This window comes from Sphingopyxis sp. (assembly GCF_035944815.1).
Lineage (GTDB): Bacteria > Pseudomonadota > Alphaproteobacteria > Sphingomonadales > Sphingomonadaceae > Sphingopyxis.
Map to the genome: position 1 here is coordinate 1 of NZ_DASZAU010000011.1, position 54,526 is coordinate 54,526.

Below are 54,526 nucleotides of genomic sequence, written 5' to 3' on the forward strand. Positions count from 1 at the left end.
AACCGACAGCGTGACCGAAATGATCCCCGACGCCGCGTCGGGGTCGGCAACCGACAGCCCGCTCAGCGACAGCGCGCCATCCTCGCCAACGCTATATCCGCCCGGAACCCCGTTCACGATCTGGTCGTTCACCGGCGTCACTATGACCGTACGCGTCGCGGCAGCCGATGTCAGCGCGCCGTCGGTTACGGTCGCCGTGACCGTCCGGTTGACCGAACCAGGATTGTCGCCGGAGTTTTCGAACTGCACCTGACGCAGCGCAGCCTCATATTGGGCCTTGGTCGCCGAACCGGTGAAGGTTACGCCGGTATCGGTGCGTGTCCAGCTGATCGTCCCGATCGTGCCCGATGCCGCCGACGATCCGTTGACCAGCAGCCGGTCGCCGGGCTGCGCTCCGCCGAGCGTCACGGTCGCGCCGCTCAGGTTGGCGTTGTCGATGTCGGTCAAGCTGGTCGAGCCGTCGAACAGCGCCGCCGGAGCGGAATTTTCGGTATAGGATATGGTCTGGGTCGCCGGGCCGATCACCGGCGCATCGTTGACCGCGGTCACGTTGAAGCTGATCGTGTTCGGCGACTGGTCGGTATCCTGCCCGCCGTTCGCGGTGCCGCCATTGTCGCGGACCTGGAAGGTGAAGCTGCCGAGCCCGTTGCCGTTCGCATTCGCCGCGCCCTGCCAGGTCAGTTGCCCGGCGGCGATCTGCGCGGCGGTGACGAAAGTCCCCGCTGTTACGGCAACGCCGTTCAGCAGCATCGTGCCGTTCGCCGGGACGCTTGTGATGACGACGCCGGCGAAGGCATTGCCTTCCACCGCGTCGCTGAAACCGAAATTTGCCGCGGTAAAGGCGAACGGCGTGTCCTCGGTCGCCGTCAGCACCGCGTCGGTTCCCGCCGGCGCATCGTTCACCGCGTTGACCGTCACCACGATATTGGCCGTTTCGGTCACCCCGCCCGAGGTGACGGTGTAGCTGAAGGTCGAGGTGCCGCTGAAATTCGCGGCGGGCGTGAAGACCAGCTGGTTCGACGCGTTCAGCGTGACGGTGCCATTGGGAACGGCGACCGATCCGCCGGATACGATCGCCAGACCGGCAACCGCCGTAATTTGCGCTCCGGCATTTTCAAAACTGTCGTTCGCCAGCGGCGAAATGAGCAGCGTCGTGTCTTCGTTGACGCTGACCGCATCGGCGGCGATGTCGGCGACGGCGGAAATGGCGATCGTGCGGGTGTCGGTGTCGGTCAAAGCGCCGCCCGACCCGCTGTTCCCGCCATCGTTCGTCGTCATCGTCAGCGTGACATTGCCGTTATAGTCGGCGACCTGCGTGAAGGTGGGCCGCGCGGCGCCCGCCAGATAGGCGTTGATGTTGGCGACGGTGCCGGTGAGCACGATGCTGTTCGTGCCTGATCCGGTGACCCCTACCCCGCCCGCGCCGGTCGCGTTCAGCGTTCCGCTGCCCGCCGGGATCGACAGGGTCACCGTCACGCTGCCGCCGTTCGCATCGGCATCGGCGATCGACAGGCCGGTCAGCGCGAAGGCGCCACCATCCTCGGTCGTCGCGAAGCTCGCCGGCAAGGTGTTGACCGGCGCGTCGTTGACCGGGCTGACGCTGATCGTCGTGACCGCGGTGTTCGAATTGGCGATACCGTCGTTCACCGTGACGTTGATGACGCGCGACGTCGTGCCCGGATTGTCCGAAGTCGATTCGAAAAAGATCGATTCGATCGTGTCGGCATAGACCGCCTTCGTCGCCGAACCGCTCAGCTGGATCGTGATCGTGCTGCCCGTGTCGACGACCGTATAGCTGAGGCCGTTGATCGTGCCCGTCGACCCGTTGGCGAGGATGGTCCCCGCGACCCCGCCGATGCGGAAACGATCGCCTGCCTGTTCGTTGGTGAGCACGATCGTCGCCGACTGCATGTTCGCATTGTCGCCGTCGGTGATCGACGAATCGGTGTCGGCGATCGCAACCGGGGTGCCGTTTTCGGTATAGCTTGCGGTCCAGTCGCGCCCGGTCGTCGTGTCGGCGAGCGGGCTGACGCGCACATTGTCGATCGCGAAGTCGGCGCCGCCGCCATTGCTGTTGAAGCGATACGTCAGCGCGGCGGTGTTGGCGATGCCGTTCGGCAGGTTGATCGTGACGTCGGTGAAGCCCGCGGTCGAGCTTACCTGATTGCCCGCAATGGTGGTCGTCGGACCCGACGCGCCATTGAAATAGGCGATCGTGCCGGTCAACCCGCCCGTGGTACCACCCGTCGTGATCCGCGCATAGGTGACGCCGCCGATCATGATATCGAGCGTCGCCCCCGGGCCAAGGCCGGTGGCGAGGTTGCTGCTGTTGTTCCAGGCGACCGAGGTAATGAGCTGTGTCGTGTTGGTGGGCGAAGCACCCGGCCCGGCAAAGCCGGTGACCGTCTGCGACATGTCGCTGTTGCCCGCCGCATCGACCTGCCAGCGGACGGCCTCGGCGCCGTAAACGGCGTTGGCGTTCGTGCGCGTCCACCCCCCGCCCGCGGCAAAGGGGTCGGTCGCAAAATTCGGGTTGGTGACGGCATTGGTCGGCGTCGGTGTCGAATTGAGGTCGAGCACCGGGATATCGTTGACGAGGATCGTGACCGTCGCGGTGTCGCTGCCGCCGCTGGCGTCGGAAACCGTATAGGTGAAGGTCTGCGTCCCGTAGGAATCCACATTCGGGACAAAGGTGAAGGCGCCGGTGGCGGCGTTGGTGATCGTCAGCGTGCCGTTCGACAGCGTGATCGGCGTCCCGACGGTGAAGGTGGCGCCATTGACCCGCGTGACCGTGATCGCGTCGCCACTGGGATCCGCATCGGCTCCGCTGCCGTTGTTCGCGAAAAGATTGCCCGTCAGCGTCGACCCGCGATTGATCGTCAGGCTGTCGTCCTGCGCCACAGGTGAACGATCGATCGTCGTGCTGATCTCGAACCCGTCGCCCGCCGTTCCCGACACGGTGAAGGTCAGCGAGGTGAAGGTCCCATTCACGCGCACGCTGCCCGCTGCGGTACCGGCGCTGTTGGTCAGGCTTGATTCGGTACCGGTGGTCGCCACGCCGGTCTGGCGCGAAATGGTCGTCGACCCGACCGTCAAGTGGCTGGGGCCGGCAAGCTTGGTCAGCGTCGCGCCCGCCGTCGTAACCGTCAGCGTCGACGTATTGCTGAGCCCCGTGCCCGCTACGCCGCCGAGGCGGTCGATATTGATGATCGGGTTGGTCACCGCCTCGCTGAAGGTGATCGTGATCGTCCCGGTGATCCCGGCGGCGGCGGCATTGTTGAACGTCGTCGCGACGTCCGCCGTCGTCTGCGCATTGTTAGAAAAGGCCGCAATATTGTTGAGGAAGTCGTTGGTAAGCGCCGAAAAGGCGTTCGTACCGGTGAAGGTGATCGTCACCGTAACGCCGTCGATAACGTTGCTCGCGCTGTTGCCGACGATCGTCCACGCGCCCGGCGGGTTCGTCAGTTGCAGCAGTTCCGCATAATGGTCGGAAATCAGGACCTGCGCCTCGACGGCGCCGCTCCGCGATTCCAGATCCCAATCTCCGCCCAGCGCGGCGGCGCCCGTCGCGTCGCTCGACGCCGCGACATCGGCGCCCGTCCTCGCCGCGATCGCGTCGATAAAGCCCTGCCCGGCGGCGTCGCCGCTGACGTCGCAGCCATAGATCAGGATGTCGCCGTCGGCGCTCAGCTTGGCGCCGATGGCGGCCAACGTCCCCGCCAGTTCGCCCTGTACTGAACCGATATCGATGCTGGTCGTGCCCAGCATGAAGCGGTTCGCGCTGCCGTGACTTACGATATGGATCGATTCGAGACCCGACCGCCCGGCGAGCGCCGTCATCATCTGGTCGATGCCGTCGCGGCTCGCATCGATCAGGACGATCTCGCCCTTGCCCGACCATTCGTCGACCAGTTCGGCATAGTTTTCGACGGCTGTATCGATGAAGATGATGCTCGTTGGCGCGGCGACGCCCTCGGCATGAACGGCATCGGCTTCATCCGCGCGGGACAGTACATCCGGCGCAGCGTGGTCGCCGGTATCGACCAATGCCCTCCCGCTTCCGTCGACCGCAGCCCTGTCGGGCACGCCCCCCGAAGCCCGCGAGGAATCGCGCAGCCCGCTCCCCGCATCGAGGCGCCCTTCGTTCGTGAGGTTCGACATCCCCTCGAAACCGGCATGCCGCTGCGGCGCGTCGTTCATATTGTCGGGAAGGACGGTGGCCGCCGCTGTCGCGACCGCGGCACCATCGAACATCATCCGCGGCTCGAGCGCGATGAGATGGCTTTGCGACTTCACGCCCCGGTGAAATTTAGTCTTACGACCCCCCACTTGATCGCTCGAACTTGCCATAGATTTTCCTCTGTTTGTGAGGAACCTATCTTCAGCCTATAGCCAAGTCACTAATTTTCCCTAACGTTTCGTCTCAAATAACCTCAGCCCGTCGCAAGTCGATTTCTGTATCATTTCCACACAGAAACAACGATTCCACTTATACAAAATCACAAATCATCGACGAACCGAGCATCATCAACCTGAATGCCATCCATCGATACCGCGCGAGGGCCGCAAATTCTCCTTCACGATCTTTTGGTATACAGTTTACGACACGGCGCCAGCGGCCCGGCATCCCCATGAATGCGGCAAGGCCAGCCCTCCTGCCGACCGCCATTAGGGGTGGTCGTCCCCTTCACCCCCTTCACCCAGCACATAGTCGGCCACGCTGTAGCAATGGCTCGCCTGATAGGCGTTCCGGCCCCGATTCATGTGCGTCAGGTTGAACCTTCGGATCGATCGCAAGGCGCGCGGTGCGTCAAGGACGCTGCGGATTGCGGCGGCGCCGAAAACCTTGATCCCGAAAATGTCCGCACCGCGCGGAAAGAAGCAGCCGATTGCTGCCGGCTCGGGAACACATCGACCGAGCGCCGTGCGATCGACGCGCGCCGGGTCGACCGAGCCGTCGGTCGTGAAATCGGACAGGTGGAGGATGAAGCGCGCACGCAGATCCAGCCCGTCGGCGTAGAGCGTAAACAGCTCCATCCAGCTCGCATTGACGCGAACCAGCGGCTTGTCCGACGTCGACGGAAGGCAGGAAACGGACCAGTAATAGCGCTCGGTAAGTCGCGGCACGGGAATACACGCCCGTCCATAAATGGCGAGGATTTCGAAAAGCGCCGGTGCTTGCGGACGTCCGAGCAGCTTTTGGAAGCGCGCCGCATATCTGAACCGCTGTTCGAAGGATTCGGCACGCTCATCGATATCGACGGGGTCATATATGCCCTCCAGCCAGTCGCGCTGCTGCGCCGGATCGAGAAACTGACGCAGCCCTTTGGCGTCCTGTCGATGTCCCTTGCCCATCGCGCGATATTGCAGGCGCCGGGGGCGATCGACAACCACCATCGGCGCACCCGGGACCTAGGGCCAGGCCCCATTATCCGTCGATGATATGCGGGACGAAACGCGAAAGATTGCGCGTGATGCGACCATGGTCCTCACGAATGCCGAGACCGGCCGCCCGGTCGCCGACGACCCAGCTCCCGAGCACCGCATGTTGCCCGTCACTCGTGAACAGCGGCGCATAGGCCTGGATGATGCGGCGTTCGGTGCCATATACGCCCGGCGCCTCCTCGGCCACCTTGCCCCCTTCGAGGATCGCGACATTCTCGCCCTCGCGCGAGAATATGGGTTTCGATACGGCGTCCACGAGATCGGCCGCGCGGGGATCGTCGGCGAAATAGGCGGGCAGCAGATTGGGATGCCCGGGAAACTTCTCCCAGAGCAGCGGCAGCATGCCCTTGTTCGACAGGATCGATTTCCACGCAGGTTCGACGAACACGCCCGGCTTCAGATAGGGCGCAAAGGGTTCGCGCAGCATGTCTTCCCAAGGATAGAGCTTGAAGCAGCGATCGATCGTCCGCTCGCCCGGGTCGGTAAACCGGCCCTCGGCATCGACCCCGATGGCTCGAATATCGACCATCTCGACCCGGTGCCCCGCCTGCACCGCACAATCCATGAGATAGGCCGTCGTGCCGCGGTCTTCCTCATTCTCGGTCCAACAGGCGAAGTGGAAGATGCGGTCGGGGGGGAAGCAGGCGAACGCTTCGACCAGGCTTTCCTGCAGCAGGTTAAACTGGTCGGCGGCGCCCGGAAGTGCGCCCGCTTCAACCTGGTCGAGCAGCCAGTTATGCTGGAAATAGGCCGCCTCGAAGATCGATGTGGGCGTATCGGCATTATATTCGAGCATCCGGGCCGGGCCGGTGCCGTCATAAGCCAGGTCGAAACGGCCGTAGAGATGCCGGTCGCCATTGTGCCAGCTTTGCCGGACAAGTTCGATATGCGCGTCGGGTATCGCCAGCCTGCGGAGCGCCGCCTCATCGTCGACGACATCTGCGACCAGCGCCATGCACAGTTCGTGCAACGCCTCCGTAGGCGCTTCGATCTGCTCCTCGATCTCTTCCATCGAAAAGGCGTAGGCGGCATTGTCGACCCAATAGGGTTCGCCGTACATTTCGTGGAAGCCGAAACCGACCGACCGCGCCTTTTCGCGCCAGTCGGCCCGCTCGCGAAGCGAAAATCGGCGCATCAGTCCGGAATCATCCGCCCCAGCCGCCGCCTCCGCGCGACATGCTCATGCCGCCGAAACCGCGCGACGACACGGTGCGCGTGTTGACGTTCACCGGCGTCGACACGGCCTTGCCGCTGCGGCTGTCGACCGTCACCGTCCCGCCCGAGCGGTTGCGATAGACGGGCGTACCGCGATAGCCGCCGCCATATCCGCCATAATAGCCGATATCGACGTCGCCCGTGTCATAATAGCGCTGCTGGAGCGCCTGCGACACGACGAAGCCCGCGAGTGCAGGCACGAATATGTTCGACGACCAAGGACCCGAACCGGTATTGGCCGCTGCATTTTGCCCGGCGAGCGGCGTGCACTGCCCGCTCCCCCAATCGTCCTCGCAGCCCGTGCGCGAAGCGAATTGCGGCGCCGAGCGCTGATGCTCAAGAAAGGCGGCATTGTAGCTCGCCTGACACAGGGCATCGGGGAAACCCGCGCTGGTGCAGGCACTCACCGTCGTGAATTCGGCCGTGTTGAACTGCGGCGGCTCCGACGAACAGGCGCCAAGCGAGATGCTCGTGGCGGCGATCCCGCCGAGGACGAGCCGCTGCTTGGTCCTGGCGGCGAAGCGGCGCGGCGATCGGTTCCGGTCCATATGCCTTCCTCCCGATCGCTCAATAGGTCATGCAGGCAGCGTTGAGCAGGCCGACGACAAGCGCCAGGCCACCCGCCCAGAGCCCTGCGCCGAGCTCGCCCTGCGAAATTCGCGTGGCCAGATTGCGCTGCGTCATTGCGGCGGCGCCGAAAGCCAGAAGCTGGATGACCGCGCCGATCACCGCCCAGATCACGAAATCGACGAGCGACACCGAATTGGCGGCGGCCGATGCGAGCGGCAGGCTGAAACCGATCAGAGCGCCGAGGAAAGCGGTCGCGGCAGCGCCGTTCCCGTCCTTGATCAGGCTGAATTCGCGCTGCGGCGTCACGAGCGAATAGAGAATCGAAAAAGCCACCAGCAGCGCGACCCCGCTGCCGAAATAGGCCAGAAAAGCCGGCAATCCTGCTGCATATCCGTACATCTATTCGCCCCCTGCCAAATATCAGACGCGTTGCACGTCGGCTACGCCGAGACCGTAGCCGATCAGAAATTCAATGGAAGCCCCTTCGCGACTTGCCGCATGGCCCAGATCGGATTCGATATTGAGCAGCAGCATTTCCTCGCCGGCACCGACCATCCGCGAATAAAGCATGCAGCGCTGGTGAATCTCGCGCCGCCGTTCGCCGTCGTCGATCGTTTCGACGAACTCGACGAGATCGGTGTGATCGCTTCCCTCCCCCCAATAGCGCGTGAACAGGATACCGTCGGCATCATAGGTCGGGGCGCCGATGAGGCCGCCTGCCCCGGTCCAGCGCGACCATTCGCCGGTGCCGCCCGGCACGACGCTGTCCCATGGCGCATAAAGGCTGACGTCGGCGATCGATTCGGGACCGCTTCCGGGCGGAGCGATGACCTGCAGCATCCGGTGTTCGTCGTCATAATAACGCGTCAGCTCGCTGGCGCCATCCAAGCGGGCGGTACCGATCGCCGATACGATGAAAGCCCCGCCCTTCGGCGGTCCCATTGCAGGCTCGCCGGCCGCAAGACCTGCCTCGACACCCAGGGTGTCGATCTCGAAGGCACCCCCGATGGCGCAACGAAGAGGGCCCCGTTCGACCGGGAGGTCCGGCTTCCGGTTGCGCCCGCCGAACAACGATCGGATCATGCTGCGGCCGCCTTCGCGCAAAGCGCCGGCCAAGCTATCTCATTGGCCGAAAAGCGATGATCGGCGATATAATAGAGCGTGTCGCCGACACCGAGCGCCCGGTCGGCGGGGCAGTTCAGGTCGACATGGCCGTCCGCGTTCCCGACGCCGATCAGGGTCAGGCCGTGCTGGCGCTTCAGCCCGCAGAGCGCATCGAAATAGGCGATCTCCCCGCAGCCGGCGGGCAGTCGCATCGAAAAGGCGGTATCGACCGTCCCCTCGGCAAACATCAGTTCGGCCAGCCGCGATGCGCCAGGGTCGCGCGCCGCACGCGCCAGCAGCCCTGCTGCAAGCGAGGTGATGACCTCGATATCGGGGAACTGCCGCCGTACGAGCTGCGCCGCGCTATCGTCCTGGAAATGCGCGACCAGGTGCGCGTTCGGTGCGGCGGCGGCGGCGGCCAGCGTCGCGGCCAGCGTTTCATCGTCGTCGACGCCGCGAATGACCACGGTCGCCGCGCCGCCCGCACCGGCGCGCGCATAGCTGTCGAGATCGGACACGCTCTGGCTGATCACGAAGTCGACCAGCTCTGGCAGCGGGTTTTCCGCCGGCGCCGTCGCGAGCAGAACCGTGCGCTCGCCGCGATGATCCTGTGCCAGACCCTCGATCAGGCGTTTGGTGCGCGCGCCCTGCCAGCCCACCACGAGTGTGTGCCCCAGCCGTTCGGAAAAATCGCCAAGTCCCTGCAAGCGCCGCCTCCAATAGCCAGTCATAGTGGTGATCGCCTTTCCGAGAAAGGCCGTAAACAGCGCGATCGAACCTGGCAGGATCACAAAGGCCCCGAGCAGGCGTCCGGCGCGCGTTCCGGGCGACAGGTCGCCATATCCGACCGTCGTCGCCGTGGTCATATAATAATAAGCGAAATTTGCCGGATCGGCGGTCAGGTCGGCCTCCCCTGCCCACGAAAGGCCGAGGTAGGAGACCAGCGCATGAAAGACGAAACAGGCGGCAAAGACGCTCCATGAAAGGGTTGCGATCCCCACATAGAGGCGCTGCCAGATACTGCGGATGATCAGCATGTTCCCCTTGCCTGTTCACGCCGACCAAGTAGAACGTCCCGGCCATCGAAGTATATCGCGACCCGGCGTTGCGGCAAGAGGCAGGAGCAGACACTATGACCACCGAATGGCCGGTTCCTTCCGGCGGCTGGGACCTGGCAAGCCTGACGGCGCTTTTCGCATCCGACCCCGAAGCACTCGGCGATGTCGATGTCGATGTTGCCGCGGGAAGCGATGTCCTCCAGATCGCGCTCAAGGAACGCGGCGGGCTCGTCGTGCTGATGGTCGCCGCGGGCGACCAGATCCTGTGCAGCGCGCTGTTGATCGAAGCCGATGCGGTCCCCAACCGGCCCGGCTTCGAACGGACTTTGTTGTCGGTTCACAAGCTGATCCCGCTGTCGAATTTCGGCATCACGACGATCGACGGCGCCGAATGGTACGAACTGTTCGGCGCGCTGTCGGCGCGATCGAGCGCAGCCGAACTGGTCGAGGAAGTCGCGGTTCTCGCGGCGAATGCCGCCGACGCCGCGGAATGGATTCTGGAATGGAACGCCGCGGGCGGCGACGCGTCCAAGGTGGGAGAGATCGCATGAGCGTCTGGGGCAAGCTGTTCACCGCGTTTCGCGGCGGCGTCAACGAAACCGCCGAAAAGGTCGCCGACGGGCAGGCCATGCGCATATTGGACCAGGAATTGCGCGATGCCGACGGTGCGCTGCGCCAGGCGCGCAGCGACCTTGCCGGCCTGATGGCGACGGCGAAGCGCATCGAAAAGCGCGTCGAGGAGGCGCGCGCCAAGGAACAGCGCGACATCCAGAACGCGCGCGCGGCGATGGAGGCCGGACGCGAGGATCTGGCGCGCGGCCTTGCCGAACGCGTCGCAACGAGCCGCGCCGAGCTCGCACGCGACGAGGCTGACCTCGAGCAGATGCGCCAGCAGCAGCAGGTGATGATGCGCACAGTCAAGGATACCGAGGCGCGGATCGGGACGATGAAGCGCGAGGTCGAAAGCGTGAAGGCGACCGACTCGCTGCAACGCGCGCAAAAGGCGATCGCCTCCTCGCATGCCGGCGTCAATTCGCGCCTCGGCAGCGCGATGGGATCGCTGGAGCGTATCCGCGACCGGCAAGCGCATATGGCGGCGCGGCTTGAGGCCGGCGACGAACTTGCAGCACTGGAATCGGGCGCCGACCTCGATCGCCAGCTTCTCGAAGCGGGCATCGGCGGCAAGACGAGCAGCGCCGACGATATCCTGCTCGAGATCAGCGGCCCGTCCAGAGAGATCAAGGCGCTGCCGAGTCAGTAAGGGCCGCTTGGCTTTGGGAGTGGTGGCCGGCCGGCTGGTCGTTGCGTTCGGCTGTCGCTTCTGCGCGGCCCGACCGAAACAGGATGCGGCTCAGCGTCGCGAGGACTAGCGCCCCGACGCCCCCATAGATCATGACAAGCCCGAAACCGGAGACGAGCCCGTGCTGCACGGCGCTCTCCGGCAGCTTGTCGATCGCCACATGCCCGGCGGCGACCGCTTCGGCCGCGGCGCGCAGCTCCGCGAGCCCAACGCCCGCAGGGGCGACGCCTTGCAGCGCGGCGACCGTCCCCTCGACCAGCAATATGCCCATGAGCGCAATATTCACGGCCAGCGTAATCAGCCGCGCGCTCATGTCGATGCCCGACGCCATACCGGCCCGGCTCGGCGGGACCGATGCGGTCGTGGTGTTGGTCACCGGCGTATTGGTGATGCCGATCCCGATGCCCGCGAGCAGCAGGCCGGGCAACATCGTCATCCAGCCCGGCTCTGCCGCGGCGCTCCCGACTTTCATTGCGGTAAAACCGAGGCCGATCGTGGCAAGGCCGGACGGGATGACGACGCCCGGCCCGTATCGCAGCGACAAACGCTCGCCGACGGGAGGAAAGACGAGTGCCGGCAATGTGTAGGCGAGCAGGCACAGGCCGGTGGTGAGCGTGTCGTAACCGAGACCGATCTGAAGGTAGATCGGCAAGTAGATCATGAAGGGCCAATAGCTGATGTTCATGGCCATGCAGCCGAGGATGGCGGCCGAAAAGCTGCGGTTCCGAAAGACGGAAAAATCGAACATCGGATGCGCCTGTCGCCGTTCGACAAACAGGAAAGCCGCGAAACAAGCCGCCGTCGCGGCGGCGATAGCGGTCACGGCAGGCGGACCAAGGGCGGCGCCCTGTGTGATCGCATAGACCAGACCGAATACCGCCAGCGAAAGGGTCACTATTCCCGCCAGATCGAGACGACTGGCGTCGGGGTCGCGCGATTCGACGATCGTGCCGACGGCAAGCGCGAGGGTCAGGAGCGCGAGAGGAAGATGGACGAGAAATATCCATTCCCAGCCCGCCAGCGCGATAATCGTGCTCCCGACGATCGGGCCGAAGCCGAGACCGATTCCCGAGACGACGCCCCAGGTCGCAAACGCGCGGCCGCGATCGCGGGCATCCTGAAACTGGTGCGAGAGAATGGCGATCGAGCAGATCAGCATCGCCCCGCCGGCAAGCCCCTGCAGCATCCGGGCTGCGATCAGCAACGCCATGCTGTCGGCAAGACCACAAAGCGCCGAGGTGGCGCCAAAGGCGGTGACGCTGATCAGGAAGATGCGCTTGCGGCCGAAGCGGTCCGCCAGCGTCCCGGTCGCCATCAGCACGGTCGTGCAGGCAAGCGTATAAGCGTTCATGACCCATTGCAGTTCGCGGAAGTCGCCATCGAGGACGCTCTCCAGGCTCGGCAGGATCACCGGCACGCTTGTAATTTCGAGGCCGAACATCAGCGCGCCGAGGCACACCGCGAAGAGAGCCAGCGTGTTTTTACTGGCGGGGTTGGGAGACATGGGTCGCACCTTTCGATTGTCCGGGTCCACCTGCCCGGCTGATGCTCAATCTGGGGAGCGCCGTGCGATGACGGAAATGATTTTATTTTCTGGAATTCATGATGGTTCCTAATTAATCGATGGCCATGGACATCGATCCGATCCTTTTGCGCGCGTTCGTGGCGGTCAGCGAGACGGGCGGCTTCACGCGGGCCGCCCGCCGGCTGAATCTGACCCAACCGGCGGTGAGCCACCAGATCCGGCGCCTCGAGGAGCAAGTCGGCCGGGCGCTGATGCGCCGGACGACGCGCCGCTTGACCCTGACCGATGACGGCGAAGAGTTGCTGCGGCACGCCCGCGATATTCTCGCGGGCCTCGATGCTCTCGCGCAACGCTTTCGCCCTTCGCCGGTCACGGGAGTCGTGCGTTTTGGCGCCCCCGAAGCCTTCATGGGCGAGCGATTGCCGGCGCTGCTCTGCCAATTCTCGCGCGCCTTTCCTTCGGTGCGGCTCGATGTCCACGTAAGCACCTATCTCGACCTCAGCACGATGATCGCCGCCGACGAGCTGGACCTCGCCGTCGTGCTGTCGACCGCCGGGGGCGAGAATGGCGGGACACAGCTTCGGCGTGCAGATTTCGCGTGGGTCGCGGCCGACAATTTCCTGCTATCCGAAGGCGCGTCGCTGCCGCTCGCTTTCCATCCAGCGAATTGCATCAACCGGCTGGTCGGGGTCGCCGCGCTCGATGCAACATCGATCGACTGGCACATCGCTTTCACCTCGCCGAGCGAACAGGGTCTCCGTGCGGCGGTACGATCGGGGCTGGCCGTGGCGGTCCTCATGCGCAGCGACCTCGAACCGGGCCTGCGCCTGCTCGACGGCGACTATGGCCTCCCGGCTTTGCCCAGCGCCGATTTCATGCTGATCCGCAGTGGCGGCGCGGCATCCCCGGCGGCGCGCGCCTTTGGCCAGATGCTCGTCGCCGCCGAAGCACCAGGCGCATCGGAAAAGAGCGATCTTTGACGCCGCCGGGCTCCGCTGCCGTCGGTCCAGCCTTGGGCGACCGCACCGCAAATCGCTGAAATAACATATTTAAGAGAAAGTGGCGGAGACGGAGGGATTCGAACCCTCGGTACGGTTCCCCGTACGACGCTTTAGCAAAGCGTTGGTTTCAGCCACTCACCCACGTCTCCGCATGGTCCATCGCGCTAACGACGGGCTGGCCTAGGCGGGTCGCTATAGCCATGCGTTTCGTGGCCCGCAACGCCAAAGATTCTGCATTTTTTCGATGTCCGCGCTCATTTTACCGCGCAAGCGATTCGGTCTGGCGCAAAATCGACTCAGGTCATCGCCCGTTCATTGCCCGCCAGCCAAAGCGAGTCATGATTAACGCAGATTTCGGCGCGCCTGCGCCGTTCGTTCCTTGGGGGTCCAATATGCGGAAGACATTCACCAGCCTGGCCTTTGCGGCTCTGGCCTCGTTCGGCCTCGCGTTGTCGCCGCTTCCAGCGGCGGCGCAGATGCGCGAAGTCGATCCCAACAACACGGTCATCGATTCCGACATCGACAACCCGTCGCCACCGCCGGCGACGAGCGAAAATTACAGCGAACCGTCGTACGACAGCGACCTCGCCACCGGCGACCAGCAGACCAGCGAGACGCCCCCCGTCGACGGCACGGCGACGAGCGACGACATGTCGGCAACCACCGTCGCGGCGACCCCCGGCACCACTTACAAGAAGGACGACCTGATCGGTGCTGCCGAAGGCGTGTTCGGCAAGGGCGCGCAGGGTCTCGCCGGGATGATCGAGGATATCTTGAAGAAGCAAGGTGAGCCCAACGCCTATATCGTCGGACGCGAAGCCGGCGGTGCACTCGTGCTCGGCGTGCGTTACGGCTCGGGCACGCTTCACCACAAGATCGAAGGCGAACTACCCGCTTACTGGACCGGCCCGTCGATCGGCTTCGATGCGGGCGCCAATGCCGGCAACACCTTCGTCCTCGTCTACAACCTGTTCGACAGCGAAGACCTCTACAAGCGCTATCCCGCGGGCGAAGGCGCCGCCTATCTTGTCGGCGGTTTCAACGCCAGCTACCTGCGCCGCGGCGATGTCGTGCTCATTCCGATCCGTGTCGGCGTCGGCGCGCGACTTGGCGTGAACGCCGGCTATATGAAGTTCCGCAAGAAACAGAACTGGGTCCCCTTTTAAGAACAACCCCTTTGCCATGGGGGCGACAGCCCGCGCTTCGGCGCGGGCTTTTTCTTGCACCACGACGAACCGGGCTTCCCATCGGTCGTAACGCAATCCATTGTTACCGGGTGTTAATCCTATCGGTATAAGCTCGGCGAATGGAACGGTCGGCTCCCCCCACCCCGATCGAGCCGCGTTCGCGCTTGAAGATTTTTCCAAGCCCTGCGGCTCTGCCTTTGCCGGTGTATCGCGACTTCGTCGCCATGCTGTTCGGCATGGGCCTCCCCATCTTCGGACTTGGCATCGTGTTTGTCGCGACATGCCTTCTTGTCGGCCGCGAGCTCGACAGCGACTTCATCATCCTCCTGGCGGCGCTCGGCGCCCTGACCACGTTCCTGCGCCTGACCACGCTCCGCGCCTATACCCGTTCGGCGCCCGTCGTCGATTTCGAGAATCTGAGGCGCTGGGAGCGCCGCTACGCCGTCGGCAACTATGCGTCGGCCGCGCTTCTCGCGCTGCTCAACGTCGTTGCGATCGCCGCCCACTATCCCCTCCTGCACCTCATAACGGTCAGCCTCGTCTTCAGCTTCGGCGCGGGGATCGTTTCGCGCACCTCGGTCCGTCCCGCGATTTGTGTCATCAGCCTGTTGATCGCGACAGTCCCTACAACCGTCGCGCTGGGCCTGCACGCCCTCGAAACGCACCCGACGCCCTTGCATGCCGAGCTGTTCCTGATCGAGGCGCTGATCGTCGCGATGATCACTGCACTCAGCCTCCAGACCGTCGCCTATCTCTATCGCTCGGCGGTGGAGCATCACACGGCGCGGCACGACATGGCGAAGCTCGCGCGCACCGACGCGCTCACGGGCCTCTCGAACCGGCTGCTGCTCCGAGAACTGTTCCAGCATCATACCGCGACCGCCATGCGCGCGAAAAACCAAGTTGCGTTGCACTTCCTCGATCTCGACGGCTTCAAGGCGATCAACGACCGCTACGGCCATCCGGCGGGTGACACGCTGCTCGAGCAGGTTGCTCGGCGGCTGGAGGATATGGTTCGCAGCGACGACGTCGTCTCGCGGCTGGGCGGCGACGAATTCATCGTGCTTCAGGTCGGCTTGCGCGAAGATAGCGAAGCCGAACTGCTCGCGCGCCGGATCATCCGGGAAATCAGCAAACCCTATGTGGTCGACGGCATTTCGATGTCGATATCGGTCAGCGTCGGGATCGCAACGGCGCCCCGGCTGGGGATCGAACTGGAACGCCTGCTCGCCTGCGCCGACGCCGCGCTGTATCGCGCCAAGGCGGGCGGCAAGGCGCGCGCAATTTTCTGTATCGAGGCGGACGCTGCGATGGCCGACCTCGCCGCGTAGCACCGCTAGACCGGGGAATACCTGCCCTAGTCGCCGTCGAAAGCGATCAGCATTTCGCAATCGAGGCCCGCGGCCTTCAACCGCTTCGATCCGCCAAGGTCGGGCAGGTCGATGACGAACAGCGCCGCGGCGACCTCTGCCCCGGCGCTCCGCATCAGGTTCGCCGTAGCAAGGATGGTGCCGCCGGTCGCGAGCAGGTCGTCGACGAGCACCACGCGATGCCCGGGCAAGACCGCGCCTTCATGGAGTTCGAGCCGGTCGGCGCCATACTCCAGCTCATAATCGACACCGATGGTCACGCCCGGCAACTTGCCGGCCTTGCGCACGGGGACGACGCCGAGCCCCATCGCCGTCGCCATCGCAGCACCGAACAGGAAGCCGCGCGCCTCGACCGCGACGATGAAATCGGGACGATACACGGCCGCGCGCGCGCTCAACCGGCGGACGCTTTCGGCAAAGCCGGCGGCGTCGCCGATCAGCGTGGTGATATCGCGGAACTGGATGCCCGGCTTGGGAAAATCCGGGATGGTGCGGACCAGCGACGCAAGGTCGAGATCCGGCCGAGGCGGAAGGGCGATCATGTCGTCACAATCGCCCCTCCCTCGTTTCTCAATGCTTCTTGTCGGCCCAGATGTTCCGGTACGACAAATAGGTCAGCACGGTGAAGATCAGCAGGAATGCGAACACCGCATAACCGACCTGGATGCGCTTGATCAGCTTCGGTTCGGCGGTCCAGACGAGGAACGCGGTGACGTCCTTCGACATCTGGTCGACAGTAGCCTTGGTGCCGTCGGCATAGGTGACCTGCCCCTCGGTCAGCGGCGGCGCCATCGCGAGGTTGAGGTTCGCGAAATAGGGGTTGTAGTGGAGCCCCGTACCCGGCTTCAGCTCGGCCGGCAGGTTCTTCGGCGGATTCTGGAAGCCGGTAAGCAGCGAATAGACATAGTCCTTGCCGCCTTCGCGCGCCTTGGTGATCAGCGAAAGATCGGGCGGCAGCGCGTTGTTGTTCGCGGCGCGGGCAGCCGTTTCATTCGCATAGGGCGACGGGAAATAATCCGACGGCAGGCCGTCGCGCGTCGCCGGCTCACCCGTGTCGGGGTTGATCGACGGAACCTGGAAGCCCTTGGCAAAGGTCTTGATCTGGCCTTCGGTATAGCCGAGGTCCGCAATGTCGCGGAACGCGACATGATGCAGGCTGTGGCAGGCCGAGCAGACTTCCTTGTACACCTGCATGCCGCGCTGCAACTGCGCCTGGTCCCAGTGCGGCAGCAAAATGCCGTCGCTGGCCAGCTTCAGATGCTTGGGATGCTTGTGAAACTCGTGCGCGACATTGGGTTCATTCTTGAGCGGCGTCGTGAAGATCGCGAGCACCAGCGCGGTAATGAAACCGAGACCGACGAGAAAACCGAGCGGACGAACCATGGCTGTATCAGCTCCTATTAAAGTCCGGCGCTCAGGCCGTTGCCGAAGCCGACGATGCGTCGGTGGCGTGTTTGGCGAGGACCGCTTCGGTGATCGAATTCGGCATCGGAAGCGGGCGTTCGATCCGCGACACGATCGGCAGGATCACCAGGAAGTGAGCGAAATAATAGATCGCGCCCAGCTGGCTGAGGATCACCCACGGCTGTTCGGCCGGCTGCATGCCGCACCAACCCAGCAGGAGCACGTCGGCGACGAGGATCCAGAAGAAGATCCGATATAGCGGACGATAGTTCGACGACTTGATCGGCGAGCTGTCGAGCCAGGGCAGGAAGAACAGCAGCGCGATCGATGCGAACATCGCGATGACGCCCCACAGCTTCGCGTCGATCCACAGGAAGTTGAAGGTGAAGGCCTTCAGGATCGCGTAGAAGGGCAGGAAGTACCATTCGGGAACGATATGCGCCGGGGTCGAAAGCGAGTTCGCCGGGATATAATTGTCCGCATGGCCGAGCGTGTTCGGGCTGAAGAAGGTCAGCGCGACGAAGATCAGCAGGAAGACGCCGACGCCGAAACCGTCCTTCGCGGTGTAATAGGGGTGGAACGGGACGGTGTCCTGTTCGTCCTTCACCTCGATGCCCGTCGGGTTCGACGAACCCGGGATGTGCAGCGCCCAGATGTGCAGGATGATGACACCCAGGATCACGAACGGCAGCAGATAGTGCAGCGAGAAGAAGCGGTTGAGCGTGGCATTGTCGGGGACGAAGCCGCCGAGCAGCCATTCGCGCACCGGTTCGCCGACGACGGGTATCGCCGAGAAGAAGCCGGTGATCACCTGCGCGCCCCAGAAGCTCATCTGGCCCCACGGCAGCACATAGCCCATGAAGGCGGTCGCCATCATGAGGAGGAAGATCACGACGCCGAGCAGCCACACCATCTCGCGCGGCGCCTTGTACGAACCGTAATAAAGGCCGCGGAAGATGTGCAGATAGACCACGATGAAGAACATGCTCGCACCGTTCATGTGCGCGTAGCGGATGAACCAGCCGGCGTTCACGTCGCGCATGATATGCTCGACCGAGTTGAACGCGACGCCGGCGTTCGCGGCATAGTGCATCGCGAGAACGATACCGGTGATGATCTGGATCATCAGCGCGGCGCCGGCGAGGACGCCGAAGTTCCAGAAATAGTTGAGGTTGCGCGGCACCGGATAGCCCGGGCCCGTGGCATTATAGACGAGGCGCGGAATCGGCAGCTTCTCGTCCATCCATTTCATCAACGGATGCTGAGGTTCATAGGGCTTGGCCCAGGGAAAGCTCATTTTATCTCGCTCCTCAGCCGATCGTCACGACGGTGTCGCTGGTGAATTCATAGGGCGGCACAACCAGATTCTTGGGTGCCGGGCCCTTACGGATGCGCGCCGCGGTGTCGTAGTGCGAACCGTGGCACGGGCAGAAATAACCGCCGAAATCGCCCTTGTTCTCGCCTTCGGCGGCACCGAGCGGCACGCAGCCGAGGTGGGTGCACACGCCGAGGGTGATCAGCCAGTTTTCCTTGCCGGGCTTGGTGCGCTGGTCGATCGTTTCGGGATCGCGCAGGTCGCCCATCGGGACGGCCTTGGCTTCGGCGATTTCCTTGGCGACGAGGTTGCGCACGAACACCGGCTGCTTGCGCCAGCTGGTCTTGATCGCCTGCCCCGGCTGGATCGCCGAAATGTCGATTTCGGTGGTCGACAGCGCGAGCACGTCAGCCGACGGGTTCATCTGGTTGAGCAGCGGCAGCACCACGGCGACCGCGCCGACACCAGCGAAACTCACCGCCGCAATATTGATGAAATCCCGGCGGCGTACGCCATCCTCGATACCGGCGTTGAGTTCAGATTCACTGGCCATTCGACTGCCCTTGCATGGGTGAACTAACAAAAGTTCTCGAAGGTTATGGCCGCCCCTGTTGCACGCGCACGAAAGCGCACAACCCGGCGGCCCCTCCGGGAATTGCGGGCCTGATAGCCGCACTGTCCGGGCTTGCCAACAGGCAATTTCCGCATAACGCGCCGTACCGGGCGGCCGCGTCAAAGCCTCTCGATTCCAGAGGCCGCCACAGCTAAGGGCCATTCATGGAAATCGCCCTGTTTAAGCCGGATATCGCGGGTAATGTCGGCACGACCTTGCGCACCGCAGCCTGTTTCGGCGTGCCCGCACATATCATCGAACCATGCGGCTTTCCCTTTTCCGACGGCGCCCTGAAACGCGCCGGAATGGACTATGCGACAAGGGTGAATGTACGCCGCCACGCCAGCTGGAACGACTTCCTCCAATGGAGCGCCGATGCGGGACGACGCCTCGTACTGATGACGACGGCGGGCGCAACGCCCCTGCCCGCCTTTGCTTTTGCATCCGGCGACATCCTGCTGCTCGGCGCCGAATCCTCCGGCGTACCGCCGCATGTCCATGACGCCGCGGCGGCGCGCGTCGCGATTCCGATGCGCGAAGGCTTTCGATCCTTGAATGTCGCGGTCGCGGCTGGCATCGCGCTCGCCGAAGCGCTCAGGCAAACGAAAGGCTTTCCGGCATGATTTCGCTCGACCCGCAACAACAAATCGCGCGCACCTGGTTTGAATCGCTCCGCGACCGGATCTGCGCGGAATTCGAAAAGATCGAAGCCGAAGCGGGCAGCGACGCGCGCTTTGCCTATACGCCGTGGGACCGCGAGGCCGACGGCATCGCCCCCGGCGAAGGCGGCGGCGGCGTACGCGGTGTGATGACGGGCAAGGTGTTCGAAAAGGTCGGAGTCAATGTTTCGACCGTCGGCGGCCAGTTCGCCCCGGACTTTGCCGCGTCGATTCACGGCGCCGGCGAGGACCCGAGTTTTTTTGCGACGGGAATCAGCCTCGTCGCGCATATGGCGAACCCGCATGTTCCCGCGGTGCATATGAACACGCGATTCCTCGCGACGACGAAGCGGTGGTTCGGCGGCGGCGCCGACCTCAACCCGCCGATTCCCTACCAGGAAGACACCAACGCTTTTCATGCGCGATTTCGCGCCGCCTGCACGCCCTTCGGTCCCGACGTCTACGAACGTTACGCCAAATGGGCCGAGGATTATTTCTACATCCCGCATCGCGGCGTGCATCGCGGGGTCGGCGGTATCTTCTACGACCATCTCGAATGTGGCGACGACGCCGAATTCGACCGCAATTTCCAGCTGACGCAGGCGGTCGGCGAAGCTTTTCTCGACATTTTCCCGCAGATCGTGCGGCGACGCATGGGCCTGCCCTTCACCGAAGCCGAGCGCGACGAACAGTTGATCTGGCGCGGCCGCTACGCCGAATTCAACCTCGTCTATGACCGCGGCACTCTGTTCGGGCTCAAGACCGGCGGCAATATCGATGCGATCCTGATGAGCCTGCCGCCGCTGGCGAAATGGAGCTGAAGCTCCACCGGCACGGCTGACAAAAAAAGGGCGCCCGCATCGCGGAGCGCCCTTCTTTCACATCGCCATCGGTCAGGCGAAAACGTCGCTCGTCGCCCGAGGTGCGATCGCGCGATAGACGCCCACCGGCATCGAGAAGGAAATCATGATGATCGGCAGATAGACGACCGCCGCCATCACGATCATCGTCAGGATCGCGCCGACGACCGAACCGCCCAGGACCGCACCCAGAATGCCGCCGAAGATCATCCCCGCGATCAGCGCATAGACGAAGATCGCGATCGTGAAGAGCAGATAGAAGCCCACGATCACCCATTGCGACGGGCCCGTCAGCCGCCATGATTCGCTGAATCCCGTTACCGGATTCCGCGTAAGGCGGTCGGCCATCACCGGCCCCGCCACCATGAAACGGCCCTGCACCCAAAGCATGAACACGAGCAGGGCGATGTAAAGGATGATCATCATGAAGATCGCACCGCCGCCGATGGCGCCCGCTCCTCCCGATTCCAGCGCGCCCGGCGAGAATGCGCTCATGCCGCCCAGTGCCGCGCCGAAGATCAGCGTCAGGATGAACATGACGATGAAAATAACGATATAGGCCGCGATCATCACCACAAACATGCCGAAGGCCAGCGCCGGCCCCGCCTGGAACGCCCAGGCAAAATTGGGCGCTTCGCCGGGATGCATGCCTCCGCGCCAGATCAACATCGAAACACCGTAGAAGACCACCGCCGCGATCAGCGCGAACAGGAAAATCTTGCCGAACGCGCCCATCACCAGCGACGGGTCATTCGGCGCCATCGCCATCGCCGAGAAGGTCGAACCAAGGAACAGGAAGCCGAGCAGGCCCACGACGACCAGCGCACCGCCCACCCATATCAGCATCTGCATCCAATTGGCCTTCAGAAACGCGAAGGTTTCCGAAAAGGCCGCCCCGATAGTCATTTTTGTCATGTCACTTCCCCTGCTTCTATGAACCAGTCTCTCCCAAGTTTCATTCAAGGCGGGGAGAATCCGGATCGGTCGTCCCCTCCTTGTGCGACATGTTATTCTTGTCTTCGGCGACCCTTTATCATTGGAATATATCGGACCCGCCGCGCAGCGCCAGCTGGCGATAGGCGGCGGCGGAAACCGCGATCGAGAACAGGCTGCCGATCGCACCGAATGCGGCTTCGACCAGCCCGCCCGCCATCCGGCCTGCGCCTGCCTCGGTGCCGGCGACCACCGACACAACCCCGCCGATGATCAGCGCCGCAATCACGATGACCAGCGAGACGAGAAAAAGGAAAAAGAATACCGCCCAACCATTGTTGCGCGTGAGGTCCCAGCTCGTGCGGATCGCTTCGATCGGATTGTAGATCGCTCGATCGGCGATCGCCGGCGCCACGAGCGCGAGGCGTCCGACCAGATAGAGGCCGGGGATGATCAGCAGGATGATGCCGATGCCCACGCCGATTCCTGACAGGATCTGCGTCGCGATCATCGTCGGGAACAGCATGAGCCCAAAAGTCAGCGCCTCGCCCACGCTGACGCCGCTGCGCGACAGCCAGAGCCGCAGGATCGCCACCGAACCGATCATCGTCGAGAGCGCGACGACCAGCTGCCCCGGAAGCATTTGCCGGAAACTCTCGCGAAAGGTCGCCAGCACCTGTTCGAAGCTGGCGCCCGCGGGCGGCTCGATCGGAATCGGCCCGAACCACGCAAAGGCCAGCGCCGGGAGGAAGAAGAACACGCCCGCAATCGCCCCGATCAGCGCGCTGTGCGATTTCAGCAGCAGGAGGGTATCGTCCCACGCCGCGCCCATGTCGAATTTTACCATTGATACCCCGTCATTTTTTCATTTCCCTGTCGGCGTGAACGTGACGATCTTCGGCGCCGATGTCCAGCCCCGTCGCCAATCGTCCGTCACCCCCTTGCGCCGCGCCGCGCGGCGGGCCAGATAGCCGGCGAAATGCAGAAGCTGCTCCAGCCCGAATGGACGATCGCGTCCGGCCTGACCGACTATTCCGAAGCGCTTGCGGACATGGAGCAGCGTGCCGCCGCCATCCACGCCGGCGAAGGTGCCGAGCGCATCTGGCTGCTCGAGCATCCGCCGCTCTATACAGCCGGGACGAGCGCCGATCCCGCCGAGCTGTTGAATCCGCAATTCCCGGTTTATGATGCGGGGCGCGGTGGGCGCTATACCTATCATGGCCCCGGCCAGCGGGTCGGCTATGTCCAGCTCGACCTCACGAAGCGCGGGCGCGACGTGCGCGCTTATGTCTCGGCGCTCGAAGGCTGGGTGATCGACGCGCTGGCGCTGCTCGGTGTCGAGGCGCGGCGCGCCGACGGCCGTATCGGCATCTGGACCGATGACGAACATGGCCGCGAGGCGAAGATCGGCGCGATCGGCGTGCGGGTGAAGCGCTGGGTGACGATGCACGGCTTTTCGCTGAATGTCTCGCCCGACCTTGCACATTTCGGCGGCATCGTCCCGTGCGGCATCGCCGAATATCCGGTCACGAGCCTCGCCGCGCTGTGCCGGGCGACATCGTTCGCCGAGGTCGACACCGCCCTTGCCGATACGCTCCCCGCCTTTCTCGACAAGCTTCGGCCGAGCGATTAGGAACGGCGCATGATCCGGATCGCCCTTGCCTCGCTCGCCCTCTGTTCGCTTGCAGCCTGTGGCGGCAGCGATCCTGCGGGAAAATCGACCACCAAGCTCGACGCAGTCGAAGTCCAGCCAGGGACGGTCAGCGATTCGATGATCATCCTCGACGATGCGAGCGTCGACGGGACGGCGGTCGACAACAGCGTACCCGACGACGGCACGAAGAAGAACGCCGCCAAATCGAGCGAGGACAGCGCCGAAGAGAATGCGGCAGAATCAGGCGATGAAACGGCGAATCCCGATGCCGTTCCCGCGCCCGAGGCGAAGAAGTCGCTCAGCGCCGATACGCCGACCAAAAAGGCCGAATAATCAGCGCCTCAGCGCAAACCGAGATTCTTGTGCGTTTGCAATGACAGGCGCCAGCGCGGGTCGGCCATCACCAGATCGATGCACGCCTGAACATTGGCGGCGGCGTTCGGATCGTCGAGCGGCTGGACGAGCAGATGGCCGAAATCGAGCGCGGCGAGCCGTTCGACGTCGCTACCCGGCTGCGGCCAGACGAGCTTGAGTTCGTCGCCGCTCGTCTGGGCCAGTTCGCTGCCCGCTTTCGGGCTGACGCAGATCCAGTCGATGCTGCGCGGAATCGGGAGCGTCCCGTTGCTTTCGATCGCGATGGTGAAGCCGCGTTCGTGCAGCGCGTCGATCAGCGCCGCATCGACCTGCAGCATCGGCTCGCCGCCGGTGAGCACGACATAGCGGTCTTCGGCACCCTCGCCCCAGCTTTCGGCGATGATGTCGGCAAGCGCCGCCGCGCTCTTATATTTGCCGCCGAGCGTCCCGTCGGTGCCGACGAAATCGGTATCGCAAAACTGGCAGATCGCTTTCGCGCGATCCTGCTCGCGCCCGGTCCACAGGTTGCACCCGGCGAAACGGCAAAAGACCGCGCGGCGCCCCGCCTGCGCCCCCTCACCTTGCAGCGTAAGGAAAATCTCTTTGACGGCGTAGACCATGGTCAGGCGTAGCGCGTCGGATCGGCGAGTCCTGCGTCGGCGAAGCCCTTGCTCCGCAAACGGCAGCTGTCGCACGCGCCGCAGTGCAGCCCCTCGGGGGTCGGGTCGTAGCACGACCAGCTCATGCCCGCGTCCATGCCGAGCCGCGCTGCCTCGGCCGCGATATCGGCCTTGGTCATATGCTGGAGCGGGGCGTGGATGCGGAACGCGACGCCCTGATCGCCGTCGCGCGTCGCCAGCGCGGCAAGCTTTTCGAAGCCCTGGATGAATTCGGGGCGGCAATCGGGATAGCCCGAATAATCGAGCGCGTTGACGCCGATCACGATGTCCTGCGCCTGCCGCGCCTCTGCAAGCCCGAGCGTCAGCGACAGGAAGATGAGGTTGCGTGCGGGGACATAGGTGACGGGAATGTCACTGCCGACGCCATCCTTCGGCACATCGATATCGGCCGTCAGCGCCGACCCGCCGAAGCGGCGCAGGTCGAGCGGCAGCACGATATGCTCGGCGGCGCCGACATAGGCGGCGATCCGAGCGGCGGATTCGAGTTCGACGCGATGGCGCTGGTTATAGTCGACCGTCAGCGCGACGACGCGCGCGCCCGCTTCGCGCGCGAGGCCCGCACAGACCATCGAGTCGAGCCCGCCCGACAGGAGGACGATCACCGTTTTTCCGGAAACTTGCTGCATCGGCGCCAGATAGGCCCGTGCCGCGAGGCGTGCAAGGGCTGCGCCGCATCAAAAGAAACGGGCCGCGCGACGCCTGTCCCACGGCCCAGTTCGGCATGAAAGCCGTTAGGGAGAAGACACACAACAGTATGTCGTGCCCCGGACTAGCCCGATATGGTTAACAAGCCGTTAGCGGCTGCCGAAATTCAGCAGGCCCCGGCGCGGCGCGCCTCGATCGCCTGCGAGAAAGGCTTGCCGTCGGCGATCCCCTGCGTGTCGATCTGGACGAGCCGGTTCGTCTCGCTACGGATGCTGGTGCGGCCATGTCCCGCGCCGGGGCAGGTATAATGGACGGTTACCGAACCCGGCGTATCCTCGATGATATAGCGCGAGCAGGTCGCGCGCGGGTGATAGATCTGGATCATCCGCCGCGCGTCACCGACGCAGATCGTTTGCAGGATGGCGCTCTGGCCGCGCTCGCGCAGCTGCCAGCTTCCCTTTTCGAGCCGATCGAGCATCGCCAGCGTCGGTGCCTGTGCGGGCACCGCGGTCGCGCCGGCCAAGGCGCACGCCGCCAGAGGCCATCGCAAGAAGGGAGAGAAGATCGCCATTTCCACCTATCCATTGGCCGCCCGCGTGCGGGCTGATTTTGCGACCCCGTTACAGTGAGGTAGCAAGCCAGCGGCAAAATTTCAACCGATGGGCGCCGAATTGCGTCGGTTCGACGCGCGCACCTTACGGATTTTGCGTCGATATATCGCCCAGCGGGATCGGAAAGACGCGCGAGCAAAAGGCGCAATCGACAACGATATTGCCCGTCTCGTCGGCCATCTCGGCGCGTTCGCTTTCGGGGAACTGCGCCAGCACCCCGGCGAAATAGCCCGTGCTGCAACGGCAACCGCGCGACACGATAACGCCCGGCTCGACGCGAACCTCATCCTCATGGAACAACCGCCATGCAAGCGTTTCGAGCGATGTCGCCGGATCGGTGAGTTCTTCGTCCTTCAAAGTCGTCGCGATCGTTTTGGCGTGTTCCCATTCGGGATTGTCGTGGCGGACGTGCAACCGGTCGCGGCCGACTTCGCCTTCGGGCAGATGCTGGAGCAGCAGCCCGCCCGCAAGGCAGCCTGCCTCGGGATCGTGCCGCGCGGCGAGTTTGATCAGGCTCGAAATCTGCTCCGACTGTTCGAAATAATGTTCGGCCGCCTCTCCGATCGAGGCGCCTTCGAGCGGGACGATGCCCTGGTAGCGCTCGCCGGTCGTCGCCTGGTCGAAGGTGATCGCAAGGAAACCTTCGCCGAACAGCGCGAACAAGGTCGGATCGGCGCCGACTTCGGCCAGCCGTTCGGCATCAAATTTGAGATAGCCGCGCAGTTCACCGCCGCGATAGTCGCAGACAAGCAGCTCGACCGGGCCGCCGCCGGTCTGCGCCTGCAGCGTCATCTGGCCATTTTCGTCCTTCAGCGTCGAGCCGAGCAGGACGGTGAGCACCAGCGCCTCGGCAAGTAGCTTTTCGGCCACCGGCGGATAATTATGCGCGCCGATGATCGTCTGGAGCGTCGGCCCCAATCGCACCAGCCGCCCGCGGACATGGCGCTCGGCGATGGTGAACAGCAGCGGCTGGTCGAACCAGGTTTCGATAATTTCGCTCACGTCTTCGAACTCACAATTTTCCGAACGCCCAGAGCAGGATCGATTTCTGCGCATGGACGCGATTTTCGGCCTCGTCCCACACGCGCGACTGCGGACCGTCCATCACGGCATCGACGACCTCTTCGCCGCGATGTGCGGGCAGGCAGTGCAGGAAGATCGCGTCCCCCTTGGCGCCCGTCATCAGCCGCTCGTCGACTTGATAGGGTGCCATCGCCGCGACTTTGTTGTGCGCATGGTCCTGCCCCATCGACACCCAGGTGTCGGTGACGACCAGATCCGCGCCGGCGACAGCCTCGCGCGCGTCGCGGACGATGTCGATGCGGGCGCCCTGCGCGCGCGCCGCCTCGACGAAACCCGCGTCGGGTTCATAGCCCTGCGGTACGCCCGCACGGACATTGAAGCCGAACAGCCCTGCCGCTTCGATCAACGAGCCGAGCACATTGTTGCCGTCGCCGAGCCAAGCCAGTTCGAGCCCCGGCAACGCCTTGCCGCTTTCGACCACGGTCAGCAGGTCGGCGACGATCTGGCACGGATGCGACAGGTCGGTGAGGCCGTTGATGACGGGGACGCTCGCATATTCGGCGAGCTCCTCGACCTTCGCATGGTCGTCGGTCCGGATCATGATCGCATCGGCATAGCGCGACAGCACGCGCGCGGTGTCGGCGATCGTTTCGCCGCGCCCGAGCTGCGTCACGCCCGCGTCCATGATCATCGGCGTCCCGCCAAGCTGGCGGATCGCGACATCGAACGAGGCGCGCGTGCGCGTCGAGTTCTTCTCGAACACCATCGCGAGCACATGGCCCGCGAGCGGCGCGTCGGCATCGACCTTGCCCTTCGGCCAGCCGGCGCGGGCCGCCTTGCGATCGATCGCGTCGGCGAGCATCGCGGCGACCGCGTCCCCACCCGCGTCGGACAGGTTCAGGAAGTTCCGCATCAGACTTCGGGCGGCGTGTAGCTCGCCGCGCCTGCCGAAAGCTTCTCGATGAACTCGGCGATATGGCTGTCGTCGATGTTGAGCGGCGGCAGCACGCGGACGACATTCTCGCCCGCCGCGACGGTCAGCAGCCCGTGATTGTCGCGCAGGTGCGCGACGAAGGCACGGCTGTCCGAATTGAGCTTGAGGCCGAGCATCAGCCCGACGCCGCGCACGCTGTCGAACAGCTGGTCGTGGTTCGGGATCAGCTGTTCGAGCGCGCCGCGCAGGCGCTCGCCGGTCGCCTTGACCGACTCAAGAAAGCCGTCTTCGAGCACGACGTCGAGCACCGCCTGCCCCGCCGCGCAAGCGAGCGGGTTGCCGCCATAGGTCGAACCATGCGTGCCGATCACCATGCCGCGCGCAGCCTTTTCGGTCGCAAGGCACGCCCCCATCGGGAAGCCGCCACCGATGCCCTTCGCGCTCGCCATGATGTCGGGGGTCACGCCGAAATGCTCATAGGCATAGAGGTGACCGGTGCGCGCGACGCCGCACTGGACTTCGTCGAACACGAGCATCAGGTCGCGCTTGTCGCAGATGTCGCGCAGCGCCTGCAGAAAGGGCTGCGACGCGGGGCGGATACCACCCTCGCCCTGAATCGGTTCGACGAGGAAACCCGCCGTATTGTCATCGACCAGATCGAGCGCGGCATTGATGTCGTCGAACGGCGCGTAGGTGAAGCCGGGAAGCAGCGGGTCGAACCCCTTGCGCAGCTTTTCCTGGTTGGTCGCCGAAATCGTGCCGAGCGTGCGGCCGTGGAAGGCGTTGTTGAAGGTGATCAGCGTGTGCTTTTCGGCGTTGCCCGCGCTCGAATGATAGGCACGCGCCGTCTTGATCGAACATTCGACCGCCTCGGCGCCCGAGTTGGTGAGGAACACCGTGTCGGCGAACGTATGTTCGACGAGCCGCGCCGCATAGGCTTCACCCTGCGGGCTGCCATAGAGGTTCGACACGTGGATCAGCGTCGCGGCCTGTTCCTGGATCGCCTTCGTCAGGTGCGGGTGGCCGTGGCCGAGCAGGTTGACCGCGATACCGCTCGCGAAGTCGAGATAGCGCTCGCCTCGCTCGCCGATCAGATAGGCGCCCTCGCCGCGAACCGGACGCACACCGCACCGGGGATAAACGGGCATCAGCGGCGTGATCGTCATGGCAAGCACCTTTCAGTCAAAAGTAAAAAGGCGACCCCAAATCGGGCCGCCCTTGGTCGGACCGCCCCTATACTGCCGCAGTCCGAGCCGCGTCAACACGGGGCACCATGGTGCAACCATGACCGGCGCGCCGCGTTCGCCCGCATGATGCACCGCGCCCTCGCCCCGCTGCTGCTCCTGCTCATGTTTGGCGGATGCGACGCGCTTCCGCGCGACGCGTCCGGAACCAGCGAGCGGATCGCTCGCGACGGTAGGATGCGCGTGGCCGTCTCCCCCGGCACGCCCGATGCCGCCCCCGCGCTGGCGCTGCTTCGCGAGTATGCCGGGCAGCATGGCGCGCGACTGACGATCGTGCGGGTTCATGGCGAACATGCGCCGCACTGGCTGGAGGAGGGCAAGGTCGATGTACTCGTCGGCCATTTCGCCAAGACGTCGCCATGGATCGCCGATATTTCGCTGTCGAAGGCGGTCGGACGCCCCGAGCCCGAAGATAGCAAGCTGCCTGTCCTGCGCATCGCGCGGCGGAATGGCGAGAACGCCCTGATCCTCGCGACCGATCGCGCCGTTGCGGCAATGGCCGAATGAGCCTGCATAGCGGCATCCCGCGCGCGATCGCTGCCGATGTCCGCCGCGGCGAGCGGCTCGAATATTGGACGCTCGGCTGGATGGCGAGCGTCGTCCTCGTCATGTGGCTCGTGATGGGGGCGAGCCAGGCGATGAAGGCGGCGGTAGTCGAGGACCTGCTGAGTCTGGTCCCGGCGATCGTCTTCCTGCTCTCGGTCCGCTGGGAGCGGCGGCGTCCGAACGCCCGCTTCCCGTTCGGCTATCGCCGCGCGAACAGCCTCGCCTTCCTCGTCGCCGCGACCGCGCTGCTCTCGGTCGGCGGTTTCCTTGCCTATGAAAGCGTCACGACGCTGATCCGGCAGGAGCATCCCACCGTCGGCGGAATCACCCTGTTCGGCGAGACGATCTGGCTTGGCTGGCTGATGCTCGCCGCGCTCGCCTATTCGGTCGTTCCGCCGATCATCCTCGGGCGGATGAAGCAGCCGGTCGCCGAGCGTATCAAGGACAAGGTGCTGCATACCGATGCCCTGATGCAAAAGGCCGACTGGCAGACGGGTCTTGCGGGCATTGCGGGAATTGTCGGGATCGGCCTCGGCTGGTGGTGGGCCGACGCAACGGCCGCGCTCTTCATCTCGCTGTCGATCATCAAGGATGCGGTCGGCGCGCTCGAACAGGCGGTGGCCGAGCTGCTCGACGGCACGCCACGCGCGCTCGATTCCAACGAATTGTCCGACGATGCCAAGCAACTGATAGCTACCCTGAAAGCCCGCTTTGGCAAGGTTGACGTCAGGCTGCGCGAAACAGGGCGCTATATCGCTGCCGAGGTCGATTGCCCGCCGCCGGCGGACATTCCGACGGCGGCGGATCTGATGGGCGACGATCGCGCCTGGCGCCTTGCCAGCCTGAGCTTCCGTCCCGAGCCAGTGGACGCCAGCCGCTAAAGCGCCTTGGCCGCCTCCATGGCGAGCGCGACCGAGTGCTTGCGCGCATCATGGTCGTACATCGACGAGGCGACAATGATCTCGTCGACGCCGGTGCGCGCCTGGAACGCCTTGAGACCCGCCGCGACGTCGTCGACCGTGCCGACCGCCGAGCATTGCAGCACATGGTCGAGGATCGCACGCGCATTGGGGGGAAGGCTGTCCTTGTAGCCGGCAAGCGGCGGCTTCATCTTGCCGGGGTTGCCCGTGCGCAGCGCGACAAAGGCTTGTTGCTGCGACGAGGCGAGCAGTTCGGCTTCCTCGCGCGTATCGGCCGCGAAGACGTTGAACGCCGCGGCGGCGTAGGGTTCGGACAATTGCTCCGACGGCTTGAACTGGCGGCGGTAGATATCGAGCGCCTCGTCGAGCGCATCGGGGGCGAAATGGCTGGCGAAAGCATAGGGCAGCCCGAGCATCGCCGCGAGTTGCGCCCCGAACAGGCTCGACCCCAAGATCCACAGCGGGACGTTCGTGCCCTCGCCCGGCACCGCACGAATTCCGAGGCGGTCGTCGCCGGCAAGGAACGCCTGCAATTCGACGACATCCTGCGGGAATTGCCGCTCGTCGCTCGCAAGGTTGCGGCGGAGCGCGCGCGCGACGACCCCGTCCGAACCGGGCGCGCGGCCAAGCCCCAAATCGACGCGGCCGGGGAACAAAGCCTCCAATGTGCCGAACTGCTCGGCGATCACCATCGGCGCATGGTTCGGCAGCATGATGCCGCCCGCGCCAATGCGGATCGTCGACGTCGCCTGCCCGATATGTGCGAGCACGACCGAGGTCGCGGCGCTCGCGATCCCCGCCATGCCATGATGTTCGGCGACCCAATAGCGTTCATAGCCAAGCGCCTCGGCGTGGCGGGCGAGATCGGCGGCGTTGGCGAGCGACTGCGCGATCGTGCCGGTATCGGTGACGGGCACGAGGTCGAGGAAAGAGAGTTTCGTCATGAAACCGATATGCGGTCGCCGCGCCAGCGGTTCAAGCGCAGCGGTTCGCGAGCGGCGCGAAGAAAAACTATGCGCGCTCGTCCTTCGGCGAGTCCATCAGCACATAGGTGGTGATCGAATGCACCTGCGGCAGCACGCCCAGCACCTCGGTGTGGAAATGCTTGTACGAGGCGAGATCCTCGGTCTCGACGCGAAGCAGATATTCGATCGTGCCGGTGATATTGTGGCATTCGCGCACCTCGGGCGCGAGCGCCATCGCCGCTTCGAAATCATTCTGCGACTTCTTCGTGTGCGATGAGAGGCCGATCGTCACATAAGCGACGAATGTCAGCCCGAGCTTCGCGGGGTCGATCACGGCGCGATAGCCCTTGATCACCCCGCAACGTTCGAGTTCCTGCACGCGGCGCAGGCACGCCGACGGCGACAGCCCGACGCGGTCGGCGAGTTCGAGGTTCGAGATTCGCCCGTCGCGCGACAATTCCTGCAATATCTTGCGGCCAATGGCGTCAATCTTGATCATGGATTGCACAATCTATCCGATGACTACGTATCTTTGCAATCCGTCGCGCATCGAAACGCATTATGTTGCGCGCATGAACCAGACCACCCTCGCCGCGCTCTCCGCCTTCGCGCTCGTCTCGTCGATCACGCCGGGACCGAACAATATGATGTTGATGGCGTCGGGCGCCAATTTCGGCCTGCGCCGCACCGTGCCGCACGCGCTCGGGGTCGGCATTGGCTTCACGCTGATGATCGTCCTCGTCGGCGTCGGGCTGATGGGCTTGTTCGACCTGTTCCCCGTGCTCAACATCGTACTCAAGGTGGTGAGCGTCGTCTATCTGCTGTGGCTTGCGTGGAAGATCGCGAATGCCGCCGCGCCCGACACGGCGACCGGCGCACGCGCCAAGCCGATGACCTTTTTTCAGGCGGTCCTGTTCCAGTGGGTCAATCCCAAGGCGTGGTCGATGGCGCTGACCGCGATCGCGCTTTACGCGCCCGATCGCAATCTCGGCGCGGTGCTGCTCGTTGCCGCGATCTTCGGCATCATCAACCTGCCCTCGACCAGCCTGTGGGCGGTGATGGGCCAGGTGATGCGCAGCTGGCTGTCGAGCCCGGCGCGACTGAAGGCGTTCAACTGGACGATGGCGGCGCTGCTCGTCGGATCGCTGGCGCTGCTCGTCTGATCCGATTGCAAGGTTGCATCCCGCAACCTATGGACGGCGCTCCCCTCGTCTGACCGGAGAACAGAGCATGCAGAGCCGTCGCCTCGGAAAAAGCGCCATCCATGTGTCGGACATCTGCATGGGGACGATGACCTTCGGCAGCCAGACCGACGAAGCCGAGGCGTTCCGCATCCTCGACCGCTGCTTCGACGAAGGGATAAGTTTTTACGACACCGCCGAGGGTTATCCGGTGCCGCCCGATGTCAAATGGGTCGGGCGCACCGAGGAAATCGTCGGGCGCTGGATGAAGACCAAGCCGCGCGACGCGATCATCATGGCGACCAAGGTATCGGGGCCGAGCCATGTCTGGTTCAAGTCGCCGTGCCGGAATGGAATGACCGCGCTCGACCGCAAGAATATCATGCAGGCCGTCGACGACAGCCTGACGCGGCTGCAGACCGACTATATCGATCTCTACCAGACGCACTGGCCCGATCATGACGCGCCCTATGACGAGATGATGGACGCGCTCGACGAACTCGTCCGCGTCGGCAAGGTCCGCATCCTCGGCTGCTCGAACGAAACGAGCTGGGGGCTGATGAAGTCGCTTGCCGCGTCGGAAAAACTGGGCGGCGCGCGCTATCACACGGTCCAGAATAATTTCAGCCTCAACAACCGTCGTTTCGAGGATGAGCTGGCGCAGGTGTGCCGGCAGGAAGGCGTCAGCCTGATCCCCTATTCGCCGCTGGCGGGCGGGGTGCTGTCGGGCAAATATCAGGGCGGCGCGACCCCCGAGGGCGCGCGTTTCTCGCGCTACCTCCAGATGGAAGGGCGGCAGGCGGCGATGGGCCGCCGCTTCGTCAACGAAAAGAGCCTCGCCGCGACCGAACGCTATCTCAAGATCGCCGAGGAGGCGGGGCTGCATCCGGTGACGATGGCGACCGCCTGGTCGAAGCAGCATGACTTCGTCGCCTCGACGATTGTCGGGGTGAGCGCCTATGATCAGGTCCAGCCGATCCTCGACGCGGCGGAGCTGGTGCTGTCCGACGAGGTGATGAAGGCGCTGCACAAGGTCAGCAAGGACATCCTCTACCCGATGGGGTGAGCCGACGGCCATTCGAGAATCAGCGCGCCGCCGACGGGCAGTGCGCGCCATGCCTTCGACAGCCTTTCGAAGTCGCCGAATACCCGCGATTGCGCGGCGTCGATCCGCGCGCGTTCGTCGACGCTGAGCGAAGCGCGGGTGCGCTCGGCCTCGCCCAACGCCGCGCGTTGTGCCGCGCTGTCGGGGCGCGTGCTGCTGCGCCAGCCGATGTCGAACAGGAAGGCGGCGAGCTCGGACAGTTCGCCCTCCCTGCCCTGGCTTTTGATCAGCTTCGCGCCCTTCGCTACCTGCTTGCGCGCCGCGCGCTGACGGTCTTTCGCCGACAAGGCGCCGCCCGCCTCGACATGGAAGGAGCCCGCGTCGCCGCCCGCCGCGATCTGGCCGAACACGCCGGTCTTGAGCCCCAGCGCCGCTTCGACGACGAAATGCACCATATCGTGCGGCAGGTCGGGATCGAAGCCGGGCGCGGGGTCCATCACCAATACCGGCAGGCCTGTGCGCTCGATGCGCATCGAATAGCGGCGTTCGCCCGAGCGGATGAAATGGACTTTCATGGGCCCCGCCTGTAGCTTCCTATTCCGTTCCACCAAAAGGATTTGCGATGATTCCTGCCCGCCGCGCGTTTTTCGCCTTCGCCGCTTTCTCCGCCATCATCGGCACCGCGCATGCCGCGAACCCCGTGATGTTCCGCGACGCGGGATGCGGCTGCTGCCTCAAATGGCTCGAACAGGTGAAGGCCTCGTTCGGGCAGAAGGCGACCATCGTCAATTCGAAGGACATGGCCGCGGTCAAGGACAAGCAGGGTGTGCCGCAGGCGCTGCGCAGCTGCCACACCGTGCTCGTCGGCGGCTATGTGATCGAGGGGCATGTGCCCGCAAAGGACATTGCCCGCCTGCTTCGCGAAAAGCCCAAGGGCGTGAAGGGCCTCGCCGTCGCCGGCATGCCGATGGGATCGCCCGGCATGGAGCATGGCGACCACCGCGAGGCCTATAAGGTCATGACCTTCGGCCCCGGCGGCCAGCGCGTCTATGCGAGCTATGCCGCAAGCGGCGGCGCGCACGCGCACTAAGGCAGCGGCGGTTCGATGCTGTTCCGTACCGCCATTCTCGACAGAATTCGGACCGGCGAGATCAGGCTCGCTTTCCGGCGCTGGCCGCGGCCGACGGTGAAGGCGGGCGGGCGGCTGCGCACCGCGATCGGCGAACTGGCGATCGAGGAGGTCGGCCCCTGCGCCGTCGCCGATATTTCGGAGGCCGATGCACGCGCCGCCGGTTTTGCCAGCCGCGCGGAGTTGCTGGCCGAACTGAATGAACGCACCAAGGGCGACATCTACCGTATCGCTGTTCGCTTTGCCGGCGCCGACCCGCGGATCGCGCTGCGCGAGACGGGCGACCTTTCCGCGGCCGAGATTGCGGCGCTCGCGGTGCGGCTCGAGCGGTTCGACAAGGGCGTCGACGGCGCATGGACCCGCGCCGTGCTCGACCGGATCGCAGCGAACGAGGGCGAAGCCGCGGCCGTTATCGCGCAGGCGATCGGTGCCGAAAAGATGCGGCTCAAACAGAATATCCGCAAGCTCAAGGAGCTTGGCCTCACCGAAAGCCTTGAAACCGGCTATCGCCTGTCGCCGCGCGGCAGGGCGCTGCTCGCGGCCCTGCCGCACTAGCGCGATCAGGCGAGTTCGGCCTTGAACAGCTCGAGCATCCGGCCCCACGCCTTTTCGGCTGCCGCCTCATTATAGGCGCGGCCGTCGGGCGGGCACCAGCCGTGCATCGCGCCGGCATAGACCTCGACCTCATGCCACTGGGGGCGCGGTTTGAGCGCCTCGGCCAGCAAGACCTTTTCGTTCGGGGTTTCCTTGTCGTCGTTATCGGCGATCGCGAAGAGATAGCCGGCATTGGTGTCGTCGATCAGCAAATGCGGGCTGTCGGGCTTGTCGGTCGCGACGCCGCCGCCGTGGAAGCTTGCCGCCGCGCCGACGCGGTTGGGGTTCAGCGCCGCAGTGTAGATCGTCATCGCACCGCCCATGCAATAGCCGGTGGTGCCGATGCGGCGCTTGGTATCGACCTCCTTCTGCGCATCGAGGAAAGCGAGATGCGCCCTCGCGTCGGTTTCGACGATCGGCCGGGTGAGTTGCTTGAGGTAGCCGAACAGCTTCTGCCGGACCGCCTCGTTGCTCCAGTCGTTCGCCGCGTCGACGACGGGCGATTTCTGCCAGCGGTAAAAGGGGTTCACGGTCAGCACCGCATAGCCCTCGCCCGCGAGCCGATCGGCCATCTGGCGAAAGGCGGGACGCAGCCCGCGGATGTCGGGCCACACGAGCACGGCGGGATGCTTGCCCTCGGCGGGCGCGACGAAATAGGCATCGCAGGTGCCGTCGGCAGTGGTGATCGTGACGTCGCGGCCCTTCACCGGCTTGCCCGCCATCGCGCGCGCGGGCAGAGCCGCCATCAGCGCCCCGGCACCGGCGAGCGCGGTAAAGCTGCGACGCGCGACGGGCATTCCGGCCCGGTCGAGATCGGCTTCGGTGTTTTCGGTGCACATGCTGTCTCTCCTTGGGGGGATTTGAAAAGGCGCGAAAAACTGCGCAACTTCACTCGCGATTCCATATCTCGTCCCGTGATCGGGCGAACCGGAGGCAAGGCTAGTCGAGCCTTGCTTTATAGGACAGCGGTTTTTGAACGGCTTGCGTCCTTCCCCCTTTCGTTAGAGGATCGGGGCAGCCACCTCGTCGAAGCTCAGCGCCACATGATGCACGCCGACCTCGCGCAGCATCGCGCCGTGCGCGGCGCGGTCGACGATATGCCCGGCACCGCAGAAGCCGATCACGGTCATCCCCGCCGCGATCGCCGCCCGCGCGCCGGTCGGCGAATCCTCGATCGCGAGACACTGCGCCGGATCGACGCCGAGCCCCTTGGCGGCCGCCAGATAGATATCGGGATGGGGTTTGCCGCGGTCCCAGCCGTCGGCGCTATAGATATGATCGCCGAAATGGTGGCGCAGCCCGAACAGGCCGAGCGCCCAGTCGATATATTCGGCGCGGCTCGACGAGGCGATCGCGCGCGGCGTGGCGCCGAGCGCGCCCAGGAAATCGGCGACGCCCGGAACCGCGTCGAAACCTTCCATGAAACGCGCCCGCGCGCGGGTGCGGTGCGTCTCGCGAAAATCGGCGGGAAGCGGACGCCCGAAGCGCGCCTCGATCCGCCGCTGCGTTTCCTGCCAATTGTGGCCGTAATAGTCGCGCAGGCTCTCTTCATAGGTCGTCGGCATGCCCGCCGCGGTCAGGCTTTCCGACAGCGACAGGTTGGCGCGCACCTCGCTGTCGGCCACGACGCCGTCGAAGTCGAAGATGATGGCGGCGTAGGACATGACCCTAGGGCATGACCCCGGCGTCGCGCGCATAGGCCCACGGCCCCTCGCCTGACCAGCTGCGCCCGTCGGGAAAGCCGAGCTTCAGCCCGCTGAGCTGCTCCGGTGCAAAGAGACGCATGTTGACGCCCATCAGGTCGACTTCGCCGCCCATGCGTTCGATCAGCCCCGCGGTCGCCGACCAATGCGTCGAACAGCCGCAGGTGGGACAGAAATGCAGGTCCGAATTGGGGTTCTCGCGGTCAGCGCGGTTGTAGGTCCGCGTCGCACCTTCGATCACGACATCGCGCGGCGACATATAGCTCCAGAGGATGCCGTGTGAGAAGCAAAGCGAGCAATTGCACTCCGCGACTTCTACGGGTGCCTTGGCGAGCCGCACCGAGACGGCGCCGCAATGGCAGGTAGTGTTCCAGCTCATTTCTTTGCTAGCGGCGCCGAAGCTTTCGTCTTCTGCGCCTTCTTTCGTACTGGGACCTTTCCTTTTACCGCCGCGGCCTTCGCGTCAAGGCGTCGCCTCTTTTCCGGCGTCACAAACGCCTCGTGCAAAAAATGTTCAAGCAGTTCCATCATGGTGTCGAGGTCTTCGGCGTTCGGCTTCCACCCCCTATGAGCCGAGGCACTACCTGCGTCGACTAATGCTTCTAGCCGTGCCAAGTCCAATTTCCCGATGTGCCCACCATCAACGAGGGCATTCAACTTCTCTCGAAAAGTTATCTCAGGATCGATGCCCAACAATTCGGACGCTGCGTCAAAGGAAGTACGAATCCCGATACCGGCGAGCATAAACAGGTCGTTATTCAGTGCCGTGTAAAGCTCTGCCAAGGCGCTCATCAGAATAGATTCATCGGCACCCTTAACGGATATCAGGCCTAACCAGTCGGGCTGCTGACGCTTCGAAAGCGCAGGCCAGTATCCGATAGTTTCGGTATGATGGGTAACGTGCTCGCCTTCCTCATCATAATAGTCATGATAATCTTCGGAGTTGGTGCCGACCGTCTGTACGAAAGTATGTTCGCACCCCCGACACCTCAGCAGATACCAATCTGTGATCCAACTGAGGAAATCATCTCCTCCCCGTTGCTCAAAATGACCTAAGACGTCGCAGTTGCGGCTACCGCCACAAGACGAGCACCCCGCCTTCTTCGCGCTGAATTCAGGCTTTTCGTTCATAACCTACTCTACCGTAACCGATTTCGCGAGATTGCGCGGCTGGTCGACGTCGGTGCCCTTCGCAACCGCCACATGATACGCCAGCAATTGCACCGGAACTGCATAGACCAAAGGCGCGATCAGCGGATGAACCTTGGGCATTTCGATCGTCGCCATGCAGCCGTCGCCGGCTTCGGCGAGGCCCTCGGCGTCCGAAATCAGCACGACCTTGCCGCCGCGCGCCATCACTTCCTGCATGTTGCTGACGGTCTTTTCGAACAGCGGGCCGCTGGGCGCGAGGACGATCACCGGCACCGCTTCGTCGATCAGCGCGATCGGGCCGTGCTTCATCTCGCCCGAGGCATAGCCTTCGGCGTGGATGTACGAGATTTCCTTGAGCTTGAGCGCGCCTTCCAAGGCGAGCGGATAGTCGGGGCCGCGGCCGAGGTAGAGGACATCGCGCGCCGGGGCGACGAGATGCGCCATCTTCGAGATTTGCTCGTCGTGCGCGAGCGCGGCGTTGAGCGCGGCGGGCGCTTCGATCAGATGTTTGACGATCTCATGCTCTTCGGCGGCGCTGAGCTTGCCCTTTTTGAGCGCGAGATGCGCGGCGAGCGCAGCGAGCACCGCGAGCTGGCAGGTAAAGGCCTTGGTCGAGGCGACGCCGATTTCGGGGCCCGCATGCGTCGGGAGCAGCAAGTCGGCCTCGCGCGCCATGCTGCTGGTCGGCACATTGACGACGACCGCGATCGTCTGGCCGCTCGCCTTGCAATGGCGGAGCGCCGCGAGCGTGTCGGCGGTCTCGCCCGATTGCGAGATGAAGAGCGCAAGCCCGCCCGGCTGGAGCACCGGGTCGCGGTAGCGGAACTCCGACGCGACATCGATATCGACCGGAACGCGCGCGAAGGTTTCGAACCAATATTTGGCGACCATGCCGGCGTAGAAGCTGGTGCCGCACGCGACGATGGTGATGCGGTCGATCTTCGAGAGGTCGAAGTCCATCTGCGGCAGCGCGACCGTCTGTTCGAGCGGGCGGATATAGGAGGAGAGCGTCTGCGCGACCACGGTCGGCTGCTCGAAAATCTCCTTTTGCATGAAGTGGCGGTAATTGCCCTTCTCGACCGCCGCGGCGGTGACACCCGACGTCGTGATCTCGCGCGTCACGGGATTATTTTCGGCGTCGTAGATCTGTGCGCCGTCCTTGGTGATGACGACCCAGTCGCCCTCGTCGAGATAGGCGATCTTCTGCGTCAGCGGCGCGAGCGCCAGCGCGTCCGAGCCCAGATAGGTCTCGCCCTCGCCATAACCGACGACGAGCGGCGAACCGAGGCGTGCGCCGATCAGGAGATCGGGATGCTGGCGGAAGGCGATGGCGAGCGCGAAGGCGCCGCGAAGTTGCGGCAGCACTGCCTGGACCGCTTCCGCCGGCGACTTGCCCGCTTCGACCTGTTCGCTGACGAGATGCGCGACGACTTCGGTATCGGTCTCGCTTTCGAACGTCCGACCGCGCGCCTGCAGCGCCTCGCGCAGCGGCTTGAAATTCTCGATGATGCCGTTGTGGACCAGCGCGACTTCGCCCGTCGCATGCGGGTGCGCATTGCTCGTCGTCGGCGCGCCATGCGTCGCCCAGCGCGTGTGCGCGATGCCGACGGTACCGGGCGCCGGGTTGCCGGCGAGTTCCTTGACGAGGTTGCCGAGCTTGCCCTCGGCGCGACGGCGGATCAGCTGGCTGCCCTCGACCGTGCACACGCCCGCCGAGTCATAGCCACGATATTCCATGCGCTTCAGCCCGTCGACGAGGCGGTCTGCCACCTGGTCCTTGCCGATGATTCCGATAATTCCGCACATGGGTTCTGGCTTTCGTTAGAGCGTGTAGGGAACGCGAATACCCGGCATCGCTGCCGGAAACACCTTGATATTGCGCGTCACGAGAATGCGTCCGCTGATCTGCGCGGTCGCCAGTACGAAAGCGTCGGCCAAGGTCAAGCCCTTGCGCTCAGCGCGCAGCGCTGCGGCGCGGCGCGCGACCGCATCGCCGATCTCCTCGACCTGAAAGCAGCCGAGGAACGCCTCGACCGCCTTGACCGATGCGGGATCGGCGGCGGACATCACCTCGGTCCAGCTGACGCGGCTGACGCTCTTGCGTCCAGCGCGGCGGATCTCGCCGCGCGCCGCCTCGACGCCGTTCAGTGCGTCGATCAGGATATCGCTGTCGAACTGCGCGTCGATCATTCGCGCTTGCCCCTCAGCCGCCGCTGATATTTGAGGCCGTCGCCGATATCTTCGCGCGACCGGAAGATGCCGAAAGCATTGTCGATCGCGTCATCCGACACATCGGCGCGATAGGCCGCCACGGCCCGCCGGACGAGCTCGGCGCGCGAAACCCCCTGCTCGGCGGCGAGGGCGTCGAGCCACTGGATATCGGAGTCGGGAATGTCCGCGAGGAAGCGCATCCCATTTTGATATCATATCATGATATCAAATCAAGCGATCACTTGCTTCCGATAAACGATAGCGCCGGATTTTTCGGCAACCCGGTCGTAAAGCGCCATCGCGGTTTCGTTCGTCTCGTACGTCATCCAATAGATACGCGGTATCGACCGCTCCCGGGCCGCCTCACACACGGCGTCGATCAGCGCGCGGCCGACACCCTTTCCGCGCGCTTCGGCGCTGGTGAACAGGTCTTGCAGATAGAGCGAGGGCAGCAGCGAGGTCGTGCTGCGGTGGAACAGATAATGCGTCAGCCCCAGCAGCGCGCCGTCCTGCTCGGCGACGAGCGCGAACATCGGCTCATAGGGATCGAAGAAGCGCTCCCATGTTGCAGCGGTGATTTCGGGCGCCAGTGCGGTCGCGCCGCTGCGACCGTAGAATTCGTTGTAGCCGTCCCATAGCGGCAGCCATTGGTCATAATCGGCGCGGACCGCCGGACGGACGATCAGCCCGCTCATGCCCTGCCGAAATTCCGGTCGACGAAGATCATCGCGAACTGCCGCGGATCGGCCGCCTCGCCATTGCCTTCCTCGAAACGCGCCTTGCCGCTTTCCCATATTTCCAGGATCTGCGCCGGCAGGTCGGGGCCGAATTTCATCTGCGTCTCGACGATCTGCTCCCAGCTTCCGGTCGTGCCGAAGCTTTGCTCGAGCTGCGGGACCATGGCTTTGCAATAAGCCTCGGTCGCCTCGTCAAGCTGGCCGATCGCCTTCAGCACCCAGGCGTCGACGAAGCGCAGAAAGGGCTTGTCGGTATAGCGGTCGGTCAATGCGCCTTCTCCATCCATTCGCCCTGCAGCAACCCGAAGATCAGCGAATCGCGCACGCCGATGTGCGTTTCCCATTCGCCGCGTAGCCGGCCCTCGCGCTGGAACCCCAGCCGTTCGAGCAATCCGATCGAGCCGGGATTTTCGGGGTCGGTATCGGCAAAGATGCGGCGCAGCCCGAGATCGTCGAACCCATGGTCGATCACCCGCGCCACCGCCTCGCGCGCGATACCCGTACCCCAATGATCGCGATGCAGGATATAGCCGATCTCTTTCACTTGCGGCTTGCCGTCGATCAGGATCACCCAGCCGAGCGCGACATCGTCGCCGGCGGTGATCGCCCAGCAATGATAGCCCTGTCCTTCGGCGGCGTTGCCTTTGACATAGTCCGCCGTCTCGGCGAGCGACGTGTGCGGACCGCTCGACCACCAGGTCATTACCTCGGGATCCGATAGCACAGGGAACAGCGCGGGCGCGTCGTCCTCGCGAAGCTGGCGCAGCACGAGGCGCGCGGTGGTCAGTGTTGGCGCAGACATGGGATTACTTCTTCTCCGCGGCTTTTTTCTTGCGCATCGCGTCGTGGAAGCGGTCGGCCCAGCCGGGCTTGACCAGTTGCTCGCCGCGCACGAGGCGGAGCTCGCCGTCGGCGACATCGCGCGTCACCGCGCTCCCGGCGGCGACGATCGCATCGGCGCCGATTTTGACTGGCGCGACGAGCGCGCTGTTCGATCCGATGAAGGCGCGCTCGCCGATCTCGGTCCGATATTTGAAATAGCCGTCATAATTGCAGGTGATCGTCCCCGCGCCGATGTTCGCGCCCGCACCGACGGTGGCATCGCCGATATAGGACAGGTGGTTCGCCTTCGCGCCCTTGCCGAGCGTCGATTTCTTCACCTCGACGAAATTGCCGACCTTCGCCTTTTCGCCGAGCACCGCGCCGGGACGAAGCCGCGCATAGGGACCGACCTCGCAGCCAGCCCCGATCGTCGCGCCCTCGATATGGCTGAAGCCGCGGATCGTGGCGCCGTCGGCGACCGTCACGCCGGGACCGAAAAACACATTGGGCTCGATCGTCACGTCGCGGCCAAGCGCGGTATCCCACGAAAACCAGACCGTTTCGGGGGCCTTCAGCGACACGCCCTCGGCCATCGCCTCCTCGCGCCGGAACGCCTGCCACTGCGCCTCGGCGGCGGCGAGTTCGGCGCGGCTGTTGATCCCCGCGACCTCGGCGGCATCGGTTTCGATCACCGCGACGCGCTTCCCTTCGGCGATCGCTCCGGTGGCCACGTCGGGCAGATAATATTCGCCCTGCGCATTGTCGTTGCCGACCGCTTCGAGCAGACGCCACATATCCGCGGCCCCGGCGACGATCACGCCCGAGTTGCAGAGGTCGACCGCGCGCTCTGCCGCCGACGCATCCTTATACTCGACCATTTTGTGAACGGTGCCGTCGGCATCGGCGATGATCCGGCCGTAAGCCGCCGCATCGGCCGGACGAAAGCCGAGCACGGCAACCGCCGCACCAGCGTCGAGCGCGCCGCACAGGCGCAAGACCGTTCCCGCAGTCAACATAGGGCAGTCGCCGAAACAGACGAGCGCGATCCCTTCGAAACCGGCCAGCGCATCCTTCGCCTGCAGCGCGGCGTGCGCGGTCCCGAGTTGCGGGTCCTGAACCGCGACGACCGCGCCGGTCCCGGCGAGCGCCGCTTCGACCTGTTCGCGCTTGTCGCCGACGACGACAACCGTCGCCGCGGCGCGCAATTCGGCGAGCCCGCCGAGCAAATGCAGCAGCATCGGCCGCCCCGCGATCGGATGCAGCACCTTGTGCAGGTCGGACTTCATGCGGGTTCCCTTGCCCGCGGCAAGGACGATAGCGGCGATCGGACTGGTCATGCCCGCCGCCATGCCAGCAAATCATTGCGGTTTCCAGCACATCGCGCCATGCGCGGCGGATGAACGGATTTCCTTTCGCGATCGTCGGCTTCGACCTCGACGGCACGCTGGTCGACACGCTCGGCGACCTCGCTGCGGCAGTCAATCATACGCTGGCAACGATGGACCGCGCGCCGCTGGCCGAGGATGCGGTGCGGCCGATGATCGGGCGCGGCGCGAAACATTTGCTCGAAGAGGGATTGCGCGCGACCGGCGGCGTTCCCGACGGCGCGGTCGACCGGCTCTATCCAGAGCTGCTGCGCTTCTACGCAGCGCATATCGCGGTGCGAAGCCGCCCCTTCCCCGGCGTGGTCGACGCGCTCGACCGGCTCGATGCGCTGGGGGTGAAGACCGCTGTAGTGACCAACAAGACCGAAAGACTCGCGCGCCTGCTGCTCAGCGAACTCGGACTCGCCGGGCGCTTCGCGACGATCATTGGCGGCGACACGCTCGGACGTGCGAATGCCAAACCCTCCCCCGCGCCGATCCATGAAATGATCACGCGCTGCGGCGGCGGGCGCGCGGCGTTCGTCGGCGACAGCATCTATGACGTGACCGCGGCTAAATGCGCGGGGGTGACCAGCATCCTCGTCGGCTTCGGATTCCTCGATCGGCCAGTCGAAGAATATGGTGCGGACCATGTCATCGCGCATTACGACGAGCTGACAGGATTGCTGGGGGATTTGGGGGGATATTCATGACCGATGAGACATGGGACGGGGTGATCGAGACGGCAGGGCCGAACCCGCTGCTGCGGCTCGCCGGGGGGCTGGCCGCGTTGGGGCTGATCGTCCTGATCGCATCGACAGGCTGGCAGCGTCTGTCGGCGATCGGCGTCTTAGGCGCGAGCCTGATGCAGACCGCCCTGCTCGCGGGGACCCTCTATTTCACCTGGTTCAGAGGGGCGCCGGTCTGGAAGCTATTGGTTACCACCGGCGTGATGTTCGTGCTGGTCATGGTGATCAACCTCAACACGGCGAAGACGGGTATCGAAGCGCTCCGCGCCGATGTGGCTACGCTCAGCGACCTCAGCTTCGACACGCACGGCAATCTTATCGTTCCGCCCGATGCCGAACAGCGCGGTCCGCTATCGCGGATCACCATCCGCATGGTCGGCGACGTCGATGCCCTGATCCGGGATTATCATCAACAGGTCGAATATGCAGGCGCCTTCGCGCTGTTCGATGCCGATCGCCTGCGCGTCAATTCCAACGTCCTACGCAACTGTGGCGCGGTGACCGCAATGAAGGCGGAAATCCCTGCCTATAAAAAGCGCCATCTCGCCATCATCGGGCAAGCGCGGCGCGAACTCGCCGGCGTCGACGTCCCGCCGGCGATAAAAAAGGCCTTCTTGGCCGGCATGGACGAATCGCTGTCTCAGACCCAATCTGAGGTCGAGAAACTGTGGAGCCTGAATGGCCGGCAGATCGACGAGGCCGCGGGGGTCTGCACGATCCTGGCCCAGCGCAATTGGCAAGGCTGGGGATCGAGCTTCGCCTTTACCTCCCGGCCTGACATGGAGGCCTTCAATCGCCACAATAGCCGATTGCGCGCTATCGCAGTCGAACTCGACACCCTCACGGCCGGCAACAAGGAACGTATGGCGCGGTACCAGCAGGATTTGCGGCGCTTCCTGAACTAATTGCGCGCCTCAGTCGCTCCGCTTTCGCCACTTCGTCCACAAATGCCGCGCCAGCATTGCGGGCGGCATGCGCAGCCAATGCGAGCGGATATAGAAGGCCTGCTCGATCAACGGCTGCGTCACGCGCCCCCAATCGTCGCGCGCGAACAGGCGGCGGCGGAACCAGCCGTCGGTGGCGTCCTGCCGGTCCCAGCCCTCGGGCAACCGGGCACCGTAAAGATCGCGCGACAGGCGCGCGGCGCGATGGACCGCATCGCGCAAGCCGTGCAGCGCCGCACGGCCATCGAGCTTTCCCCAATAGCCCGGATCGGCCGCCGCAAAATCGCGCGTCATCGTATGGAAATCCCACAGGTTGCGCAGCCCGCCCTGCAAATCGCCGTCGGCGAGCATATGCGCGGCGCAATGGACCGCCATGTCGGCGGGGCAAAGCACGGCATAGCCCGCGGCGCTTTCGACCGCGTCGCTCATCAGCGCCAGCGCGTCGGGGGTGATCCGGTGGGTGCGCGGCAGGATCGTGTGGTGCACGTCGATCATCCGGTCGCGCGCCTTGTGGATGAGCGGCGGCAGCTCGTGCATATGTTCGCGATAATAGGCGTCGTCATAGGGGTCGGATTTGACCCATTCCCACCCGGCATTGAGCAGCGCATTCTCGGCGCGGCGGATGTCGGAGGCGAGGACGAGGATATCGAGGTCGCCGATCTGGCGCCCCGCAGCGCACGCCATGCCCGCCGCGGCATAGGCCGCACCCTTCAGCAGCACGAATTCGATGCCTGCGGGCGCGAGCGCACGCCGCGCCATTTCGGCCTCCCACAATGCCTGTGCCTGTGCGACCTTTGCCGCGGCGCGCTGATCGGCGAACAACGCGGCGACTGCGGGCGGCAGCTCGGCCGCTTCCAGCCGGTGCGCCAGCGTCGCGAGCATCGCTTCGCTCCGTGCCACACCGACGACACCGTCCCAGTCGGGCCGCGCCAACGTCGCCGGATCGCGCCGCCCCGTCAGCAGGTCGACGAAGGCGGCAACCGCGCTCATCGTGCCGCCTCCGCCCACAGTTGTTCGACCAGCGCCATCCCGGCCTCGCTGTCGGGATAGGAAATGCCGAACGCCGGCGTTTCGCGCACGAGCCGCGTCAGCGCGACAAAGCCCGTTTCGCCCAGCGCGACATAGTTGGTCGATGCCTCTGTCAGCCGGACGAAGGCCTCACCCTCGCCCATCGGCTCGACGACCAGTTCGCCGCCGAAACGCGGGAAGAGCAACAGCGCGGGGCGTGCGGGTTCGTGCATCGCGGTGATCGCCTCCGCGCGCGGGATCAGGTGGCGGATATCGCCCTTCGGCGTTCCCGAAAGCAATGGACCGAGCCGCCTGGCGTCGACGCGCGACGCGACCTCGGCGATCGCGGCATTCTTGAGGCTCACCGCGCGAGGGAAAGCGAAGGCGTCGCCCGTCGCCGGATCGATCAGCGTGAATTCGTCGCCCATCAGCCGCCAGTCGCGTTCGCCGAGCAGCGCGGCGAGCGTCGACTTGCCCGATCCCGACTCGCCCGACATGACAAGCGCGCGGCCATCCTTCGCGACCGCGCTCGCGTGGAGCAGCATATGCCGCCGCCAGCCGAGCGCGACCTGCAAATTCATCCCCATCTCGGCCGCCAGCAGCCCCATCGACAGCGGCAGCGGTAGCGCGTCGGGAACGACGAAATCGCCGCCGATATGGACCGACGGGCGCAGCCAGCGTCGCCAGGGCCGCGCCGCGAACAACCGCACCGTCGCGTCGGCGGCCCGTGTTTCGTCCTGCGGATAGCCGGCATAGAGATGGCGCAGCGCCGCGACGGGTTCGGCCCAGTCGCTGCCGATACGAAATTGCACCGGACCGACCGCGATGCGCACACCATGCCTCACGCGCGCTCCACCAGCCCCATCGCGGCCAATTCGGCGAGGCGTTCGGCGAGGACCGGCTCGGCCTCCGCTTCGCTATCCAGCTCGAACCTCGCGGCCAGACGCGCCGCCAACAGCGCCGCGCTGCATGCGTCATCGCCCATCGCGTCCAGAATTTCGGGTATCGGCGACACGACGAGGTGCGTCTGCATCGACCGGCGATCGAAGATGGCCGTGAGGTCGCCGAGCGCTTCGATGCGCAGCGCGCCGGGCGGTGCGGCGCGGTAGGCGCGATCAACCATAGTCTTCGGCGGCGGCCGTCAGCTTCGCGAGAATGGCGAGCAGCGTCGCGCGTTCGTCGGCGCTGATATTCGATTCGAGTTGCGCCTCGCTCGCCAGCGCCGCCGGGACGATCGCATCGTAGAGCGAGCGTCCGGTCGCGGTGAGATCGAGATGGTGCGAGCGCCCGTCGGCCTGATGCGCCTCGCGGGCAATCAGCTGCCGGTCGGCGAGCGCCTTTGCCGCGCGGTTCACCGTCACCTTGTCCATGCGCGTCGCTTCGACCAGTTCGCGCTGCGTCTTGGGCGCTCCTTCGCCAAGGACCGCCATCAGCCGCCATTCGGGGATCTTCAGCCCGAAGCGGTTCTGATATTCGGCGGCAATCCGGCTCGACAGGGCATTCGACGCGATCGACAGACGGTACGGCAGGAAATTGTCGAGATTCAGCTTCTTCGCGGCCATGCTTGTCAAAACCCCCAAGGTCGAAATCCCGGCGCAGCCTATCCTATCGCCTGTTTCGGGCCTGTGAAGGGCGCAATGCCGAGAAAATCAGAAAGACAGGCGCGCGCCGACCCAGAGCGTCCGCGGTGTGGCGCGCTCGACGATCCCCGACGAGGAGATGGCGGCGGGTACCAGCTCGTCGAACAGATTTTCGCCGCGCGCCTCGATGCTGACCGCATCGCTGAACTTCCACGACAGGCCGGCATCGAGCGTCAGGGCATCGTCGAGTTCGAGCAAGCCAAGGTCATCTTCATTCTGCTTGCCGACATAGCGTAGCGTCGCGAAACCGCCAAACGGGCCGCGCGTATTGTTGCGCAGCGTTACACTGCCGCCATGCTTGGCGATCTGCGCCGGGCGACGGCCGTCGAGCGTCGCGGCGCCGCCCGAGGCGTCGACCTTGGCATCGGTGAAGGCATAGGTCGCGCGTAATGTCGCGGGGCCGATCCGCTGTTCTGCGCTGAATTCGATCCCCTCGCTATCGATCGCATCGAGATTCTGCCGCTGGTTCAGGTTCGGTGCGAGCGTGACATTGGCGATCGCGTTCGTGAGGTGATTGGCGAACAGCGTCATCGAGAGCTTCGTGTCGCCATTGTCCCAATCGGCGCCGACTTCGCCGCCCCACAGCCGTTCGGGCTTCAGCATCTCGTTCGCCGTCGTTACCTCGGCGCCGACGCGGAACGGGCGGTAGAGTTCGTTGAGCGTCGGCAGGCGCCAGCCGCGATAGGCGGCGGCACGAACCGCAAAACCTTCGGAGGCCCAGCGCACGCCCGCACGGCCGCTGCCTTCCCACCCCTGCCGCGACGCGAACCGCAGGTCCGTGATGACGGGCCCGGCAATATTGCGTTCGAGACGATAGCCGGTGCCGAGCGACCAGCGATCGACGCGCCCGCTCAGCGTCCAGAGAAAGCCGTAGTCACTGTCGCCCGAAGACCATTCGGCGAAGGCACCGACCGTGTCGCTGCTGCCGCCCGCGGTGCGGTGGCGGCCGGGTGTCGTGCCGCTGAAGAAAAAATCCTCTTCGGTCCGGCCGACCGTCCGCCGCCAGTCGGTGCCGATGCGGAGCGGATTGCGCCTGCCGATTGCGGGACGCAGTTCGAACCGCGCGCCCAGCCCGGTCGCCGGCACCCGCTGGAAAAGCGCGGGCGCAACGATGTTGCGGCCGGCGGCAACGCTCGCAAAGCCGCTCTCGAAATCGCGTAACTGGGCATAAACCAGCGCGATCCACTGCGTCTCTTGGATAGGGTCGTGGACAATGCGCAGGCTGGCGTCGATCCCGTCGACCTTGCTTTGCGTGAAGTCGGTGCCCCGGTCGCGGCGGTCGGAAAAGCCGCGCACGCTCGCCTCGATCTGGTTGTCATCGCCCGCGTCGAAACGCAAGCGAAGGCCGAGCCCGCCCTGCTCATAGGGCGCGGCGCGATCGACCGCACCGCGCTGCCCCTTCGCGACGGGAACGAAACCGTCGCCGCGGCTGTACCGGCCATCGACGGCGATATTGCCTTCCCCGATCATGCCGCCCACCGATGCAGTCGCATCCCAACCGTCGCGGCTGCCATAGGCAAGGCTCGCGTCCACGCCCTCGGTCATGGCCGAATAGAGGCCGATCGTGCCCGCGAGCGCGCTAGGTCCATCGACCCCGCTGCCGCCGCCGCGCGTCACGATCATGCCGCCAAGGTTGATCGCGTCATAGGCGCTCCACGCGACCCAGCCGCCGAAGGGGTCGGCCTGCGGCACGCCGTCGAGCGTCACCAGCGCACGGCTCGATGCATTGCCGCCAAGCCCGCGGAGCGTGACGCCCTGGCTTGTCGGATGCGCCGAGCGGCTATCGGAGCGACGGAACTGCACGATGCCCGCTTCGTCGCGCAGGCGGTTTTCGATACGCGCACCGAAACCGCTATCGACATCGGAGATAAAGGCGCTGCCTTGTACCCTGTCGCTGTCGGCGCGTCTCAATACGCCGCTGCCGTAGACGATGATCATGTCGAGCGGCCTTGGGGAACCGAGGACACAAGGAATCTCCGGTTCGTAATTCGTCTCTTCCTGCGCCATCGCCGCCGCCGGCATCGCCAGCAGCGCGGCCCCCGTCAGAAGGCGGATCACGCGGGCTTTACCGCGTCAGGGTGAGCCCGCTGGAACGCGTCCAGTTCCATACACGCCGCATCGATCGCGACCAGCCGCGGATAATCGTCCAGCGGCACTTCGAAACGCCGCGCATTATACATCTGCGGGACGAGGCAGCAGTCGGCGATTCCCGGCGTATCGCCACCCAGATAGCGGCCGTCGCCCGCCATCGCCTCGAGCGCCTCGAACCCCTGCGCGATCCAGGTCGCGATCCAGCGGTCCTTGGTCTGTTCGTTGAGCCCGAGATCCTTCGTCAGATATTTGAGCACGCGGAGGTTGTTGAGCGGATGAATGTCGCTCGCGATCACCTGCGCGCGCGCCAGCGCGACCGCGCGCGGCATCGCCTCTTCGGGAATCAGCCGCGGCTCGGGATAAGCGCGGTCGAGCCAGTCGATGATCGCCATGCTCTGGATGATCGGCTCGCCATCGACGACGAGCATCGGGACGAACCCCTGCGCATTCTGTTCGAGATAGGCGTCGCTGCGCTGTTCGCCCGCGATCAGGCTGATTTCGACGCGCTCGTAGGCAAGCCCTTTCAGGTTCATCGCGATGCGCACGCGAAAGCTGGCCGAGGAGCGGAAATAATCGTGGAGGACGAGGCTTGTCATGCGCCGCCTAATGCGCGTCTTTCGGCATCTCGGCAATCCATTGCCTGAGCAGCGCCGCACCTTCCCTGTGCACCGTCGAGCGGCCAACCTCGGGCATCGCTATGCCGGGGTCGGTGCTTTCGAGACGATAGATCAGGAAGCTATGGCCGGGATCGCCGGGTGCGATGGCGAAATCCATGCCGCCGCTGCCGCGTCCCGCTGCGGTCGGGCGCTTGCCGATGCCATAATTGACGCCTGCCGGATCGTCGGTCCAGCGCAGAAACAAGCCGCTGTTCGACGCGCTGCCCGCGGGATTGTGGCAATGCGCACAATTGACGTCGAGGTAGGCGCGCGCGCGGTCGGCGACGCTGCCTGCCTTTGGATCGTCCCACTGCGGCATCGTCGGTTTGAGCGCGGCGGGATTGTCGAAATAGAGGCTGCGCAACTTGTCGGACGCAGCGGGGTCTGGAATGAAGTTCCGCGCCTTGGGACCGATCGGCACGATCGCACCGTTCAGGCTGTGGCATTCCTTGCACTGATTCTTGTTCGGCACCGCATAACGAATGCTGTGCGTTTCGCCGTCGGGGCTTTTGAACGTCACGGGAACGCGGCGCCCGCCGAGCGCGAGCGTCGCATCCTTGCCGTCGGCATCCCAGATATAAGGCAAGGCGATCCACCCCGACGCGCGGTGGATGAGCAGGCGCGTCTCGACCGGGCGACCGCCATTGACATCGGCCCAGCCGAAGCTTTTGACGAGCACCGTACCGACCGGAAATTCGATAACCCCGTCGGCGGCGACCGTCGCCTTTTTCCCTGCCGGGATCGAAATGAAGCGATGCTTGTCGGTATAGTCGCTGAACAGCGGCGCGCGGAGCGTATAGCCGAGGCCGGTCGCCGGCTGCGCCGGGTCGTTGCTGCGGAACAGACCGAACGCCGACAGTTTCGCCGGCATCGCGTCGCTGTCGACGACGGCCTGATCGACCCCGGGCAGCGATCCCGCCGCCCCGCCGCTCGTGCACAGAAGCGCCGCCGCGAGGGCGACAAATACCCGCTTCACCGGACCTTCGCCTCCATGCTGTCGGGAAGCTTGATCGTCGGCAGCGCGGCCGGGGGCGTCCCGTTCGACAGATCGGCCGGCGCGGGCTTCGCTTCGCTTTGCGGCGTCTTCACATCGGGCAGGTTCAGCGACAATACGCCCACCTTGTCGAGCACGATCGCATCGCCCGACCCGTCCCACAGCACCGGCGGGATGCTGCCGCCCATCGCCGCCGCGATCATGTCGCCGCCCGGGAACTTCGGGGCATAGCCCGCCTTGCCATGCTGGTTGCCGCGCACGACGATCGCCTTCGGCAGCGGCTGATATTTCGGATCCTTATGTTCGTAGCGATACCCGACGATCATCACATTGGCAGTGCCATTGTCGGCAAAGACATTGTCGAAAATCTCGACATTGCGGTTCGCCATGATCAGCACGCCGGTGCCTGTCGGCACGCTCGCGACGATATTGCCCTTGGGCGCGAAGTTCGGCGTGCTGTTGTCATTGACGACATTTTCGAACACGCGGACATTGTGCCCGCCCTGCATCGGCAGGCTCGGCAGGTCGAACACGAGGATGCCGCCAGTATTTTTCGTCGCGATATTGTCGTGAACGTCGGCGTCATAGCTGTTCTCGATCTCGATCCCCGCGACATTCTCGGTCGCGATCGAATCGCGGACGACGATATTCTTCGACTGGCCGACATAGATGCCCGCATCCGACGCCCCGCGGACAAAGACGCTGTCGACCAGCACGTCGCTGCTTTCGACCGGATAGATGCCGTAGGCGCCGTTGGTTTCCTTTGGCCCCGCGGTCCATTCGACGCGCAGCTTGTGATAGACGATGCGGTCGGCGCCCTTCGACTTGATGCCGTCGCCCTTGGTGTTGAGCACCGCGAATTCGGTGAGGAACACATCGTCCGACGTGACGAGAAGCCCCTCGCCCGCGCCCTGCTGCCCCGCAAAGTCGAGGATCGATCCGCCCTCGCCAGCCCCCGCGCCGCGCAGCGTCACATTGGCGACGTCGAGCGACAGGCCGTCGGTCAGCTTCCACACGCCCGCGCCCAGTTGCACCGTATCGCCGGGCTCGGCGAGAATCAGCGCTTCCTGCAGCTTTTCATTGGCGTCGGGCGTTGTCGCACTGACGCTGATCACTTTCGCCGCCGCCGGATACGCGGCAAGGGCCGCCACGATGCTGAGCGTCGCCGCGTGGCGCAGGCCATGGAATCGCATATGTCTCTCCCCAAATTTTCGGGGAGCATGGTGCAAGACTTGACGGATGCCAAGCGATGTTGCTGACATATGTGTAGCTAACCGGGGAGAGGTCGCTTGATTCACAGATATATGCTGGCGCTTGCCGCCTTTGTCGCCTTGCCCGCGTCGGCGGCGGCGCCCGCGTCGCTGACGGGGCGCTGGAAAACCGACGACGGGAAAGGCATCGTCGCGATGGCGCCGTGCGGTGCCAAGATGTGCGGCCGGATCGCCGAACTGCTGATCAAGGAGCCCGCCGGCGGCCAGCGCGACGAACGCAATCCCGACAAGTCCAAACGGACCCGCAAGGTCGAAGGCCTGCAAATCTATTGGGACCTCGCCCCGCATGGCGACGGCTGGAAAGGTGAAGGCTACAGCCCCGAGGACGGCCGCTATTACAAGGCGCACCTGCGCGTGAAGGGCAACAAGCTGACCATGAAGGGCTGCGTCGCGGTGTTTTGCCGGACGGTGACCTGGACGCGGATGGCCTGAACCACGGCCCCACCCGCACAGGGGTGGGGCGTGTTTCTCAACCCTCGCCCAAAATCCAGTCGACGCCCGCCGTGACATGGATGCGCGTGGTGTCATAGATCGGCAGGACGTTGGCGTCCGTGTCGACCAGCATCACCAGTTCGGTGCAGGCGAGCACGATCGCCTGGATATCCTGCTTCGCAACGTCGGTGATGAAGGTCTTCATCGTCCGGCGCGAGCTTTCATTCACCTTGCCGAGCATCAGCTCTTCGTAAATGATGCGGTCGATCTCGTCGGCGCGGCTCGCATCATAGGGCGCGAGCGTCAGCCCGTGGCGCACGAGCCGCTGGCGGAACCAGGGCTCGGTCATCACGCCCCGCGTGCCGATCACCGCGGCCGCCTTGATCCCGCCGGCCTTCATCTTTTCGCCGGTTTCGTCGACGATATGCAGGATCGGGATCGAGATCGCCGCGGCGACATCCTCCGCCACCTTGTGCATCGAATTGGCCGCGATCATCAGCGCGGTCGCGCCCGCGGCTTCGAGCCGCTGCGCCGAGGCGATCAGCACCTCCTTCGCATGCGCCCATTGCTCGGGGGTCGTGATGCGCGACAGCTCGCAATAGTTGAGGCTTTCCATCACGATCGGCGCCGAACAGGCCGTGCCGAGGCGTTTTTGTACGCCCTTGTTGAGATGGCGGTAATAAAGCTCGGTCGATGCCCAGCTCATTCCCCCGATCAGGCCGATTTTGCGCAAGTTGGTCCTCCGAAAAACAACAGGACCGGGTCTCGCCGGACCCGGTCCCGAACTTGGCTAGAAAAACTGGCGCCCGCGGGCAAGCCCGCGAGCGAAACTTTGCGGCAGGCCGTCAGTGCCCGGTGCCGCGCCGACCTTAGTGTCCGCTACCGCTGAGGGCCTTGACGATGTCGTCGGCCATCTTCTTGGCGTCGCCGAGCAGCATCATCGTCTGGTCCATATAGAAGACGTCGTTGTCGACGCCGGCATAGCCGACCCCGCCCATCGAACGCTTCACGAACAGCACGGTCTTGGCATTGGCGACGTCGAGGATCGGCATGCCATAGATCGGCGAGGTCTTGTCGGTCTTTGCCGCCGGGTTGGTCACGTCGTTGGCGCCGATGACAAAGGCGACGTCGGCCTGCGCGAATTCGCCGTTGATGTCCTCCAGCTCGAACACCTCGTCGTAGGGCACGTTCGCTTCGGCGAGCAGCACGTTCATATGGCCAGGCATGCGTCCCGCGACCGGGTGGATCGCATATTTGACGTTCACGCCCTCTTTCTTGAGCTGGTCGGCCATTTCGCGCAGCGCGTGCTGCGCTTGCGCGACGGCCATGCCGTAGCCCGGAACGATGATGACATTTTCGGCCTGGCTCATCAGGAAGGCGGCATCGTCGGCGCTGCCCGGCTTCCACGGGCGCTGTTCCTTCGCGCCGCCGCCCGCACCCGCTTCTGCATCGGCACCGAAGCCGCCCGCGATCACGCTGATGAAGCTGCGGTTCATCGCGCGGCACATGATGTACGACAGGATCGCGCCCGACGAGCCGACGAGCGCGCCGGTGATGATCATCGCGGTGTTGCCGAGCGTGAAGCCCATCGCCGCCGCGGCCCAGCCCGAATAGCTGTTGAGCATCGACACGACGACGGGCATGTCGGCGCCGCCGATCGGGATGATC

Annotated in this window: 62 protein-coding genes and 1 tRNA gene; 18 read left to right on the plus strand and 45 right to left on the minus strand. The window is 64.8% G+C overall.

Annotated elements, in window-relative coordinates:
• The 7 genes from VGU00_RS16405 to VGU00_RS16435 form a co-directional block, all read right to left on the minus strand.
• Positions 1–4,296: DUF4347 domain-containing protein (locus VGU00_RS16405; protein ID WP_327470426.1), on the minus strand; the 4,296-nt coding region annotated here is incomplete at its 3' end.
• A gap of 372 nt (positions 4,297–4,668) precedes the next feature.
• Positions 4,669–5,397 carry a hypothetical protein gene (locus tag VGU00_RS16410; RefSeq protein ID WP_327470428.1) on the minus strand — a complete coding sequence of 243 codons (729 nt, stop codon included), beginning with the start codon at positions 5,395–5,397 and terminating at the stop codon, positions 4,669–4,671.
• A 31-nt stretch (positions 5,398–5,428) separates the two neighbouring features.
• Entirely contained in the window at positions 5,429–6,580 is a 1,152-nt protein-coding gene (locus VGU00_RS16415) for a glutathionylspermidine synthase family protein (protein ID WP_327470430.1), read from the minus strand.
• 10 nt (positions 6,581–6,590) lie between these two features.
• Complete coding sequence (locus tag VGU00_RS16420; RefSeq protein ID WP_327470432.1) at positions 6,591–7,208, minus strand: DUF1190 domain-containing protein; 618 nt, start codon at positions 7,206–7,208, stop codon at positions 6,591–6,593.
• A 19-nt stretch (positions 7,209–7,227) separates the two neighbouring features.
• Positions 7,228–7,629, minus strand: coding sequence for a DUF350 domain-containing protein (locus VGU00_RS16425; RefSeq protein WP_327470434.1), 402 nt, complete (start codon positions 7,627–7,629; stop codon positions 7,228–7,230).
• A 21-nt stretch (positions 7,630–7,650) separates the two neighbouring features.
• A complete protein-coding gene (locus VGU00_RS16430) occupies positions 7,651–8,313 on the minus strand; it encodes a DUF2491 family protein (RefSeq protein WP_327470436.1) in 663 nt (220 codons plus the stop codon).
• Positions 8,310–9,371, minus strand: coding sequence for a potassium channel family protein (locus tag VGU00_RS16435; RefSeq protein WP_327470438.1), 1,062 nt, complete (start codon positions 9,369–9,371; stop codon positions 8,310–8,312). The genes VGU00_RS16430 and VGU00_RS16435 overlap by 4 nt, the downstream gene beginning before the upstream one ends.
• A 95-nt stretch (positions 9,372–9,466) precedes the next feature.
• On the opposite strand from VGU00_RS16435, the gene VGU00_RS16440 reads away from it, so the two are divergent.
• Positions 9,467–9,943 carry a DUF2170 family protein gene (locus tag VGU00_RS16440; RefSeq protein WP_327470440.1) on the plus strand — a complete coding sequence of 159 codons (477 nt, stop codon included), beginning with the start codon at positions 9,467–9,469 and terminating at the stop codon, positions 9,941–9,943.
• Positions 9,940–10,653 (plus strand): PspA/IM30 family protein, encoded by a 714-nt coding sequence (locus VGU00_RS16445; protein WP_327470442.1) that lies wholly within the window; start codon positions 9,940–9,942, stop codon positions 10,651–10,653. Before VGU00_RS16440 ends, VGU00_RS16445 begins: the two co-directional genes overlap by 4 nt.
• Here the strand turns inward: VGU00_RS16445 and VGU00_RS16450 are convergent.
• On the minus strand, positions 10,631–12,196 hold the full coding sequence (locus VGU00_RS16450; protein WP_327470444.1) for an MFS transporter: 1,566 nt from the start codon (positions 12,194–12,196) through the stop codon (positions 10,631–10,633). The two genes, VGU00_RS16445 and VGU00_RS16450, sit on opposite strands and share 23 nt — an antisense overlap.
• A 125-nt stretch (positions 12,197–12,321) precedes the next feature.
• Here VGU00_RS16450 and VGU00_RS16455 point away from each other — a divergent pair, with 125 nt between their 5' ends.
• Positions 12,322–13,197 carry a LysR family transcriptional regulator gene (locus VGU00_RS16455; RefSeq protein ID WP_327470446.1) on the plus strand — a complete coding sequence of 292 codons (876 nt, stop codon included), beginning with the start codon at positions 12,322–12,324 and terminating at the stop codon, positions 13,195–13,197.
• 80 nt (positions 13,198–13,277) lie between these two features.
• Here VGU00_RS16455 and VGU00_RS16460 read toward each other — a convergent pair.
• A tRNA-Ser gene (locus tag VGU00_RS16460) sits at positions 13,278–13,367 on the minus strand.
• Between the two features lie 243 nt (positions 13,368–13,610).
• On the opposite strand from VGU00_RS16460, the gene VGU00_RS16465 reads away from it, so the two are divergent.
• Positions 13,611–14,384, plus strand: a complete 774-nt coding sequence (locus VGU00_RS16465) for a DUF1134 domain-containing protein (protein WP_327470448.1) — start codon at positions 13,611–13,613, stop codon at positions 14,382–14,384.
• Positions 14,385–14,608: 224 nt separating this feature from the next.
• Positions 14,609–15,736, plus strand: coding sequence for a GGDEF domain-containing protein (locus VGU00_RS16470; RefSeq protein WP_327470450.1), 1,128 nt, complete (start codon positions 14,609–14,611; stop codon positions 15,734–15,736).
• Between the two features lie 26 nt (positions 15,737–15,762).
• On the opposite strand, the gene VGU00_RS16475 is transcribed toward VGU00_RS16470, so the two are convergent.
• From VGU00_RS16475 to petA, 4 genes are read right to left on the minus strand one after another with little or no spacing between them, the layout of a single operon-like run.
• Positions 15,763–16,317, minus strand: a complete 555-nt coding sequence (locus VGU00_RS16475) for an adenine phosphoribosyltransferase (protein WP_327470451.1) — start codon at positions 16,315–16,317, stop codon at positions 15,763–15,765.
• A 28-nt stretch (positions 16,318–16,345) separates the two neighbouring features.
• Complete coding sequence (locus tag VGU00_RS16480) at positions 16,346–17,158, minus strand: cytochrome c1 (protein ID WP_327470453.1); 813 nt, start codon at positions 17,156–17,158, stop codon at positions 16,346–16,348.
• 31 nt (positions 17,159–17,189) lie between these two features.
• Positions 17,190–18,476 (minus strand): cytochrome b, encoded by a 1,287-nt coding sequence (locus tag VGU00_RS16485; protein ID WP_058803595.1) that lies wholly within the window; start codon positions 18,474–18,476, stop codon positions 17,190–17,192.
• Between the two features lie 13 nt (positions 18,477–18,489).
• Positions 18,490–19,047 carry a ubiquinol-cytochrome c reductase iron-sulfur subunit gene (gene petA / locus VGU00_RS16490; protein WP_093511301.1) on the minus strand — a complete coding sequence of 186 codons (558 nt, stop codon included), beginning with the start codon at positions 19,045–19,047 and terminating at the stop codon, positions 18,490–18,492.
• A gap of 224 nt (positions 19,048–19,271) precedes the next feature.
• Here petA and VGU00_RS16495 point away from each other — a divergent pair, with 224 nt between their 5' ends.
• Together VGU00_RS16495 and hemF are read left to right on the plus strand one after the other, a co-directional pair.
• Complete coding sequence (locus VGU00_RS16495; protein ID WP_327470456.1) at positions 19,272–19,730, plus strand: tRNA (cytidine(34)-2'-O)-methyltransferase; 459 nt, start codon at positions 19,272–19,274, stop codon at positions 19,728–19,730.
• Positions 19,727–20,587, plus strand: a complete 861-nt coding sequence (gene hemF, locus VGU00_RS16500) for an oxygen-dependent coproporphyrinogen oxidase (RefSeq protein ID WP_327470458.1) — start codon at positions 19,727–19,729, stop codon at positions 20,585–20,587. Before VGU00_RS16495 ends, hemF begins: the two co-directional genes overlap by 4 nt.
• A gap of 72 nt (positions 20,588–20,659) precedes the next feature.
• On the opposite strand, the gene VGU00_RS16505 is transcribed toward hemF, so the two are convergent.
• Positions 20,660–21,541, minus strand: a complete 882-nt coding sequence (locus VGU00_RS16505; RefSeq protein WP_327470460.1) for a hypothetical protein — start codon at positions 21,539–21,541, stop codon at positions 20,660–20,662.
• 118 nt (positions 21,542–21,659) lie between these two features.
• Positions 21,660–22,406: a hypothetical protein gene (locus VGU00_RS16510; protein ID WP_327470462.1), complete on the minus strand. Its 747-nt coding sequence runs from the start codon at positions 22,404–22,406 to the stop codon at positions 21,660–21,662.
• A 132-nt stretch (positions 22,407–22,538) separates the two neighbouring features.
• Here VGU00_RS16510 and lipB point away from each other — a divergent pair, with 132 nt between their 5' ends.
• Together lipB and VGU00_RS16520 are read left to right on the plus strand one after the other, a co-directional pair.
• On the plus strand, positions 22,539–23,192 hold the full coding sequence (gene lipB / locus VGU00_RS16515; protein WP_327470463.1) for a lipoyl(octanoyl) transferase LipB: 654 nt from the start codon (positions 22,539–22,541) through the stop codon (positions 23,190–23,192).
• A 9-nt stretch (positions 23,193–23,201) separates the two neighbouring features.
• Positions 23,202–23,546, plus strand: a complete 345-nt coding sequence (locus VGU00_RS16520; protein WP_327470465.1) for a hypothetical protein — start codon at positions 23,202–23,204, stop codon at positions 23,544–23,546.
• A gap of 8 nt (positions 23,547–23,554) precedes the next feature.
• Here the strand turns inward: VGU00_RS16520 and queE are convergent, their stop codons facing one another.
• The 6 genes from queE to VGU00_RS16550 form a co-directional block, all read right to left on the minus strand.
• Positions 23,555–24,187, minus strand: coding sequence for a 7-carboxy-7-deazaguanine synthase (queE, locus tag VGU00_RS16525; RefSeq protein WP_327470467.1), 633 nt, complete (start codon positions 24,185–24,187; stop codon positions 23,555–23,557).
• 2 nt (positions 24,188–24,189) lie between these two features.
• A complete protein-coding gene (gene queC / locus VGU00_RS16530; RefSeq protein ID WP_327470469.1) occupies positions 24,190–24,873 on the minus strand; it encodes a 7-cyano-7-deazaguanine synthase QueC in 684 nt (227 codons plus the stop codon).
• A 185-nt stretch (positions 24,874–25,058) separates the two neighbouring features.
• Positions 25,059–25,415 (minus strand): hypothetical protein, encoded by a 357-nt coding sequence (locus tag VGU00_RS16535; RefSeq protein ID WP_327470471.1) that lies wholly within the window; start codon positions 25,413–25,415, stop codon positions 25,059–25,061.
• A 172-nt stretch (positions 25,416–25,587) separates the two neighbouring features.
• Positions 25,588–26,505, minus strand: a complete 918-nt coding sequence (locus VGU00_RS16540) for an Hsp33 family molecular chaperone HslO (RefSeq protein ID WP_327470473.1) — start codon at positions 26,503–26,505, stop codon at positions 25,588–25,590.
• A gap of 10 nt (positions 26,506–26,515) precedes the next feature.
• Positions 26,516–27,442 carry an ornithine carbamoyltransferase gene (gene argF, locus VGU00_RS16545; protein WP_327470538.1) on the minus strand — a complete coding sequence of 309 codons (927 nt, stop codon included), beginning with the start codon at positions 27,440–27,442 and terminating at the stop codon, positions 26,516–26,518.
• Positions 27,439–28,626 carry an aspartate aminotransferase family protein gene (locus VGU00_RS16550; RefSeq protein ID WP_327470475.1) on the minus strand — a complete coding sequence of 396 codons (1,188 nt, stop codon included), beginning with the start codon at positions 28,624–28,626 and terminating at the stop codon, positions 27,439–27,441. The genes argF and VGU00_RS16550 overlap by 4 nt, the downstream gene beginning before the upstream one ends.
• Before the next feature lie 144 nt (positions 28,627–28,770).
• Here VGU00_RS16550 and VGU00_RS16555 point away from each other — a divergent pair, with 144 nt between their 5' ends.
• Positions 28,771–29,211 (plus strand): hypothetical protein, encoded by a 441-nt coding sequence (locus tag VGU00_RS16555; protein ID WP_327470476.1) that lies wholly within the window; start codon positions 28,771–28,773, stop codon positions 29,209–29,211.
• Positions 29,208–30,131, plus strand: coding sequence for a cation diffusion facilitator family transporter (locus VGU00_RS16560; protein ID WP_327470478.1), 924 nt, complete (start codon positions 29,208–29,210; stop codon positions 30,129–30,131). The genes VGU00_RS16555 and VGU00_RS16560 overlap by 4 nt, the downstream gene beginning before the upstream one ends.
• On the opposite strand, the gene VGU00_RS16565 is transcribed toward VGU00_RS16560, so the two are convergent.
• Entirely contained in the window at positions 30,128–31,114 is a 987-nt protein-coding gene (locus VGU00_RS16565; RefSeq protein WP_327470480.1) for an LLM class flavin-dependent oxidoreductase, read from the minus strand. The two genes, VGU00_RS16560 and VGU00_RS16565, sit on opposite strands and share 4 nt — an antisense overlap.
• 67 nt (positions 31,115–31,181) lie before the next feature.
• Complete coding sequence (locus VGU00_RS16570) at positions 31,182–31,634, minus strand: Lrp/AsnC family transcriptional regulator (protein ID WP_327470482.1); 453 nt, start codon at positions 31,632–31,634, stop codon at positions 31,182–31,184.
• A 19-nt stretch (positions 31,635–31,653) separates the two neighbouring features.
• Here VGU00_RS16570 and VGU00_RS16575 point away from each other — a divergent pair, with 19 nt between their 5' ends.
• Positions 31,654–32,298 carry a LysE family translocator gene (locus tag VGU00_RS16575; RefSeq protein WP_327470484.1) on the plus strand — a complete coding sequence of 215 codons (645 nt, stop codon included), beginning with the start codon at positions 31,654–31,656 and terminating at the stop codon, positions 32,296–32,298.
• Positions 32,299–32,365: 67 nt separating this feature from the next.
• Positions 32,366–33,382, plus strand: coding sequence for an aldo/keto reductase (locus VGU00_RS16580; RefSeq protein ID WP_327470486.1), 1,017 nt, complete (start codon positions 32,366–32,368; stop codon positions 33,380–33,382).
• Here the strand turns inward: VGU00_RS16580 and VGU00_RS16585 are convergent.
• Positions 33,367–33,936 carry a hypothetical protein gene (locus VGU00_RS16585; protein WP_327470488.1) on the minus strand — a complete coding sequence of 190 codons (570 nt, stop codon included), beginning with the start codon at positions 33,934–33,936 and terminating at the stop codon, positions 33,367–33,369. The genes VGU00_RS16580 and VGU00_RS16585 overlap by 16 nt on opposite strands.
• Positions 33,937–33,983: 47 nt before the next feature.
• Here VGU00_RS16585 and VGU00_RS16590 point away from each other — a divergent pair, with 47 nt between their 5' ends.
• A complete protein-coding gene (locus tag VGU00_RS16590) occupies positions 33,984–34,451 on the plus strand; it encodes a DUF411 domain-containing protein (RefSeq protein ID WP_327470489.1) in 468 nt (155 codons plus the stop codon).
• Between the two features lie 15 nt (positions 34,452–34,466).
• On the plus strand, positions 34,467–35,045 hold the full coding sequence (locus VGU00_RS16595) for a hypothetical protein (protein WP_327470491.1): 579 nt from the start codon (positions 34,467–34,469) through the stop codon (positions 35,043–35,045).
• Positions 35,046–35,050: 5 nt separating this feature from the next.
• Here VGU00_RS16595 and VGU00_RS16600 read toward each other — a convergent pair whose 3' ends face one another.
• From VGU00_RS16600 to glmU, 11 genes are all read right to left on the minus strand, one after another.
• Complete coding sequence (locus VGU00_RS16600) at positions 35,051–35,923, minus strand: dienelactone hydrolase family protein (protein ID WP_327470492.1); 873 nt, start codon at positions 35,921–35,923, stop codon at positions 35,051–35,053.
• A gap of 162 nt (positions 35,924–36,085) precedes the next feature.
• Positions 36,086–36,748, minus strand: coding sequence for an HAD family phosphatase (locus VGU00_RS16605; protein ID WP_327470494.1), 663 nt, complete (start codon positions 36,746–36,748; stop codon positions 36,086–36,088).
• Positions 36,749–36,752: 4 nt separating this feature from the next.
• Complete coding sequence (locus VGU00_RS16610) at positions 36,753–37,166, minus strand: aldehyde-activating protein (protein ID WP_327470496.1); 414 nt, start codon at positions 37,164–37,166, stop codon at positions 36,753–36,755.
• Positions 37,163–37,918: a DUF4145 domain-containing protein gene (locus VGU00_RS16615; protein WP_327470498.1), complete on the minus strand. Its 756-nt coding sequence runs from the start codon at positions 37,916–37,918 to the stop codon at positions 37,163–37,165. The genes VGU00_RS16610 and VGU00_RS16615 overlap by 4 nt, the downstream gene beginning before the upstream one ends.
• Before the next feature lie 3 nt (positions 37,919–37,921).
• Complete coding sequence (gene glmS / locus VGU00_RS16620) at positions 37,922–39,745, minus strand: glutamine--fructose-6-phosphate transaminase (isomerizing) (RefSeq protein WP_327470500.1); 1,824 nt, start codon at positions 39,743–39,745, stop codon at positions 37,922–37,924.
• A 15-nt stretch (positions 39,746–39,760) separates the two neighbouring features.
• Entirely contained in the window at positions 39,761–40,129 is a 369-nt protein-coding gene (locus VGU00_RS16625; protein WP_327470502.1) for a PIN domain-containing protein, read from the minus strand.
• The gene (locus VGU00_RS16630) at positions 40,126–40,350 is read right to left on the minus strand and encodes a ribbon-helix-helix protein, CopG family (protein ID WP_327470504.1); all 225 of its coding nucleotides are present in this window, start codon (positions 40,348–40,350) and stop codon (positions 40,126–40,128) included. The genes VGU00_RS16625 and VGU00_RS16630 overlap by 4 nt, the downstream gene beginning before the upstream one ends.
• A 30-nt stretch (positions 40,351–40,380) precedes the next feature.
• The gene (locus VGU00_RS16635) at positions 40,381–40,845 is read right to left on the minus strand and encodes a GNAT family N-acetyltransferase (RefSeq protein WP_327470505.1); all 465 of its coding nucleotides are present in this window, start codon (positions 40,843–40,845) and stop codon (positions 40,381–40,383) included.
• A complete protein-coding gene (locus VGU00_RS16640) occupies positions 40,842–41,156 on the minus strand; it encodes a hypothetical protein (protein WP_327470507.1) in 315 nt (104 codons plus the stop codon). Before VGU00_RS16640 ends, VGU00_RS16635 begins: the two co-directional genes overlap by 4 nt.
• The gene (locus VGU00_RS16645; protein ID WP_327470510.1) at positions 41,153–41,689 is read right to left on the minus strand and encodes a GNAT family N-acetyltransferase; all 537 of its coding nucleotides are present in this window, start codon (positions 41,687–41,689) and stop codon (positions 41,153–41,155) included. Before VGU00_RS16645 ends, VGU00_RS16640 begins: the two co-directional genes overlap by 4 nt.
• Before the next feature lie 4 nt (positions 41,690–41,693).
• Positions 41,694–43,058 carry a bifunctional UDP-N-acetylglucosamine diphosphorylase/glucosamine-1-phosphate N-acetyltransferase GlmU gene (gene glmU, locus VGU00_RS16650; RefSeq protein ID WP_327470512.1) on the minus strand — a complete coding sequence of 455 codons (1,365 nt, stop codon included), beginning with the start codon at positions 43,056–43,058 and terminating at the stop codon, positions 41,694–41,696.
• A 47-nt stretch (positions 43,059–43,105) separates the two neighbouring features.
• Between glmU and VGU00_RS16655 the strand changes: the two genes are divergently transcribed.
• Together VGU00_RS16655 and VGU00_RS16660 are read left to right on the plus strand one after the other, a co-directional pair.
• Positions 43,106–43,786 (plus strand): HAD-IA family hydrolase, encoded by a 681-nt coding sequence (locus VGU00_RS16655; RefSeq protein ID WP_327470514.1) that lies wholly within the window; start codon positions 43,106–43,108, stop codon positions 43,784–43,786.
• Between the two features lie 20 nt (positions 43,787–43,806).
• A complete protein-coding gene (locus VGU00_RS16660) occupies positions 43,807–44,727 on the plus strand; it encodes a hypothetical protein (protein WP_327470515.1) in 921 nt (306 codons plus the stop codon).
• 9 nt (positions 44,728–44,736) lie between these two features.
• On the opposite strand, the gene VGU00_RS16665 is transcribed toward VGU00_RS16660, so the two are convergent.
• The 8 genes from VGU00_RS16665 to VGU00_RS16700 all read right to left on the minus strand — a co-directional run bounded on the left by VGU00_RS16665 (position 44,737) and on the right by VGU00_RS16700 (position 52,348).
• Positions 44,737–45,756 carry a nucleotidyltransferase family protein gene (locus VGU00_RS16665; protein WP_327470517.1) on the minus strand — a complete coding sequence of 340 codons (1,020 nt, stop codon included), beginning with the start codon at positions 45,754–45,756 and terminating at the stop codon, positions 44,737–44,739.
• Entirely contained in the window at positions 45,753–46,619 is an 867-nt protein-coding gene (locus tag VGU00_RS16670; RefSeq protein WP_327470518.1) for an HprK-related kinase A, read from the minus strand. The genes VGU00_RS16665 and VGU00_RS16670 overlap by 4 nt, the downstream gene beginning before the upstream one ends.
• Positions 46,616–46,897, minus strand: coding sequence for an HPr-rel-A system PqqD family peptide chaperone (locus VGU00_RS16675; protein ID WP_327470520.1), 282 nt, complete (start codon positions 46,895–46,897; stop codon positions 46,616–46,618). Before VGU00_RS16675 ends, VGU00_RS16670 begins: the two co-directional genes overlap by 4 nt.
• Entirely contained in the window at positions 46,890–47,336 is a 447-nt protein-coding gene (locus VGU00_RS16680) for a MarR family winged helix-turn-helix transcriptional regulator (RefSeq protein WP_327470522.1), read from the minus strand. The genes VGU00_RS16675 and VGU00_RS16680 overlap by 8 nt, the downstream gene beginning before the upstream one ends.
• 87 nt (positions 47,337–47,423) lie before the next feature.
• Positions 47,424–49,472, minus strand: a complete 2,049-nt coding sequence (locus VGU00_RS16685) for a TonB-dependent receptor (protein WP_327470524.1) — start codon at positions 49,470–49,472, stop codon at positions 47,424–47,426.
• Entirely contained in the window at positions 49,469–50,101 is a 633-nt protein-coding gene (gene maiA / locus VGU00_RS16690; protein ID WP_327470526.1) for a maleylacetoacetate isomerase, read from the minus strand. Before maiA ends, VGU00_RS16685 begins: the two co-directional genes overlap by 4 nt.
• A 7-nt stretch (positions 50,102–50,108) precedes the next feature.
• Entirely contained in the window at positions 50,109–51,137 is a 1,029-nt protein-coding gene (locus VGU00_RS16695) for an SO2930 family diheme c-type cytochrome (protein ID WP_327470528.1), read from the minus strand.
• Entirely contained in the window at positions 51,134–52,348 is a 1,215-nt protein-coding gene (locus VGU00_RS16700; RefSeq protein WP_327470530.1) for a parallel beta-helix domain-containing protein, read from the minus strand. Before VGU00_RS16700 ends, VGU00_RS16695 begins: the two co-directional genes overlap by 4 nt.
• Before the next feature lie 96 nt (positions 52,349–52,444).
• Here VGU00_RS16700 and VGU00_RS16705 point away from each other — a divergent pair, with 96 nt between their 5' ends.
• Positions 52,445–52,858, plus strand: coding sequence for a DUF2147 domain-containing protein (locus VGU00_RS16705; protein ID WP_327470532.1), 414 nt, complete (start codon positions 52,445–52,447; stop codon positions 52,856–52,858).
• A 37-nt stretch (positions 52,859–52,895) separates the two neighbouring features.
• On the opposite strand, the gene VGU00_RS16710 is transcribed toward VGU00_RS16705, so the two are convergent.
• Both VGU00_RS16710 and VGU00_RS16715 read right to left on the minus strand, forming a co-directional pair.
• A complete protein-coding gene (locus VGU00_RS16710) occupies positions 52,896–53,591 on the minus strand; it encodes an aspartate/glutamate racemase family protein (RefSeq protein WP_327470534.1) in 696 nt (231 codons plus the stop codon).
• 136 nt (positions 53,592–53,727) lie between these two features.
• On the minus strand, positions 53,728–54,526 hold a 799-nt coding region (locus tag VGU00_RS16715; protein WP_327470536.1), incomplete at its 5' end, for an NAD(P)(+) transhydrogenase (Re/Si-specific) subunit beta.

Excerpts from the sequence above, each read along its gene's own strand:
- VGU00_RS16410 (WP_327470428.1), bottom strand. The coding sequence starts at position 5,397 with ATGGTGGTTGTCGATCGCCCCCGGCGCCTGCAATATCGCGCGATGGGC.
- VGU00_RS16415 (WP_327470430.1), bottom strand. The coding sequence starts at position 6,580 with ATGCGCCGATTTTCGCTTCGCGAGCGGGCCGACTGGCGCGAAAAGGCG.
- VGU00_RS16420 (WP_327470432.1), bottom strand. The coding sequence starts at position 7,208 with ATGGACCGGAACCGATCGCCGCGCCGCTTCGCCGCCAGGACCAAGCAG.
- VGU00_RS16425 (WP_327470434.1), bottom strand. The coding sequence starts at position 7,629 with ATGTACGGATATGCAGCAGGATTGCCGGCTTTTCTGGCCTATTTCGGC.
- VGU00_RS16430 (WP_327470436.1), bottom strand. The coding sequence starts at position 8,313 with ATGATCCGATCGTTGTTCGGCGGGCGCAACCGGAAGCCGGACCTCCCG.
- VGU00_RS16435 (WP_327470438.1), bottom strand. The coding sequence starts at position 9,371 with ATGCTGATCATCCGCAGTATCTGGCAGCGCCTCTATGTGGGGATCGCA.
- VGU00_RS16440 (WP_327470440.1), top strand. The coding sequence starts at position 9,467 with ATGACCACCGAATGGCCGGTTCCTTCCGGCGGCTGGGACCTGGCAAGC.
- VGU00_RS16445 (WP_327470442.1), top strand. The coding sequence starts at position 9,940 with ATGAGCGTCTGGGGCAAGCTGTTCACCGCGTTTCGCGGCGGCGTCAAC.
- VGU00_RS16450 (WP_327470444.1), bottom strand. The coding sequence starts at position 12,196 with ATGTCTCCCAACCCCGCCAGTAAAAACACGCTGGCTCTCTTCGCGGTG.
- VGU00_RS16455 (WP_327470446.1), top strand. The coding sequence starts at position 12,322 with ATGGACATCGATCCGATCCTTTTGCGCGCGTTCGTGGCGGTCAGCGAG.
- VGU00_RS16465 (WP_327470448.1), top strand. The coding sequence starts at position 13,611 with ATGCGGAAGACATTCACCAGCCTGGCCTTTGCGGCTCTGGCCTCGTTC.
- VGU00_RS16475 (WP_327470451.1), bottom strand. The coding sequence starts at position 16,317 with ATGATCGCCCTTCCGCCTCGGCCGGATCTCGACCTTGCGTCGCTGGTC.
- VGU00_RS16480 (WP_327470453.1), bottom strand. The coding sequence starts at position 17,158 with ATGGTTCGTCCGCTCGGTTTTCTCGTCGGTCTCGGTTTCATTACCGCG.
- VGU00_RS16485 (WP_058803595.1), bottom strand. The coding sequence starts at position 18,476 with ATGAGCTTTCCCTGGGCCAAGCCCTATGAACCTCAGCATCCGTTGATG.
- petA (WP_093511301.1), bottom strand. The coding sequence starts at position 19,047 with ATGGCCAGTGAATCTGAACTCAACGCCGGTATCGAGGATGGCGTACGC.
- VGU00_RS16495 (WP_327470456.1), top strand. The coding sequence starts at position 19,272 with ATGGAAATCGCCCTGTTTAAGCCGGATATCGCGGGTAATGTCGGCACG.
- hemF (WP_327470458.1), top strand. The coding sequence starts at position 19,727 with ATGATTTCGCTCGACCCGCAACAACAAATCGCGCGCACCTGGTTTGAA.
- VGU00_RS16505 (WP_327470460.1), bottom strand. The coding sequence starts at position 21,541 with ATGACAAAAATGACTATCGGGGCGGCCTTTTCGGAAACCTTCGCGTTT.
- VGU00_RS16510 (WP_327470462.1), bottom strand. The coding sequence starts at position 22,406 with ATGGTAAAATTCGACATGGGCGCGGCGTGGGACGATACCCTCCTGCTG.
- lipB (WP_327470463.1), top strand. The coding sequence starts at position 22,539 with ATGCAGAAGCTGCTCCAGCCCGAATGGACGATCGCGTCCGGCCTGACC.
- VGU00_RS16520 (WP_327470465.1), top strand. The coding sequence starts at position 23,202 with ATGATCCGGATCGCCCTTGCCTCGCTCGCCCTCTGTTCGCTTGCAGCC.
- queE (WP_327470467.1), bottom strand. The coding sequence starts at position 24,187 with ATGGTCTACGCCGTCAAAGAGATTTTCCTTACGCTGCAAGGTGAGGGG.
- queC (WP_327470469.1), bottom strand. The coding sequence starts at position 24,873 with ATGCAGCAAGTTTCCGGAAAAACGGTGATCGTCCTCCTGTCGGGCGGG.
- VGU00_RS16550 (WP_327470475.1), bottom strand. The coding sequence starts at position 28,626 with ATGACGATCACGCCGCTGATGCCCGTTTATCCCCGGTGCGGTGTGCGT.
- VGU00_RS16555 (WP_327470476.1), top strand. The coding sequence starts at position 28,771 with ATGATGCACCGCGCCCTCGCCCCGCTGCTGCTCCTGCTCATGTTTGGC.
- VGU00_RS16560 (WP_327470478.1), top strand. The coding sequence starts at position 29,208 with ATGAGCCTGCATAGCGGCATCCCGCGCGCGATCGCTGCCGATGTCCGC.
- VGU00_RS16565 (WP_327470480.1), bottom strand. The coding sequence starts at position 31,114 with ATGACGAAACTCTCTTTCCTCGACCTCGTGCCCGTCACCGATACCGGC.
- VGU00_RS16570 (WP_327470482.1), bottom strand. The coding sequence starts at position 31,634 with ATGATCAAGATTGACGCCATTGGCCGCAAGATATTGCAGGAATTGTCG.
- VGU00_RS16575 (WP_327470484.1), top strand. The coding sequence starts at position 31,654 with ATGACTACGTATCTTTGCAATCCGTCGCGCATCGAAACGCATTATGTT.
- VGU00_RS16580 (WP_327470486.1), top strand. The coding sequence starts at position 32,366 with ATGCAGAGCCGTCGCCTCGGAAAAAGCGCCATCCATGTGTCGGACATC.
- VGU00_RS16585 (WP_327470488.1), bottom strand. The coding sequence starts at position 33,936 with ATGAAAGTCCATTTCATCCGCTCGGGCGAACGCCGCTATTCGATGCGC.
- VGU00_RS16590 (WP_327470489.1), top strand. The coding sequence starts at position 33,984 with ATGATTCCTGCCCGCCGCGCGTTTTTCGCCTTCGCCGCTTTCTCCGCC.
- VGU00_RS16595 (WP_327470491.1), top strand. The coding sequence starts at position 34,467 with ATGCTGTTCCGTACCGCCATTCTCGACAGAATTCGGACCGGCGAGATC.
- VGU00_RS16600 (WP_327470492.1), bottom strand. The coding sequence starts at position 35,923 with ATGTGCACCGAAAACACCGAAGCCGATCTCGACCGGGCCGGAATGCCC.
- VGU00_RS16605 (WP_327470494.1), bottom strand. The coding sequence starts at position 36,748 with ATGTCCTACGCCGCCATCATCTTCGACTTCGACGGCGTCGTGGCCGAC.
- VGU00_RS16610 (WP_327470496.1), bottom strand. The coding sequence starts at position 37,166 with ATGAGCTGGAACACTACCTGCCATTGCGGCGCCGTCTCGGTGCGGCTC.
- VGU00_RS16615 (WP_327470498.1), bottom strand. The coding sequence starts at position 37,918 with ATGAACGAAAAGCCTGAATTCAGCGCGAAGAAGGCGGGGTGCTCGTCT.
- glmS (WP_327470500.1), bottom strand. The coding sequence starts at position 39,745 with ATGTGCGGAATTATCGGAATCATCGGCAAGGACCAGGTGGCAGACCGC.
- VGU00_RS16625 (WP_327470502.1), bottom strand. The coding sequence starts at position 40,129 with ATGATCGACGCGCAGTTCGACAGCGATATCCTGATCGACGCACTGAAC.
- VGU00_RS16630 (WP_327470504.1), bottom strand. The coding sequence starts at position 40,350 with ATGCGCTTCCTCGCGGACATTCCCGACTCCGATATCCAGTGGCTCGAC.
- VGU00_RS16635 (WP_327470505.1), bottom strand. The coding sequence starts at position 40,845 with ATGAGCGGGCTGATCGTCCGTCCGGCGGTCCGCGCCGATTATGACCAA.
- VGU00_RS16645 (WP_327470510.1), bottom strand. The coding sequence starts at position 41,689 with ATGTCTGCGCCAACACTGACCACCGCGCGCCTCGTGCTGCGCCAGCTT.
- glmU (WP_327470512.1), bottom strand. The coding sequence starts at position 43,058 with ATGGCGGCGGGCATGACCAGTCCGATCGCCGCTATCGTCCTTGCCGCG.
- VGU00_RS16655 (WP_327470514.1), top strand. The coding sequence starts at position 43,106 with ATGAACGGATTTCCTTTCGCGATCGTCGGCTTCGACCTCGACGGCACG.
- VGU00_RS16665 (WP_327470517.1), bottom strand. The coding sequence starts at position 45,756 with ATGAGCGCGGTTGCCGCCTTCGTCGACCTGCTGACGGGGCGGCGCGAT.
- VGU00_RS16675 (WP_327470520.1), bottom strand. The coding sequence starts at position 46,897 with ATGGTTGATCGCGCCTACCGCGCCGCACCGCCCGGCGCGCTGCGCATC.
- VGU00_RS16680 (WP_327470522.1), bottom strand. The coding sequence starts at position 47,336 with ATGGCCGCGAAGAAGCTGAATCTCGACAATTTCCTGCCGTACCGTCTG.
- maiA (WP_327470526.1), bottom strand. The coding sequence starts at position 50,101 with ATGACAAGCCTCGTCCTCCACGATTATTTCCGCTCCTCGGCCAGCTTT.
- VGU00_RS16700 (WP_327470530.1), bottom strand. The coding sequence starts at position 52,348 with ATGCGATTCCATGGCCTGCGCCACGCGGCGACGCTCAGCATCGTGGCG.